A 57,671-nucleotide genomic window follows, 5' to 3' on the forward strand; every position below is an offset into this window, starting at 1 on the left:
CCTGATCAAGTGGGCGGGATCCGAGGATGGTCGGAAGATCCCCGCGCGGGCGGGGACGACACTTGATTACCTGGGAGTTTAGCGGGCGATAAGGGTGAAATACATCGGTCCGTCTCGGACGAGGGTCGAGACCGATGTCCTCCGACCTTGCGGTGCGCGACTGCACGAGACCACGCCAAGCCCTCGTGGCCTTCGCCCTTCCAGCCCGCTTCCTGCCGATGTCATCCGGAACAACCGCGCGATGCGTCCGCTGCCACGCTCCGCTCGTCGTCAACRCACAGGAACATCAGCAACCCGTCGTGCCGCAGCCCAGAATGTCACCTCTGTCGAGGACCGATATCGGTACAGGTCGGCTGCAGGCTCCCAGTCGCCGAGCTGGGGCAGGACGATGGCGACGCTGTACGCCGGGGCCTCGGCGCCGGTGCGGCGACCGGAGCTGAGAGAGGGCATCGCAGCGCTACCTCACACAACCAGCGCCAACTACAGTCCGTCAGGACATGCTGTGACAGACGGTCACGACCCCATGTGACAGAGAGTGAAGAAATCCGGGCCCATCTCATCCGGAATGATCATGCCCCATGGCACGGTCGTGCGGAATGAGCACACAATGAGCACACATCGACGATCATCGATGTGAAAAGACTAGATCAAATTCATAAACCCGCAGGTCAGCGGGATGTTGATCGAGCCGACGAGGGGACTCGAACCCCTAACCGCCCGATTACAAGTCGGGTGCGCTACCAATTGCGCCACGCCGGCGTGGATCTCCACGATACCCGACCTGCCGGTCCGGTCGCCTGGCCAGCGGCGGGACCTGACGGTCTCCCGGCGACGTGGCGCGGGCTGGCCGCCGCGGAGTGCGGCGCCCGGATTCGCCTGACACACCTGGTAGACCAACGTCGTCCAGACTCCTGGCGCCGCTCTTCGCGGCCGGTCGTCGGGCGTGCGCCGAGAGCCGAACCAGCGCCTGCGCCAGGCTGACCCACGCAGGTATTGGCCCGTCATCTGGGTCAGCTAGCCGCATCGGCCAGGAAGCGGTGGACGTCGTCCGCCTGGGCCTGAAGGGCGGCCTCGGTCTGGGGAGTGAGTGGGCCGAGGGGCGACAGGACGACCTTGCCGGCAGGCATGGTCCAGGTTGCGGCGGCTCGGCCGGCTACCAGGGCGATCGGACGGAAGATGCCGTTGACCGTGACGATGCCGCGGTGTGGGCCGGTCACCCAGTCACGGGATGCCCAGCCGTGGAGCACCGGGTCGAAAGGGCCGAGGAGCCGGGATGGCAGCGCAGCGAGTTCCGTCACGGCCTGATCGGGCGCGTCCTCCCGGAGTCTCGCACCGCTGCCGCCTCGGGTGACCGCTTGGCCGTCGTCCAGGGTCTCGACCAAGCTCGATTCCGCCGCGAGGGCGAATCCGCGACGGGCGTCGCGCAGCGGCAGGCCCGACCAGACGGCCAGGTCCCGAGCGTCGGCGGGGCCGTGGCCGGCGAGGTAGCGCACCGCGAGGTCCGACAGCGCGGCGTCGCGATCGATGCTGTCGTCAGGCAACGCGGGCGCGGCCGGGTCGCCCGACGGCGGCCGGGCCTCGAAAGACGCCGACGAGACCGGAGCAGCGAGATCGCCGAGCCAGTCGCGGGCCAGCACATAGGCCTGCTCTGCGCCCGCCATCGGGCCGCGGACCACGATCCCCCGCAGACTCGCATAAAAAAGAATCATGATGAGTGCCTGCCGCGCGACGGGTATGCCGGCTCCGTCGAGTAGATCGCGCAGCTGTCCACGAGTCAGCGGGCCTTCGTCGGCCAGCGCCCGTTCCACGAGCTGCACACCACGTTCGGCGTCGGACGGCGACACCCCCTCCTCGGCGAGCCGTCGGTGCACGAAGCCCTCGTGCCGAGGCGCCGTGAGCGCATGTAGCCAGCGGTAGTCCTCGGCACGGACGAGGTGCAGCGTTCCACGGTTGAGCCAGGTCACCACGATCTTCCGCTCGGCGAGGGCTCGGTCGACGTCCGCGACCGTCAGACCGGCGGTGCGCGAGCGCACCGCGAGCCGTAGGCCGCGCATGTCCTGCGCCTGGACAGCAAGCACCCGGCCGACCGCCTCGACAACCGCGGCGACCCTCGTCGTCGAGCTCTTCCTGGTCGGCAGCGGTTCGGCCAGCAACTGAGAGGTGAGGCGCCGCATCGCCACCGCCGGTGCGACATCCGCGGTTGGGGTCTTGCTCGCGGTTGGGGTCTTGCTCGCGGTTGGGGCCTTGCTCGGGGTCGGGTCGGTGCGTGCCATGCCTGCCAGCATCCCGCCCGGATACGACAGAAGACCCCGGCCGAGGCCGGGGTCTTCTGGCTGCGGCCGGGGTCTTCTGGCTGCGCAGTGGAGCTGGCGAGCAGGTGGGCCACGAGCCGTCCGCCGACCGGATCGCCCGTTCCGCCGTTACGGTCGAGGTCCGGCTTGACCCGCCGCCCCCCGCGAACGGTGGCGGGTCAAGCCGAGTTCAGGTCGATCGGAGTGAGCGTCGGGATGACGGTCTATCGGTAGAGGCCGTAGCGCTGCTTGTCCAGCTGGCGGCTGGTGCCGTTGGCGTAGGACTCGGTGCCATCGGTCGTGATGCCGCTGCCGTTCGTCGACGGCAGGATGCGGACCCGCTCCGTGAGGCCCTGGAAGTAGTAGGTCACGGTCACCGAGACGCCCATGTAGCCCCAGTTGGTGTTCTTTGCGACGCCCCAGTCCGAGTAGTTGGCGTTGCCCAGCCAGTTGTGCGACACGATCCGGATCCGAGAGGTGTTGAGCTTGTYGCAGTCGGTGAACGAAATCGTGACGCTCGCGATGAACGACTTCGAGTCCCGGGCCACCCAGACGCCGGAGTAGGCACTGCCGGAGGTGTTCGACGGGCAGTTCGTCGTCGCGCCGCCGCTGCCGGCGAACRCCGCCCCGCCAGCCGACGTCGGCACCGGCTGCTCCACCGCGCCAGGCGTCACCTCGGCCGTGTTGTCCGGCTGCGTCGCACCCGATGCGGCGACCGCCGGCGCCGGCGTCGCCGCGTCACTGGTGCTCTCCGAAGAGCACGCCGCGGTGGCGACACCCAGCGCCAGCGCGCTGACGACCATCGCCGTACCGACCCGTCGGGACACCGAAGCGAAAATGCGGTTCATTACTACTGCTCCTGTCAGATGCGCGACGCCTTTTGACGTCGCGGCGCGGAAGGAGGTAGGTACCCCCGAATTCCTGGCCGTGGTCTCCCGCCGGCGACGTCTCGATATTCCCGACGAACGCTTTCCCGGCGGAAGGGAACCCGTTCCCGTCCGTACCGGGAACATCTGGGATCACGCTCCTACCCGCGGCCGGAGCGCGCAGGAAAAGTCCAGCTCAGCCGACCGGAAGGCCGGGCGAGAAGGGAATACCCAGGCGCTTGTCGCTCGGCCGACATGGAGAGGAAGAGCGGCGGGAATAGCTTTCAGGCCGCGTGCCACAGCGGCTCAGTGCCACCACGGAATCGCCCCCTAAGGGCATCGCCACCGCCCGGCCCGGCCGCCCGGCTGACACGCCCCGGCGCATCACAGGCATCACGGGCATCACCCGGCGCCCCCGTCGTACCGCGTGCGCACACCCAGCGAGAATGGGAGATGCGGCATCCGGTCTCCCGGACGGCGTGGCTGGACGATGGGGCTGGATGAGCCGTCCGGCGGACGGCCGCGTGGACCTGCCTGCCAAGGCGGCCACACGCGGGCGGCGTCGGCGGACGGCGTCACGGACCAAGGAGGCGGCGCGGGTGGAGATTGTCGAGTTCCGGCCGGAGCCCGAGCAGTTCGCGTGGACGTTCGGTGGCGCGCCGCCGATCCGGCGGGTGCGGCCGGGCACCGTCCTGCGGTTGTGGACGGAGGACGCGTTCTGCGGACGGCTGCGGACGACGTCCGATCTGCCAAGCAGCGCGTTGATGATGCCGTTCGTCAACCCGCAGACCGGTCCGTTCTACGTCGAGGGCGCCGAGCCAGGCGACACGCTCGTTCTGCACCTCGTCGATCTCACTCCGGCACGTGGCTGGGGCGCGTCGACGACGATCCCGTTCTTCGGCGGCCTGACCGGTACGGACCGGACGGCGACTCTTCAGCCGCCACTGCCCGAGCGGACCTGGATCTACGAGGTCGACCAGTCGAGGGGCACCGTCACCTTCAGCGCGCTGACAACCGAGTTCCAGGTCGACCTGCCGATGTCACCCATGCTCGGCACGGTCGGCGTCGCGCCCGCCGCCTACGAGGCCCGTTCGGCGCTGGTGCCCGACCGGTTCGGCGGGAACATGGACACTCCGGAGATGCGGGCCGGCGTGACCTGTTATCTCGGGGTCAATGTTGAAGGCGCGCTGTTCTCCGTCGGTGATGGTCACTACCGGCAGGGCGAGGGCGAGGCCTGTGGGACGGCCGTCGAGGGCGCGATGGACGTGACGCTGATCGTCGAGCTGGTCAAGGGACGGGCCCCACTGTGGCCACGGCTGGAGAGCGACACCCATCTGATCACGATCGGGTCGAGCCGGCCGTTGGAGGACGCCTGGCGAATAGGCCAGGTGGAGATGGTCAACTGGCTGTCCGAGCTGTATGGGCTGGAGACGCTCGACAGCTACCAGCTACTCAGCCAGATCAGCGAGGCGCCGCTGGCCAACGTCGTCGACGTCAACTACAGCGCCCTGGCCAAGGTCGCGAAGGCATACCTGCCGCCGGCCACTGCCTACGACGGCCTGCACCGTCATCTACGCGAACTGGCCGCCCAGATCCCGGCGCCCTGATCAGCAGGTCGGCACGCCCCAGAAGCGGAGCACGGCGGTCGTGAAGAAGCCGGCGCGGTAGCAGGTCGGCGACGCCGACGGTGCCGGCGCGGCGCTCGGCCCGGCGGATGGCTGGGTGCCACCACCCGAGTCATGCGAACCGTCGCCCGAGTCGCCGGGGCTGTCCGCGCCACCGCCGGACCCGGGCCCGGCGGTGGCGACGGGCTGACCGGGCGCTGGCGTGGCGATCGGGGTGGCCTGTCCATCGGTGATCGGCGTGGCCGGCACCGCGGCGCCGGCGAGCCCGGGAATCGCTCCCTCAGGCCCGCCACCGCCAGCCGGACCGGCATTCGCGCCGGGCGCCGATCCGTCGGCCTCCCCGCCATCGCCCGCGCCGCCCGGACCAAGATTCCCTCCGCCGTCGGCCAAGGCGGCACCGCCCGGTGCCCCGGCCGCGGCATCTGGCCGAGCTCCCGGTCCCCGGGCGCCCCCGTCGGCGCCACGTCCGACGGCCAGGATGGATAGCCCACCGATCGCCAGGGCAAGCACCACGGCCCCGGCCACCACCACCAGCGGAAGCGGCCCCAACTGCCGGCGGAACAACCCGCCGCTCCGATGCCGCGCCGCCACCGGCACCTTGGCCGGCACCGGCACCTCGTCCGACATGGGCACCTCGGCCGACACGGGCACCTCGGCCGACACGGGCACCTCGGCCGTCGGCGCGGATGCCGGCGGCCTCATCGGCCAGGCGGCGGACTCAGGTGGCTGCGTCGAGCCCGTGAACGCTGTCGGGCTGTTCGCCCGCGTCCGACCGGTCGCCCCGGTTGGACGCTCCGGGCCGGTTCCCGGATCTGGGACGAGGGCCGCGACGGTGGGCTCCGCGGCGGCTCCGGCCTGGGAGCGACCGACGATCGGCTCGAGGGAATCCGCGTCCACGATCTCGACGTCGTCGGCCGTGTAGGCGTAGGCGGGATCCCATGGTTCGTCGACGAGCTCCGCTTCCCAGACCTCACTGTCCGGATCCGGGCCGTCGGCCCCGCGCCGGGATCCCGCGGCGGAGCCAGCGTGCGCGGCGAACCCGCCAGTGCCGCTGCTCGCGGCGGCCATCCGCGCGCCGTCGTGCCACGATGGCTGGCCGTGCCCGTCACCCATGTGTCCCCCGCCTGGGGCGACGCTGCGCTGCGGTCGGCACACCATGGCACCGGGCCAGGTGTGCGACCAGAGGGACGGCTCCCATGACGCCCGACGCCCTGTGCTCCGGTGGCGATATCACCCGGGGACAATACGGATGAAGGCCCTCTGGGCGCCACAAGACGGAGACAACGTGCCACCGTTGGTGGTACGGCCGTCGCCTCGATGATCGGCGCCCAGGACGCACCGTCGCGGCGTCCGCCCCTGGGCGGCCCGGCGCCACCGCCGCCCGGCAGCACCCCGGAGAGCGTCCGCCTGACGAATTTCGCCACGCCTGACGCACATTTCGTACGCCTGCCGAATTGTTCTGCGCAGGACGTACCGCTCGGATAGGCGCGGCGAGGTCGATGTCCCGACCAGGCGGCCGATCACATAAAGGCGGTGGTTCGCTGGCTGAACAACCGGCCGCTGCGGCGCCCATCTTTGCACGCCGACCMGACTTCTCTCGACTATCGGCACTCACCACAGAACAACTACAGAAAGATGCCGTCCGCCCACCGGCAAAGGAATCTCCTGGACTCGTCCGAGGCGGCCAGGCGAGCCCGGTACCGTTGCTCTTCTGAATCCGGGCGTATCCGCCCAGACGACCAGCCATCCCGGCTGGGCAACACTTTTATGGATCCACAAAAGATCCGCAGGTCGGCAATGACCGCGTCGCGGGTCGACTGGGGGCGTGAGACGTATGACCGGGCCAAGCCTCGGCACAGACMTGGGATTCGATCAGTTGAYTGATCTTGATACCGCCCCTGTTGACGCCGCGGACGCACCGGTCGGGCTGGATGACATTGACCGCGCCCGCGTCCGGGGCGTGCGCGACGCGCTGGCTTCGTCGTCCCAGGCAGGACTGCTGAGTGAGGTCTTCGCCGGCGTCGACGCGGCTGAGTCGCTTATCGCGTCAATCTCTCGCCACTGCGTGCTGGACCACTGCGCGCTACTCATCTTCCCGGACGACTTCGACGGCGCTTTGGGCACGCTGATCGAACTGGGCGCGACACCGGGACCGGTCGTCCCGAGTGTGATCGTCAAGGGCCGGCTCGCTGAACGTTATGGCATCCCAGCCGAAAGTCTCGACGTACGGATCACGCACGCGACGCTGGCCGGCACCGCCGCTCCGACCGTCGGCACCGCGGCTTCGGCTGTCGGCACCGCGGCTTCGGCTTCGGCCATCCACGCGACGTCGGGCGGCGCGTCGGTCCCGCCGACCGGCCGCCAGCCGACKATCGAGATGTTCATGCTGCGCAGGTCGCCGAGCCTGCCGGAAGGCCTCGTCGACCGGGAGCGTGGCCTCGAGCTGGAGCGGCACGTCGCGCTGCGACTGGTGGAACCGGACCCGATCGTCATTCAGGGCCTGCGCTGGGTGCTGCGCGAACACGCCGGCTTCGGCTGGGACGGCGGCGGCTACAACCCGCACGACAACGCCGAGGCCGGCGGCACCTCCGCGCTGTACTTCCTGGGCTGGACGCGGGACCCGGCTGGCGGCGCGCCCCGCCGCCAGCGCATCGAGATCAAGTTCCACGGCGCCTTCCCCGACATCACCGATGCCCACGTCGAGGCGGCCCGCGACGAGTCCGCCGTCGCGTCGGCGGCGGTCGCGGCGGCCCGAGCGGCGGCGGCTCAGCGGATGCCCGCGCCGACGCCGATGTGGCCGCTGGTGCCCGCGCAGGCCCGGTCGTCGTCGCGGGCGGCGGGTAACGGCGAGCAGGCCGGGCGGCGGTTCGACCTGGAACGCCATGAGGCGCTGCGGGCGGAGGCCCGGCGCCGGGCGGCCGACCGGCGCCCGGCGCCGCTCGGCGACCTCGCCCCACGGCTGCGCGAGGAGTGGCGGCAGCGGCTGCGCGCCGCCGCCAAGGTCGCCCGTATCTGATCCCGCCCTCACGCCCGCCCTTCCGTAGCTGCCTCCCCGTCCGCTGCCTCCCCGTCCTCCCCGTCGCAACCCCGTACCGGTATCGCGCCCTACCGGTGTTGCGACACCGCGACATTGCGACATTGCGACGGGACCGTTCTCGGGTATCCGGCGGCCGATGCGTCGGTCCGTGTGAGAGGGATCGCCGGCGGGTCGGGTGGCTGTCCGGCCGGACAGCGGGCGTCAGTGCGGATCTCGGTACGAATCTCAGTGCGACGTCAGTGCGGATGTCAGTGATGATGAAGCGGTGGGACAAGGGCTTCCGGCCGCCGGTGGCGGCCATTGGGTGAACGTCGCCCCCGAGCGGCTGGCCGGCTGGTTCGACCGGTTCGCCGAGCGGCATGGCTCCGTCGTCTGGTCGGTGTCTCCGGAGGCGGTCATGGGGACGGCGGCCGACGGCGCCCTCGCCGACTGCCAGGTGCCCTTTCCGCCGCTGCTGGCCGCGACCGCGATGGACGCGTCAGCGACCGGGGCGGATGCGTCCCCGGGGCATCTGCTCGCCGTGCACGCGCTGGCCGACCGGCGGGTCGGGGTGTTGCTGGTCCGGCTCGGCGGGTATGCGGCGGGCGTGTTCGACGGCTCCCGCCTGGTCGCGTCGAAGGTCGGGGCCCGACAGGTGCACGGGCGCAGCGCGGCCGGCGGCTGGTCTCAGCAGCGGTTCGCCCGGCGCCGCGACGGCCAGGTCCGGGTGGCGCTCACCGCCGCGGCGGACGTGGCGGCGGCCGTCCTGCTGCCGGTGGCGGGCGAGCTGGACGCCGTCGTCCTCGGCGGCGAACGGCGCGCGGCGGAACAGGTTCTCGACGATCCGCGGCTCACGGCACTGCGCGGGCTCGCCGTGCCGCCGTTCCTGACCGTCCCGGATCCACGCCGGCGAGTCCTCGACGAGGCACCCGCCCAGTTCCGCGCCGTGCGCATCCGCGTCGTCGAGCCGGCACTCGCCTGATAATTTCCGATTTACCCGTCATCAATGCTTTCGCATCATCGACGGGTGGCGTTTGTCACGCCGACGACTATGCGCGGCTATTCAGCCACTCACCGGCCAGCGCATCACCGGCCCGGCCACGCGCCGTGCTCGCGATTGCGGAGGAAGGGCGCGCGGCCACCGTCCGCATCATCAACAGGCCTATCCGGGCCGTCTACAGGTCGCTCGCATGCCCAAAGACGACGTGATTCACGTCACCATCAATTTCGGGTTTTACCCGCGGCCCGGCCACGTTGCATGGTGTTCGCCGTGCCCGGCGACGGGTTGGGCACCACCGGGCGGCACGCCGCGTGCCTGCCCCGCCCGGTTGAACGAAACATTCGGCAGGCCCGAGGAATGACGGCGTGACGAAGCGCCGAAGCGGGTCGCGGACCGGGATTCATGCCTGGTGGCGCGATGCCGAGCGGCCCATGGGGCCGAGCGCCGACTGGCGGCCGACGGCCGCCGACGGCGGCCGTCCGGCGGCCACAAGACAGCCAGGAACGGGCCAGCGAGCCCTAACCGCGGCTGAGGCCGGGCGAATTCCTTGGCGACGTGGGGAGGGAAAACTCTGGTGTCCACTGCGCGCAACCACCTCAGTTCGCGTCGGCTGAGGCGCCTCCTGCCGCGCCAGGCTTCATCGTCGACGCAGCGGGGGTCCCTGGGATCTCCGGGGAGGCGTCTTCGGGCCGCCGTCCTCACCCCGATCCTGGCGGCCAGCATCGGTGTCGGGCTCGCGTCAGCTCAGCCGGCGGACGCGGCCGTATCCGCGCCGCGTTTCCTGTCGGCCGTCGTTCCCTGCAAGTCGGCGGCCGACCCGGACATCCTGCGCTCCGTCACACCGGCGCACGGTGACACGTCCCAGGGTGGCTCGTCGGCGGCCGCCCGGCCATGCTGGACCCGCACCGTCGACTGATCGACGGTCATGACGACAGCGGCCGAACGAACGTTCCGGACCGAACAGCCGGCCTGACGGCGCCGCTGTGGCCCGGCCCCGCGCCTTCCTGGCGCGGGGCCGCGCCCGTCGGTACGAAGGGCCGCACGGGCCGTTGGGGCGGTCTGGCGATGCGGCGGCGGCTTCCCGACAGCCGACCGGCGGGGCGGTCAGCCGATTGGCGGGGCGGTCAGCCGACCGGCAGGGCGGCCCGCCGACGCCGGGCGATCTCGGCCAGGGCGACGCCGGCGGCCACGCCGGCGTTCAATGACTCCACGTCGCCAGCCATCGGGATCCTGACCAACAGATCGCAGGTCTCGCCCACCAGCCGGGACAGGCCCCGCCCCTCGGAGCCGATGACGAGCACGAGCGGGTCGGTCGCGGCCTCCAGGTCGTCGAGGCTGACATCCGCGTCGGCGGCCARCCCGACGACCACCAGCCCGCCGTCGGCGAACGAACGCAGCGTCCTGGTGAGGTTGGTGGCGCGCGCGATCGGCAGCCGAGCCGCGGCGCCGGCCGACGTCTTCCAGGCCGCGGCCGTCATCCCGGCGGCGCGCCGCTCCGGCACGGCCACCCCCTGAGCTCCGAAGGCCGCCGCGGAACGGACCACCGCGCCCAGGTTGCGCGGGTCGGTCACTCCGTCGAGCGCGACGAGCAGACCAGAGGTGGCGGCCCGCGCCCGCTTGAGCAGGTCGTCCGGGTGTGCGTACTGGTAGGGCGGGATGACCAGGGCGAGGCCCTGGTGCGGCGCCACGCCGCAAAGCCGGTCGAGCTCGGCCCGACCGACGTCGACGACCGACATCCCGGCGCGGCCGGCGAGCTTGCGGGCCTCCGTCAGCCGCTCGTCGAACTCCAGGCCATTGGCCACATAAAGAGTCGTCGCCGGCACGCCGCCCCGCAGCGCCTCGACGACGGCGTTACGGCCGACGACGAGTTCGTCGGCCTCGCCGGCTCGCCGCCCGGGCGCGCCACGCCCGGCGGCACCGGCCGACGCACCTCCCACCGGCCCGCGCCCAGCCGCGCCGTCCCGACCAGTCCTGGCACCAGCCGAACCCGCCCTGGCCCCCGCCGAACCGGCCCTGACGCTCGTCGAACCCGCCCTGGCGCCGCTTGTCGAACCCGCCCGCGCGCCGGTCGAGCCGGTCCGCGTCGCGGCGTCGTCAGCCCTGGCGACCGCGGCGGCGCGCCGCGCGGCCGGGTGGCCCTTGCGCATCTCGGCCGGTGGGGTCGCTCCCTTGCCGCTCAACGCCCGCCGGCCCTGGCCGCCTGAGCCGGCCGAGGCGCCCTTGCGGTGCGACCCGCCCTTCGCGGCCCGGCCGCCGTGGCCACCACGGGCCACTCCTCCCCCGCCGCGCCGTCCCGTCGCCATTGCTGGGTCACCCCTCGTCGTCAGCCCCGCCGGACCCCTGTCCGCGAGCCAGTTCCTGTGGTCGCGCCGTCCTGAGCGCGCGCCGTCGCCAGCGGTTTACCCAAGCACCTAACGGTAACCGATCTCGTTGGGGCTGGTGGCGACGCGGTGGGACCGGACAGTCGCCGAGCTCGTGGAGCACRCACGCCATACCAGGAAAATTGCCTATGTCCACCACGATCAGTAATCATTGGCACCATGTCAGCGCGGCCTCCGGGCCACCCGTCCGTACACGTGGTCGAAACGACCACTCCGCGAAGCCGGGCGAGGCGATGATCGCATACGCGACGCCTTACCTCGTGATCGTGGGCATCGACGGATCGGGCCCTATGCTGCGAAGATTCTCCTCTAGCCGGCCCCGGGCATCCGAGCCGGTCGGGGAGACGCCGCAAGCACCGCGGCGGGCGGGAGGCACGACAATGGTTGCGCGCACACCGTCCGGACGCGGCGGGGGTCGGGCAGCCATGCCGTCGACACCTGTCCCGGCCCGGCCTGGAGTGACCTACGCGATGGGACTCCCGGACGCGGGATGCCGACACAGCCGATGCATGGGACGCCGGAGAACGGGATGACCGTGGAGCACGACGCCGCCGGAGGCTACGACGTCGGCGAGTCCGGCTATGCCAGGGGGGCCGGCTATGGAGGCGGGTCCGGCTATGACCCGCGCGAACGCGGCATGCCGGAGAGAGGACGGTCCCTGATCGACGAACGCACCGGCCGCTGCCCACGCTGCATCGCCGCCATCTACGACGACGACCGCTACTGCGAGGCCTGCGGGTTCTCGCTGGTGGGTCCGCCGGTGGTCAGCGGCGACTCCGACCACCGGGAGAAGGACCTCGGCGCGATCGCCGGTGTCAGCGACCGGGGCGTGCGGCACACGAGCAACGAGGACGCCATGGGCGTCGCCGAGGTGTTCGGGACGTTGATCGCCGTCGTCTGCGACGGGGTGTCGACGACACCCGGCTCCGCGCAGGCGTCGTCGGCCGCCGCCGCGACCGCGACCGCGATCCTCGCCGACGCGATCCGCGCGCACGGCCCGGGGCGTCCCGTGGCGGTGAGCCGCGGTGGCGGGCGCAGGCCGGGCGACGAGATGCTCGACGTCCTCGAGCCGTCGGACGACGAATACGGCGACGAGCCGGCCACCGTCCCGAGCGCCCTGGTCGGCGGGTTCGGCCCCGAGGAGGCCGAGCTCGCGCTGCACCAGGCCGTACACGCCGCGCAGGAGGTGATCGCGGAGCTCAGTGCCGCCGAGGGCCGGATGGCACCCTCGTGCACGATCGCCGCCGCGATCATCTCGCCGCCGACCGTCGACGGGCCGAGCACGGTCACCGTCGGCTGGGTGGGCGACAGCCGGGTGTACCTGCTGGGCCCACGCTGGTCGGAACGGCTCACCGCGGACGACACCTGGGCCGCGGAGGCCGCCAGGGCCGGCCTCATCCCGGCCTCGGAGGCCGAGACACACCGGCGTGCCCATACGCTGACCCGGTGGCTAGGGGGCGACGCGGAGGATGTGGCCCCTCATACGGCGGTGTTCCCGATCGAGGCGCCCGCGACGGTGCTGGTCTGCAGCGACGGGCTGTGGAACTACGCGTCCCGGCCGGACGTCATGGCCGCGATCATCAACCAGCTGCCGCCGGAGGCCGAGGCGGTCGAGGTGGGCCGCCACCTCGTCGACTTCGCCATCGACCAGGGCGGGCACGACAACATCACCGTGATCGCGGTCCGCGTGGATCGTTGAGCAAGCTGTTACCCGGCGGTCACCTGACCGTCCGCGCGAGTAAGCACGKGCGGGTCAGTGCCAGTCGCCCGGAAGCCGCTGCGACACTGGAGGCGTTGTCGTCGGCCATCAGCTCGGGGCTCGCGGCGACCAGGAAGGCAACAAGGCAACCTGTCGGCTCCTACAGAAGCCGGTGCAGATCCATAATCCAACAACGGGTACGGTTCGGCAGAGGAAGCGAGGTCGGCCAGCGTGACGGGGGGTCTCTCGGCGCCCGGCCGGCCAGGACCGTCCGGGTGAAGGTGATCAGGTGAGCGCACGCTGCCCGGAGGGGCACCTGTCCCAGAATCCCGACTACTGCGATCAATGCGGCCTCCGCATCACGAGTGGTCAGGACAGTTACGGCTATCGGTCGGACGACCGTGGCGCGCAAGTCGGCTCCTACGGGGGCGGCTCGGGCCGTGGGGGCGGCGGCGGGGGCGGTTACGACCCCCTCGGCATCCGCCGTGGCAGCGACCCCGGTGGTCGCGGCCCGGCCCCCGGCGCTGATCCGTACGCCGCCGACCAGTACGGCGGTGGGTATCCCGCCGGCGACGAGTACGGCGGCGGCGGTGAGAGCTACGACGACCGCACGGCCCGCCCGGCATACGGGTCGGACTCGTACGACCAGCGCGGCAGCTACCCGCCACGTGGCCGCGGCGAGGGTCGGGACACCCCGGAAAGCCGCGGTGGCTACGCGCCGCGTGGTCGCGACGTCCGGGACGAGCCGGACGACGGCTACCCGGCCCGCGGCGGCCGGGAGGGCGCGGACGGACGGGAACGCGACACGTTCACCCGCGGCCGCGACGGCGGCTCCGGTGGGTACGCGCCGCGTGGCGGGCGAGAGGACTACGGCCGCGACCAGTACGCCCGTGACGGCGGCGCTGGCGTCCCTGGCGGTGCTGGTGTTCCCGGCGGTGCCGGTGGCTACCCGCGCGGTGGTCGGGACGACGTCGCCCTCGACCGGGACGGGTATGGCCCTCGAGGCGGCCGGGACGGCGCCGCCGCGCCGCCGGCCGAGCGCGGATACGGCTACGAGCCGGACCCGCTGGGCGTCGACGACCGCCCGGCCGACCGGGGGGAGCGCGGCGCGCGGGGCGACCGTGCCGGCGCCGGCCGCTACCCACAGTGCCCGAACTGCCGGGCGTTCCACGAGCCAGGCGCCCGGTTCTGCGAGAACTGCGGCCTGGACTTCACCACCGGCCATGTGCCCGGTGCCAGCACCGGGCAGGGCGGGCGACGCCAGACCGGCCCGCCCAGGGACGACGCCGACTACGGTCAGCCCGTCATCACCGGCGCGGCGGCCAACTGGAACGGTGGCGGCGGCGGAGCGGTGGCGACGAGCTGGGAGGCCGTCGTCGAGGCGGAGCGGGAGTACTACGACAGCGGCGACGACCATCGGGTGCCGTTCCCGTCGTTCTACCCGCGGCGGGTGTTCCCGCTGAGCGGTCCTCGGCTGCTCGTCGGCCGTCGCAGCGAGTCCCGCGGCATCCACCCGGACATCGACCTGTCAGGTGCCCCCGAGGACCCGGGCATCTCCCGGGCGCACGCGATCTTCGAGCGGCAGCCGGACGGCGGTTACGCGCTGCTCGACCCCGGCTCGACGAACGGGACCCGGCTGAACGACGAGCCGGACCCGATAGAGCCGAACGGCCGGGTACCGCTCCAGGACGGCGACCGCGTCTACCTGGGCGCCTGGACCCGCATCACGGTCCGCGCCCGCTGATCCAGAACGCCCCAGAACGGCCAGGCAGTCAGGTCAGGCCCCGCATCGTGTCCCACCACGGTGCGGGGCCTGACCATTTGACGCCGCCCGCAACCGAGCTGGCGCCGAGGCGCGCCTCCGCGGAGCCCTGCCCACGAGCGAAGTGAAGTGGTCCCACGAATGCGTGTGACTGTGAAGTGGTGACGTTCAGCGACGGGTGACCGTGCTGGCGCCGAGGCGCGCCTCCGCGGAGCCCTGCCCACGAGCGAAGTGAAGTGGTCCCACGAATGCGTGTGACTGTGAAGTGGTGACGTTCAGCGACGGGTGACCGTGCTGGCGCGGAGGCGCGCCTCCGCGGAGGCATCCCTACGAGCGAAGCGACGTAGGGGTGCCGCAGCGGAGGTCGCCGGAGCGCACGTGAGCGGAGGAGGACGGCGCGCGGAGGTCCCGTGGGAGCGAAGCGAGTACGGGGCCGGAGCGCGCCGTCCGCACGGAGCGAACCAATGTCACAGATGCCAGCGCTGGCCTTCGGGGGTGTCGTCGACGATGATGCCGGCGGCGGTGAGGCGGGCGCGGATCGAGTCGGCCTCGGAGAAGTCACGGCGGGCCCGCGCGGACGAGCGCAGGTCCAGAACGATCTCCATGACGCTGTCGAGCGCGGGACGAAGCTCAGCGCCGGCGGCCGGCCACTGCTCGACCGGGTCGAGGCCGAGGACGGCGAGCATGCGCCGGGCGACCACCACCCAGCTGGCGAGCTCGCGGCTGTGTGCCTTGGCCAGCACCTGGTTGCCCTGGCTCACCGCGCCGAAGAGCGCCGCGAACGCCCGTCCGATGCTGAGGTCGTCGTCGAGCGCCCTGGCGAAGTCGGCCCACAGCGCCGCCGGTGTCGTCTGGGGCGCCGCGTCCGCGCCGGCCGTGCTCTGGCCGCCCCTCGCCTGCCTGCCCTTGGCGCTCTTCCCCCGGGCTCTCGGCTCCTGGTGCGCGGGCGCGGCGGGCCCCTCGGTCGCCAGCGCGGCCGCGGTCTCCGGTCCGCCGAGGATGTCCAGGGCGTTGCGGACGAACGTCTCCACCCGGTCGTACGCCGCCGCCGACTCGGCGAGCGTCGCGGCGCTGTACTCGAGCGTCGAGCGATAGTGCGCGGAGAGCAGGTGGTAGCGCAGCACCTGCGGGCGCACCTGCTCGAGCACGTCGGTCACGAAGAACGAGTTGCCCAGTGACTTGGACATCTTCGTGCCACCGGTCGTCAGCAGCCCGGTGTGCATCCAGTACCGGGCCATCTCCGGCTCGGCCGGCAGGCCCCCGTGGCCGGCGGTCGCGCACACCGTCTGCGCCCGCTCGTTCTCGTGGTGCGGGAACACCAGGTCCAGGCCGCCGCCGTGGATGTCGAACACCTGGCCGAGGTACTTGCCGGCCATCGCGGAGCATTCGAGATGCCAGCCGGGCCGCCCGAGGCCCCAGGGGGATTCCCAGGCCGGCTCGCCGGGGCGGGACGCCTTCCACAGGGCGAAGTCCCGCGGGTCGGCCTTGCCCGGCTCGGCCTCGGGCGAGGCCTGCATGGCGTCCGGCCGCTGGTTGGACAGGGCGCCGTAGTCGGCATACCGGCCGACGCGAAACCACACCGAGCCGGCGCCCTCATAGGCGAAGCCGGCCTCGATCAGGCGGGCGATCAGGGCGTGCATCTCGGGTATGTGCGCCGTCGCCCGTGGCTCGATCGTCGGCGGCAGGATGCCGACCGACCGGTAGGCGTCGTCGAACGCCCGGGTCTCCCGGGTGGCCAGCTCCCAGACGGAGATGCCCTCCCGGCCCGCGTTGGTGATGATCTTGTCGTCGATGTCCGTGACGTTCTGTACGTACGTCACGGCGTATCCGGACGCGAGCAGCCAGCGCCGCAGCAGGTCGAAGGCGACCGCGGAGCGTAGGTGGCCGACGTGCGGGCCGGACTGGACGGTCGGCCCACACACGTAGATGCCCACGTGGCCGGGGCGCAGCGGCTCGAACGGCCGCGCGCGCCTCGTACGCGTGTCATACAGGTGCAGGCTCACCTGTCAAGAATACCTACGGGCCAGCTCGTCAGGCGCCGAGTGTCCTGTCGGTGATTCCGAGTCCGGGTATTTGGCTGCRCTCAGCCGGTCGTGAGGATTCGGGTGGGAGCCACCCGGATAACGACGCGGACGGCGTCTGGCTCGTCCCACTTGTAGGGCTCACCGGTGTACTTCACGGCAAGACGGTCGATGAGCTCACGACCGCCGTCCTCGGACAGCGCCGCCGTGCCGCGTACCTCGACATACGAGTACGGGTCGCTCTGGTCGAGGAACATCAGCGCTACCCGCCCGTCGCGCGCGAGGTCGCGTTCCTTGGCCCGGCCGCGGACCGTCGAGAGCAGCAGATCGTCACCGTCACGCTCGATCCACAGCACCGTCAACCGCGGCGAGCCGTCCGGCCGCAGTGTCGCCAGGGTGACATAGGTCGGCGCGTCCGCCAGCGCCCTCACCGTCTCCGGCAGCCGTACACCCATCAGCGCGCTCCAAGAGGAACCACCCGGCCAGCAGCCGCGCCCAGCGACGACCCGTCCCGGCCACTTGCATCCAGCAAAGGTTGGGCTTTTCGGTCAACCTTCCCCATCGCGGGCCCGACGCCGGACTAGGAATGCCAAGTTGGCATCTCGCCCGTGCCGCCGCCGTGGCCGGGCCGACGGGGCGGACCGGCCACGCGGCCGGCTCTACAGCCGCGCGACCAGGGCCGTGGCGATGGCGGCGAGGCCCTCGCCCCGGCCGGTGAGCCCCAGGCCGTCCGTCGTCGTCGCGGACACGCTGACCGGTGCGCCGCTGAGTGCCGCCGACATCGCCGCCGCGGCCTCGTCGCGCCGCTTCGACATCCGCGGCCGGTTCCCGACGACCTGAACGGCGACGTTGCCTATCGTCCAGCCGTCGGCGGCCAGCAGCCGGGCGGTCTCGCCGAGGAGCGCCGTACCGGACGCGCCGGACCACTCCGGCCGGTCGGTGCCGAACACCTTGCCGAGGTCACCCAGCCCCGAGGCGATCAGCAGCGCGTCGCAGGCCGCGTGCGCGGCGACGTCGCCGTCGGAGTGCCCGGCGAGGCCGGTCTCGCCCTCCCAGGACAGGCAGGCGACCCAGCAGGGCCGGCCCTGCTCGAACGGGTGCACGTCGACGCCGACGCCGACGCGCGGCAGCGCCACCGGGGCGGACGGCGCCGCCGGGCCGGGCGCGGAGGCGGGCGCGGTCACGACGACCGGCCGGACTCGGCCAGCGGCCGCCGGGCCAGCAGCGCCTCGGCGAAGATCAGGTCCGCGGGCCGGGTCACCTTGAACGCCTCGTCCGCGCCGGGGATGGTCGCCACCGGCACTCCGAGCCGCTCCACGAGGCCGGCGTCGTCGGTCACCGCCGGCTGGCCGTCCTCCTGGCTCGCGTAGGCCGCCTCCAGCACCTCCCGGCGGAAGCCCTGCGGGGTCTGGACCGCGCGCAGGCCGCCGCGCGGCGGGGTGCGCAGCACCCGCCCGTCCGCGTCGACCTCCTTGACGGTGTCCGCGAGCGCCAGCACCGGGATGACAGCCGGATGCCCGCCGAGCACGGCCCTCGCGACCGCGTCCACGAGCGACGGCGGGGTGAGCGGGCGGGCCGCGTCGTGCACCAGCACCACGCGGATGTCGTCGTCGAGCGCGCGCAGCGCGCCGCGCACCGAGTCGACCCGCTCGGCGCCGCCCGGCAGCACCCGCACATCGGGGCCGAGCAGCCGGCTCACCACCTCCACCAGGGTGGGCGGGGCGGCCACGACGATCTGCGACACCAGATCGGCCGCCAACAGCGACTGCACCGCGTGCACCAACATGGGGCGGCCGCCGAGCGGACGCAGCGCCTTGGGTACCCCGCCGCCGAGCCGCTCGCCTCGGCCGGCCGCCGGCACGACGACGGCGACCCGCGCGTCAGCCGCGTTCGCCCCGGTCACCGCTGACCTCGCTTGATCTCAGACCTCACCAGAATCCAGACCGATCAGGAGGCCGCCGACACCCCGGCGATCCCCGCCAGGCCAGCCAGCCACGTCCTGAGACAAGAAGAACCATCCCGCCGGGCCACCCCAGGCCCTTCCGGGCCGACGAAGCTCGCCCCGAACCTACCGGCCGCCCCGGCCCACCACAAACGCGCACCACCCCTGCACTGCGCGCACCACCGTCGTCTCCGCGACCACACCGGGCTGGCGCTCGGTGCGAGGCCGGCGCCGAGCGCCAGCGCTACGCGTAGCGCTCGAGGATGGAGGACTCGGCGAGGCGGGAGAGGCCCTCGCGGACGGCCTTGGCCCGGGTCTCGCCCACGCCCTCGACGGCCTGCAGGTCGTCGACGCCGGCGGCGAGGAGCTTCTGCAGGGTGGCGAAGTGGTCGACGAGGCGGTCGACGATCAGGCGCGGCAGGCGTGGGATCTTCGCGAGCATGCGGTAGCCGCGCGGGCTGATCTGGCGGTCCAGCACGTCGGCGCCGCCGCCGAGCCCGAGGGTCCGCGCGAGCGCGGTCAGGTCGAGCAGATCGGTCGCCGACATCGCCGCCAGGTCGGTGAGCACCTCTGCCGGGCTGCCGACCTTGGCGCTGGCGGGCAGGTAGTCGCGCACGGTCAGCTCGCGCTCGGTCTCGACGCCGGCCATCAGCTCCTCGAGCTGCAGCGAGAGCAGCCGGCCGTCCGTGCCGAGCTCGACGACGTAGCTCTCGATCTCGTCGGCGATCCGGCGGACCATCTCGAGCCGCTGCAGGACGGAGATCGCGTCGCGCACGGTCACGAGATCCTCGATCTCCAGGGCGGACAGCGTGCCGGCGACCTCGTCGAGCCGCATCTTGTAGCGCTCCAGCGTCGCCAGCGCCTGGTTCGCGCGGGAGAGGATCGCGGCCGAGCCATCGAGCACGTAGCGACGGCCGACGACGTACAACGCGATGATGTGCATCGACTGGCTTACCGAGATGACGGGCAGGCCGGTCTGCCTGGCCACCCGCTCGGCGGTGCGGTGCCGCGTCCCGGACTCCTCCGTCGGAATCATCGGGTCCGGCACCAGGTGGACCGCGGCGCGCACGATCCGGGCGAGGTCGGACGACAGCACGATCGCGCCGTCCATCTTGGCGAGCTCCCGCAGCCGGGTCGCCGAGAACTCCACATCCAGCTCGAAACCGCCGGTGCAGATCCCCTCCACGACCTTGTCGCGACCGAGGACGATCAGCGCGCCGGTGTGACCACGGAGGATGCGCTCGAGGCCGTCGCGAAAGGGGGTTCCGGGCGCCACGGCGGCCAGCGTGGCCCGGAAGACGTCATCCCCGGGTGGTCCTGCCATCGGGCTCCTCTACTCCTCCCGCCCAGAACCTCCGGACGAGCGACTATGCCGCCGCCCGTGCGCCGGCGCCGCGGCCAAGCTCTCTTACCACGTTCGCAATGCTATCGAGCCCGCGGGTACCACCATGGAGGGCCTCCACGCGCGACGGCCGAAAAACATTTGACCTAGCGAACAGGTCGCCCTAACCACACCTTGTTGCCCGAGCGGGCATCTCCCTGTCGAAACTTTGATGGATGCACACCTCGATGGATCGTCAGGTCACTCCGGACAGCCGCCGCCGGGCGGCCCTCCAGGTGAACATCTCGGTGAACACGCCGCCCGCGGCCGTTCCAGACCGCTATCCGGCATACATCTCGCCGATCGCGGTGGGCAGATCGGTAACCTCCGTCACCGTCATCCCTTCCGGGGTCATCCCGGACAGGCGGGGCACGAGCGCGCGCCGGAAGCCGAGCCTGGCCGCGGCCGCCAGCCGCCGCTCGACGCCGCTGACGGCGCGGATCTCGCCGGTCAGCCCGACCTCGCCGAGCGCGATCAGGTCGGGTGGGATCGCCCGCTCCTGCACCGAGCTCACCATCGCCAGCGCCACGGCCAGGTCCGAGGCCGGCTCGTACAGCCGCACGCCGCCGACGGAGGCCGCGAAGATGTCACTCCCCCCGAGGCTGGTGAATCCAGACCGCTTCTGCAGCACGGCGGTGATCATCGCGACGCGGGCGCCGTCGAGCCCGGACACCGCCCGCCGCGGCGGCAACGGGGCCGGCCCCGCGCCGCCCGACCCGCCGCCCCCGCCGGTTCTGGCGACGACGTTCTGCGGAGCGACGAGCGCCTGGACCTCGGCGACGAGTGGCCGACGGCCCTCGACCATCACGGTGACGCACACGCCCGGAACGGCGCTCGCGGTCGCACCTCGGGACAGGAACAGGCCGCTCGGGTCGGCGATGCCCCAGATGCCGTTCTCGTTCATCTCGAAGCAGCCGACCTCGTCCGTCGGCCCGTAGCGGTTCTTGACCGCGCGGATCATCCGCAGCGCGGTCTGCTGGTCGCCCTCGAAATGCAGCACCACGTCGACGAGGTGCTCCAGCAGCCGCGGGCCGGCGACCGTGCCCTCCTTGGTGACGTGCCCGACCAGCACCGTGGCGAGGCCGAGCGCCTTGGCCGTACGGATCAGCGCGGCGGCGACCTCGCGGACCTGGGTCACGCCACCCGCCACGCCCTCGGCGCCGGCGGCGGAGATCGTCTGTATCGAGTCGACCACCAGCAGCGTCGGCTTGACCTCCTCGACGTGGCCCAGCAGCGCCCCGAGGTCCGTCTCGGCCGCGAGCCACAGGTCGKGGTGCAGCGTGCCGGTGCGCCCGGCGCGCAGCCTGACCTGCGCGGCCGACTCCTCGCCGGTGACGATGAGCGCCCGGTGACCGGCCTCCGCGCTGCGCGCGGCGACCTCCAGCAACAGCGTCGACTTGCCCACCCCCGGCTCGCCGGCGAGCAGGATCACGGCGCCCGGCACGATCCCGCCGCCGAGCACCCGGTCGAGCTCGTCGACGCCGGAGGCCCGCCGGTTCGCCGGTGTTGGGTCCACCTCCGTGACCGGCTGGGCCGGAACGGTCACCGTGGCGGCCGCGGTGGCACCCGAGCCTGGCACGGCCGCCCGCCGCGGCGCGGCACGCTGCGCCTCGAGCGTCCCCCACGCCTGGCAGCGCGCGCAGCGCCCCGCCCAGCGAATCGACTCGGTGCCGCACTCGCTACACCGAAACCCACCGTCGGCCCGCGACCGGTTGGCCCGCCCGCCGGCCGTCTCGTTCCCGCTGGACCGCGAAACCGCCATGGCCCGACGGTAGCCAGCGGGTGCGACAATGTTGCTGGTTCGCTCCGTGCGGGCACGGCCCTCCGGCAGCCCGCTCGCCTGGCGGCTCGCGGGCTACCTCCGGGCCGTGTCCTCCTCCGCGAACGGGCGCTGCGGCGACCTCGCTGCGGCCCAACCACGTTCGCTTCGCTCTGTGGCCGGGCCTCCGCGAGGCGCGCCTCCGCGCCCGCACGGTCACCCGCCGCTGTAACGGCAAGATCACCGCTAGAGCGTCCGCGGGCTGATCACGCGCCTTGCAGCCGGAGGTTCTTTCGACTGGGCGCGCCGTCGGCTCAGCCGGCGGTGGAGGTGGCGCTGGTTCCCACGGTCGGGGTGGCGGTGGAGCCGGCCGTCGGGGTGGCGGTGGAGCCCGCGGACGGTGTCGCGGACGTCGCCGCCGGCGGGGTCGCGGTGGGTGTCGCGGACGCGGACGGCGTGGCGGTGGGCGTGCCGGAGGCGCCGGGCAGCGGCTCCTCGACCGGCACGTCCAGGGTGACGGCGCCGGCCTTGGCGAACGTGAAGGTCACCTTCGTCGCGGAGCCCACCGGCAGGTCCTTCTTCAGGCCGGTGAGGCTCGGAGCCGAGCCGTTGGCGATGTAGATCTGGCCGCCCGCCGGGGGCAGCGTCGCCGGGCTGCCGGGTGCGCCCCCGGCCGCGTCCGGTGACGAGACACTGACCAGTTCGTCGGCCTGGCTCCCGCCGTTGAACAGGGCCGAGATGACCTGGGCGTCCTCGCCGGCCCTGACCGGGCCGGCGACGTAGACGTTGCGCAGGTCGATGGTGCCGACGGCGCCGTTGGCGGTGTTCGTCGTCGTGCGCGCCAGGCCCGTCATCGCGTCAGTGCCGCTGGCACAGGCAGCGAGCGCCGGAGCGGACAGCAGCGCGGCGGCGGCCAGCGCCGCCGCCGTGCGGCGCAGCGAGCGGGCCGGGGCGACGCCCGCGGCGCGCGAGATGGGCGGGGCGGACGTGACGGCGGGACGGCGCGAAATGGCTGCGCTGCGCGCCCCCGGACGGCGGCTCACGGCTCGGTGACTCCTGTCGTGCGGGCGCGGCACCCGAACAGGGCGCCCGCGCTGGTCCAGTAGCGCAGCCGGACGACGAGACGGGCACGGCGACGGCCGCGCGGGGGCGCCTTGGGCTGCTCGGCGCTAAGACTAGCCACCTGGTATGCGGACGTGCCTCGCGCGGGCGGCGAGCCCGGGTGCGGTGTGACCGCTGCCTCGCCGGCGATCCGCCAGGCCAGGCCGGCGGCGGTTCAGGTAGTGCTCCGTCGCAGGAGGTCGCCGCCCGKGTCGGGTAGGTCCGCGACCCCGCCATGGATCAGGGCGGTACCRGTGCGTCAGCTCCGGTGCCGACACCGGTCGGAATCTCGCGATTGCCAACTACTCCGCTACGCCATGCCACCGTTTTGTCGGCGCGGAGTACACGGGCCGGTCACCGCGTGCGGCGACGGAATGCGACGCGCCGAAGTCTCGGTCCGGTTTGGGCCGGCGGAACTGAGCCGCCGCGCGTCTCGGCCTTCGGTGCGGGGCCACGCGGCGTGTTCATGAACGGTCCGCCGGGCGCCGTTCGACCGGGACATGACGGCGGTGTGGCCGCGCGAGTGTGGCGAGCGTTTCAGCAGGTCGGGACGCGGGTCGGACAGTTCGGTCAGACCAGCCGGACGGCTTGACCGAAGCGGCGCAAGCCGACGCCGGGCGGTGTTCGTGGTTGGCGGAGCGTGGCCAGAACGCTCCGCTGCGGCGGACCAGAGCGGCCCCGTCGACCGCGCGCGACCCCGCATGCGTCTGACCTGCAGCGATGCGTGCGTGTTACGCTGGTAGAGGCGGAAGGGGCACGTGACACATGGCTTTCCAAGTCGGCGAGACCGTCGTTTACCCGCATCACGGGGCTGCTCTCATCGATGCGATTGAAACGCGCGTCATCAAAGGTGAAGAGAAACTCTATCTCGTGCTCAAGGTGGCTCAGGGCGACCTGACCGTGCGCGTACCGGCCGACAACATCGGCATGGTTGGCGTGCGCGATGTCGTCGGCCAGGACGGCCTGGAGCGCGTCTTCGAGGTGCTGCGCGCGCCGCACACCGAGGAGCCGACCAACTGGTCGCGCCGGTACAAGGCCAACCTCGAGAAGCTGGCCTCGGGCGACGTGAACAAGGTGGCCGAGGTCGTTCGCGACCTGTGGCGACGTGACCGGGAGCGCGGCCTGTCGGCCGGCGAAAAGCGGATGCTCAGCAAGGCTCGGCAGATCCTCGTCAGTGAGCTTGCCCTCGCCGAGGGCACCAACGAGGACAAGGCCGAGGCCATGCTCGACGAGGTCCTTGCCGGTTGACCACGTCTCAGCTAGCTCGCTGACCCTCCGGGTCAGACGAAGCGGGTCGTCTCGCCTGCACGCAGGTGTTGGGACGGCCCGCTTTGCCATGCCCGGAGTCGGGCCCAGCGGGTCGGTCCAGCCGCGCGGATCAGGGCCGGCCAGTCGGACGAGGCAGGGCCGGCCCGGTGGGACGGCCCTGGCCGGGCGGCTGGCACGATGGCGGTGATGAACGGGAAGCAGGGTAAGGCGGGCACGGCGGACACGTGGGCGACCGATGGGCGTCCGTTCGCCGACGTCGTGCTCGAGTGGTACGGGCTGGTGGCGCGGGATCTGCCCTGGCGGCGGCCGGAGGCCGGGCCCTGGGGCGTGCTCGTCAGTGAGGTGATGCTGCAGCAGACGCCCGTGAACCGGGTGCTGCCGGTCTGGGCGGCCTGGCTCGCGCGCTGGCCCGACCCAGCCGCGCTCGCGGCGGAGCCGGCCGGCGAGGCCGTTCGAATGTGGGGGCGTCTTGGCTACCCGCGCCGGGCGCTGCGCCTGCACCAGGCGGCGACCGCCATCGTCGAGCGGCACGGCGGCGCGATCCCGGACGGCCTCGACGATCTGCTCGCCCTCCCAGGTATCGGCACTTACACGGCCCGCGCGGTCGCCGCGTTCGCGTTCCGGCAGCGCCATGCGGTGGTCGACGTGAACGTCCGGCGTCTGTTCGCCCGCGCGGTCGAGGGCGCCGCCGAGGGTCCCGCCACGGTCAGCCGTCGCGACCTCGCCGCCGTCGAGAACCTGCTGCCGGCCGATCCGGAGACCGCCGCCCGGGCCAGCGCCGCGTTCATGGAGCTCGGCGCGCTGGTCTGTGTCGCCCGGGCACCCCGCTGCGACGGCTGCCCGGTCCGGGAACGGTGCGCGTGGCTGCTCGCCGGCAGCCCACCCCACGACGGCCCGGCCCGGCGCCCGCAGGGCTACGCCGGCACCGACCGCCAGGTGCGTGGCCGGCTGCTCGCCGTGCTGCGAGACGCGGACGGCCCCGTCGACGCGGCCCTGCTCGACGCCGTCTGGGACGAGCCGGTCCAGCGGGAGCGCGCCCTGCGCGGCCTCCTCGACGACGGCCTCGCCGTCGCCGTCGGGCCTGGCAGGTACGCGCTGCCCGGCGATGTCACGGCGAGTCTGTCGGTCTGACCCGCGGCGCGATCAGGTCGTGGACCGCGTCGGCGGTCGCCGGGTGATCCGCCAGCAACCGGGCGACCTCGGCAACACCCGGATAGGTACGCCCGGCATCGGCCGGGTCCACCGCGGGCACGGTGGAGGCCGGACGGTCCGACCAGGGCGCGACCCACGCGTCCAGGTCCGCCAGGTTCCCGGGGAAGGTACGGCCCGCCTCGCGCACGAGCGTCGGTACCAGCTCGCCCGCGTGGTCACGCAGTGTCGTGACCAGTGTCGGCAGCCAGGGAAGCAGGACTGGGTCGGGCAGCCGCGCGAACGCCTTGGAGATCATCTCGACCGCGAACGGGGTAAGCGTCGGCACTGGCTCCAGGGCCTGGACGAGACCCGCCAGATAGCGCGGGAACGCCGGGACGGTGAGCGGGCCCGCGAGCAGGTCGTCGCAGCGCGCTCGCAGCTCGGCCATGGGCAACTGACCGAGCCGGGTCTGGGCGGCCCACAGCAGCGCGACCCGGGCCGGCTCCTCTGGATGGGACTGGCGCACGGCCAGCTCCAGCTGCGCGCGATCACAGCCGAGGGACAGCGCGAGGTTCTCCAGGGTCAGCAGGAAGCCGAGCATGGAGGCCACCTGGCGGACACCGACGTCCTCGGCGGTGAAGGCGGTCGGCAGCAGCGTGCAGTAGTGCGCGTACCCGCCCTTGACGAACTGCTCGCACCAGGCCGGCAGGCTCGGCTCGTTGACCCGGTAGTAGTCCAGCAGGCGGCGGATGCGGCGCAGCACCTCGGGCGCGTCGTCGACGGTCCGTTCGGTGGTGAGCAGCTCGACGGCGCGGGCGCCCAGCTCCTCGGCGAGGCGGCGGCTGTCGAGATAGACGATCGCGTCCTCGACGGCGGCGAGCGCGACCGCCGCGGTGGCCGTCGGCGCCCAGGCGGCGCGCCGCAGCCGCTGCTCCACCGCCTGCTCGATGGTGACCGCCTCGTAGCCCAGCTCGATCAGCACTCGCTGGTGCCGGCCGATCGCCACGTCCCAGCTCTCCTGGACGGAACGCTCGCCAAGCCGCCGTACCCCGAGGATGGGACGGATCGCCCCATCTGGCAGCAGGTAACGCAACATCCACAGCAGGTGCGAGCACTCGGCCAGCTCGGGGCTCGCCGCGAGGTCGATCAACACCCGTTGCACGGTGCGCTTGTCCAGATCGAGCCCAAGCGGGGCAAGCCGGTCGTAGACGTCCTGGGCGAGCGGCGGGAGCGCGTCGTAGCCGACCTGGCCGATCCGGTCTCCGCCGAGCAGGATCTCGCACAGCCGCCGCACGTCACGGCGGCCGGGAACGACGTCCTTCTCGATGCAGGTGACCGCCGCGTCCTGGAAGTCGTACGGCGTGGGGCGGGCCCGGTTGCGCAGCCCGGCGAGCAGGATCGAGGTCTCGAACACGGCGATCGCGTCGGCGGTGCTGGCGAGGTAACCGCTTCGGCGGGCCAGCCTGACGATGTCCACGGACCAGCCGAGCAGCTCGGCCTCGTCCAGCCCATCGAGCGCCGGCGGCCGTTCGAGGAAGCCCACCAGGGGCTCGGCAGCGCCGCCCGGCCCGTCCCGGCCTTCGGCGCCGCCGGCCTGGCGGCCGTCGGGACCGGTCCTGCCCGGCCCCGTCCCGCCCGTCCTGGCCACCTTCGCGGGCCGGGCGCGGCGGCCCGTGGCGCGACCGTCGGTGAGCTGGAACGGGGTGACGCCCGAGCGGGTCAGCGCCTTCGCCCAGGTGGCCCGCGCGATCGACACGGATCCGCCGGCGAGGCCGAACTGCGCCTCGATGGCCGAGTGGCTGGACGGGATGAGCCCATACATCCAGCGGGTGGCCGTCACCGGGCCGATCTCGTAGGTCTCGTGGATCTCGTGGATCTCCTGGCCGGGCGGCTCGACAGCCGGCTCCCGGCGGGGCGGCTCCCACCCGGGCGGACCGGCGAGCGTGCCGAACTCGGGGACGCGGCTGACGGCGTGAAACGCGCCGCAGACGTAGAGGCACTCCGACCGGTCGACGCCGGACCGGGCCAGGTGCTCCCGGATCCGGGTCCACATGTGGCGCTCGCGTTCCTCGTCCCGGGCCAGCCGGTGGCCACCGCCCGCGGGCGTCATCCGCCGGAACAGGCTGCCGATGAGCGTCATCGCCTGCCGGTAGGTGTCGTAGTCGGCGACCGCCAGTGGCTGCTCGACGTACTGGTCCCACCATTCCGACCAGTGCCGGACCCGCCCGTGCCGCAGCAGGAACTCCTCCAGCTCGGCGAACCGGGGGCGCAGGTCGCCGATCTCGATGCCGACCGCGTCGCCGTGTAGCGCCGCCTCGTCGCCGCGGTCGGGGTCCGCGGGCTCGGCGGCCCCCCCGCCCCCGTCCGGCGCGTCCCGCGGTGCCGGGCGGGCGCTGGCCGCCGCCTCGGCCGCCGCGCGTTCCTCCCACTGGAAGAGGTGGTCGGTCGACCAGTCGACGAGCACGAGCTCGACGTCCGGCGTCTCGAGCGCGTAGGCGATCGCCTGGTACTCGGCGGAGGCCTCGGTGATCGGCGCGACGATGCTCAGTGGGCCCCAGCCGGCGGGAAACCCGGCCAGCTCGTGGGCGAACGCCTGCGGCGCCACCGGCAGCCGGCAGTTGCGTAGCTCACCGAGCAGAGGCCGCAGATCCTCGCACAGCTCCAGGTAGATGACTTTCGGCCGCTTCTCCCACAACCGGCTGGCCATCGCCAGTGCCGACGCCGGCGAGTGGTGGCAGACGGGGAAGATCTCGAGCGGCTCGCGCAGCGCCCAACCGACGTCATCGACCAGGCCGGCCATGATCTCGGCTAGCGCGGTCGAATCCGCCGCGAACGCCGCCGCCGCGTCGACGAGCCTTTCCCGCAGCACGCCGAAGGGCTCAGCGGAGCTGGTAGAGCCGGTCGAGCTGGCAGAGCCGGCGGAACCGTTCGTGACCTTGGTGTGCCCGTGGGCGCGATCCGCGTCGAGGCCGCTGGCCGGTCCGCCGTGCACGCGCGCCGGGCTCACGACAGGGTCGCGATCGCCTGACGGCCGCCTTCGAGGAAGTCCGGCCACAGCCCGCCGTCCTTCTTGCTGCGCGGCTCGACGACACCGTGCCAGTACTTGTTGAGGATGGCGAGATCCTCGGGGCTGCGGCGGGCGAGCGAGCCGACCAGCGAGCTCGCGAGGGCGCCCGCGCCCAGCACCCGCTCCCCGAAGAACTGGCTGTGCAGGATCGCGTCCTCGAGCACGCCGATCTGCTCGGCGGTGGAGAGGGCCGATTCGAGCTTCTCGTCATCGCTGGTCGCCGAGGCCGCGGCGGCCCGCAGGTCGGCGAAGCTCTGCAGCAGGATGTCGAGCAGCGTCGGCGGGACGTCCAGCTCGATCTGGTGGCGGCGCAGCAGCTCCGTGGTGCGGAACCGGACGATGTCTGCCTCGCTGCGCTTGTTCGTCACCACCGGGATCCGGACGAAGTTGAACCGGCGCTTGAGCGCCGAGGAGAGGTCGTTGACACCCCGGTCACGGCTGTTCGCTGTCGCGATGATCGAGAATCCCGGCTGGGCGAACACGGTGTTGTCGCTGTCGAGCTCGGGAATCGAGACGTACTTCTCCGACAGGATCGAGATCAGCGCGTCCTGGACGTCGCTGGTCGACCGCGTGAGCTCCTCGAACCGGCCGATCATGCCGCGTTCCATGGCGGTCATGATCGGCGAGGGGATCATCGACTTCCTGGACTGCCCCTGCGCGATCACCATCGAGACGTTCCACGAGTACTTGATGTGGTCCTCGGTGGTGCCGGCGGTGCCCTGGACGACCAGCGTCGAGTCACGGCTGATCGCCGCCGCGAGCAGCTCGGCGAGCCAGCTCTTGCCGGTCCCCGGGTCCCCGATCAGCAGCAGGCCACGGTCGGACGCGAGCGTCACGATGGCGCGCTCGACCAGGCTCGCCTCGCCGAACCACTTCTGGTCGACGCCGCGGTCCAGGCGGTCGGAACGCTGGGAGCCGAGGACGAACAGGCGGACCATCCGCGGGCTCAGGCGCCACGAGAAGGGCTTGGGCCCGTCGTCGACGGACTCCAGCCAGTCCAGCTCGTCGGCGTACTTGACCTCGGCGGGGGCACGCAGCATCTCGGCGGTCATACGTGGGTCTCCACGGGTGTCGGCGTACGGATACGGGAAGTCGAGAACGAGGTCGAGAACGAGACGAGAACGACCAGGAGAACGAGCACGTCAGGCGAGGAAGCTCTTCAGCTCGAAGACGAGCTTGCGGACGTGGCCCGAGATCACGGGCGTGCCCAGGTCCTTGAACCGGTCACGGAACCAGGGGTTCACGCTCTGGCGGCCGGAACTGTTCACCGATCCGACCGGGATGAACCGCACACCGGACCGGTGGACCGATTCGATGGCGTCGAACAGCGGCTGGGACCGGTCGAACTCGTAGAAGTCCGAGATCCACACCATGGCCGTGTTCCGCGGATCGACGATCTTGGGGCGGGCCATGGCCATCGCGACCGGGCCGTCGTTGCCGCCACCGAGGCTGGTACGCAGCAGGACCTCGAACGGGTCGTGCACCCAGGGTGTGAGGTCGAGCGCCCGGGTGTCGTACGCGATCAGGTGGACGTCCACCTTGGGCAGGCCCGCGAAGATCGACGCCAGGATGGTGCAGTTCACCATCGAGTCGACCATCGACCCGGACTGATCGACCACGACGATCATCCGCGCCGGCGTCGTCCGCCGGGCCGTCTGCCGGTAGTACAGCCGGTCGACGTAGAGGCGCTGGTCGTCGGGATTCCAGTTGGTCAGGTTCCGCCAGATCGTGCGGTCCAGGTCCAGGTTGCGGTACACCCGCTTCGGCGGCACCGAACGGTCGATCGTCCCGACGCTCGCCTTCTCCACCTGGGTGCGCAGCACCTCGGCGACCTCGTCGACGAACCGGCGGATCAGGGACTTCGCGTTGGCCAGCGCGACACCCGACAGGTTGCTCTTGTCCCGCAGCAACTGCTCGATCAGGGACATGCTCGGCGTGAGCTGGCTGGCGAGGGCGTTGTTCGCCAGCACCTCGCGCAGGTGCATCCGGCGCACCAGGTCGGCCTCGATGTCGCCGAGCACACCACCCAGCCCGGCCGTCGCGTCGCCGTCGCCGGTGCCCGGCCCGCCGAGCGCCTGCCTGAGCCAGCCGGCGTCGCTCTGCCAGCCGGCGAGCCGACCGGCCGTGACGCCGCCCGACCCGGTCGCGAACACGTTGAGAAGCAGTTTCGACATCAACGCCGCGCTGCGCACCTCCGCCTCACCGACGGGAGCGCCGGGCACGTCGGCGGCCTCGTGCCCGGGTGACGCGGGCTCGTCGCCGGTCGTGCCCCGCCGTTCGAGCAGGCCCGGGATCTGATCGGCCAGCGCCGGGAAGCGCTGCACGATGGTGTCGATGGACACGGCCGGGTCGAGCAGCGCAGGCGGCAGGCCGAGATCCTCGACGACGGCGACGCTCGCCGACTCCAACGCGGGCTGCTCGTCCGGCGCGAAGATCCGGGCCAGCAGCCGCCAGTACAGGACCTGGCGACGGTTCTCGAGCGCCGCGACGTCGAGGTCCATGGACTCCTCGCCGATCGGGTTCGGGATCGGGTTCATCGGCGCAGCAACCGTCCGGCCCGCTCGCGCAGCACGGCGACGGCGTCACCGTTCTTGGCCCGCGTCTTCGCGATCTTCGGATCGGGGGCGCCGAGAGCCCAGTCGCCGGCGTGGGCCGTCACCGGCTTCTTCCTGACGACGGCCTGGGCCGCCAGCGGCCGAAGCCACCACCGGTCGTCGTCCCAGCGCAGCAGCCCCAGGCAGGCGGACGAGGCGGCCAGCAGCGCCGGTGTCAGTGGACCGAGGCTCGACGCAGGGTCCACGGCCGGGTCGGCCTCGACGACCAGCGCCGTTCCGGCCAGGTCGAACGTCAGCGTCCGGGTGACCTCGTCCAACGCGGTCTTGTACCCCTCGATCAGAACGGGCTCGGTGATCCGGACCGGATGCCGGTCGAGCGGCGCGGGAGCCGAGGACACCGTCTCCGCCAGCCGTACCCGGGCGGTGACGAACGGGTCCGCGGCGTCACCGAGACGGGCGGCGTCCTCCCGCCAGACCAGATCGCCGCTGTCGAGCGACACCATGTCCGCGACCTCCAGCACCCGGTGCTCGGCGAGCGCGCCCAGCAGCACCGGGTAGTCCGCGAACAGGCGCCACAGCGCCGGCCCGACCAGGGTGTCGACCTTCGCGACGGTCACGCCGGTACGCACGAGCCGGGGCCGACCGCCGGCGCCGCCTTCCGCGGCGGGTTCCAGGATGGCGTGGACCTGTACCCGCGCGGCGGTGTCGTGCTCGGCCACCTCCGCGCCCAGCACCAGGAGCCGCCCGGACACCAGGCCCGTGGGCTCGCCGCCGGCCGGCCCGGCCGGTGGCGACCAGTCGCCACGCCAGGCCAACAGCAGCGCCCGCGCCCACAGATCGGCCCAGCGCCGGACCGGCGGGCCGGCGGCCGTCCCGACCTGGCCGGACGCGCGCAGCTCCGCCGCCAGCCCGTCGAGCAGCACCGCCAGCCGGCGCAGCCGCGGCTCGGCCAGCGCGGCCTGGCGGGCCTGGGCCGACGACGAGACGACGTCCTCGTCGACGCCACGCCAGCCGGTGATGGCCACGTCCCGCAGCCAGGAGCGGCATCCGGCGAGCGCCGGTTCCCAGTCCGGCGGCGGTGGCGGCGCGATGGGTCCTCCCACCGGTTCCCCGGTCAGCCTGTCCCGGCCCAGGGCAGCGTCGAAGCTGGCGAGCAGGGCATCGTGCGCGGCGCCCAGCACCGCGGCCCGCGCGCCGGCGAGCGCGACCAGCGCCTCGTCGGTGACCGAGCCCGCCACGATCTTCTCGGCGGCGTCGCGGGCGGCCGGACCCATCGGCGTCGCCGCCACCGCGCCCGCCAGGGCACCTAGCGCGTCACCGCGGGCCGCGTCGAGCCGCCCGAGGCCCTCCACCAGGACGTCGTCGAAACCGTCGACCAGGGCGAACGCCTCCGCGACCCCGGCGGGCGCGGCGCCGGCGAGCGCGTGGAGCTGCGTGGCGAGCATCTACAGGACCGCCCGCCCGGCCGGGAACCAGTCCAGCTCGGGGACGGGCAGGGCGACGTCCGGCAGCTCCAGGTAGCCGAGGTGGCGCAGGAACCCGCTGAACACGGAGGCCGCCTCCAGCCGGGCGCGCTGGCCCCGCAGGCGTGACACGACGTCGTCCGCGGACATGGCGTCCTCGGCGCCGTCGACGCGCAGGTACCGCGCCACCCGCCCGCCGCCGTACTGGAGCACCGCGGCGTCGACCAGGGCGCGCAGGTGGTTGCACAGCCCGGCACTGGTCAGCCCGCCGCACGGGCGGTTGTTGTTCGTGCCGCAGCTGTACTCGTGCGTCCCCGCGACGATCGACGAGACGTACACCCGCCCGATGTCCGAGCCGCTCGACACGACTCCCCGCAGCCGGCCGTCGGCCAGCTCGACGAAGGGCACCTTCGCCAGCGCCCGCGGCTCGACGGGCGGCACCACCCGCCCCACACCGCGCCGGCGCGTGTCACGCCCCTGCGCACCGCCAGCACCCACCGCACCGCCAGCACCCACCGCGCATCGACCTCCGCCGGCCCGACGACTCGTCCCGTCTGCCGCTACTTGTATCGCGGCGGTCCGACAGTTCTCGGCGGACGATCCCGGGCAGATCCGGGCAGATCGCTAGGGCAGGCGGTAGCGGTAGCCGACGCCGCGGACGCTCTCGATCGACCAGGGGGTGTCGGCGGTGTCGCCGAGGCGGCGGCGCAGGCGGCGGACGTGGACGGCGAGTGTGTTCGAGTCCATCTGCGAGGTGCCCCAGACCAGCTCGAGCAGGCTCTCGCGAGGCACGACCCGGCCGGCGCGCTCGAGCAGGACGCGCAGGAGCCGGAACTCCCGCGGCGGCACCGCGACCGGTACGCCGTCGACCCGCACCTGGTGCGCGCCGATGTCGAGCATCACCGGGCCGACCCTGAGCACCTCCGGATCATGCTCACCGATGACGGTGGGTCCCGGTCGCCCGGCGACCCAGCCGACCACCGGACCGGCCGCGACGGCCGGTCCGCCTGGGCCGACGGCCGCGCCCGGACCGCCGACGGCGGCGACCGGGCTCCCCGCCACGGCCACGGGTTCCGCCACCGGCAGGCCCGCGAGCGCGAGGACCTCGCTGGCCAGGTACGGCTTGGCGACGCACGCGCTCGCGCCCGCCTCCAGTCCCGCCGCGGCCTGCGACCGGTCCTCCGGGCCGAGGCCGAGCAGGATGGTCATCTCGCCGCGGCCACGCATGGCCCGCAGCGCGCGCACCACGCCGATGCCGTCGAGGACCGGCAGCGTGGCGCTGACGAGCACCGTGGACGGCCCGAGCCGGCCGGCCTCCAGCAGGGCGAGCGCCCCGTCGCCGACCACCCGCGCCTCGGCGCCGCGGGCACCGAACGCCGCGACCAGCTCGTCGTCCACGTCGACGTCGGCGATCAGCACCACCGCGGAGCGCGCCGCCAGACCGCCGGCCGCCGCCGCACCGACCTGGACCGAGCCGACCTGAGGTAGACCGGCCTGCACGGCACCCTGGGGCATGCTCAGCCGAACCGCCCGGAGATGTAGTCCTCGGTGCGCTTCTCGCCGGGGTTGGTGAAGATCTTGGTGGTCTTGTCGTACTCGATCAGCTTGCCGGGCTGGCCGGTCGCCTCGAGCGAGAAGAACGCGGTCGCGTCGCTCACCCGGGAAGCCTGCTGCATGTTGTGGGTGACGATCACGATCGTGTAGCTGTTCTTCAGCTTCGCGATGAGGTCCTCGATCGCCAGCGTCGAGATCGGGTCGAGCGCGGAGCAGGGCTCGTCCATGAGCAGCACCTGCGGCTCGACGGCGATCGCGCGGGCGATGCAGAGCCGCTGCTGCTGGCCACCGGACAGGCCGGCACCCGGGCGGCCGAGGCGGTCCTTGACCTCGTCCCACAGGTTGGCGCCGCGCAGCGACTCCTCGGCGCGTTCGTCGAGCAGCGACTTCTTGCGGGTGCCGTTGAGCTTCAGCCCGGCGACGACGTTCTCGTAGATGGACATCGTCGGGAACGGGTTCGGCCGCTGGAAGACCATGCCGACCTGGCGACGCACGTTCACCGGGTCTACCCCGGCCCCATACAGGTCCTCGCCGTCGAGCAGGACCTTGCCCTCGACGCTCGCGCCCGGGATGACCTCGTGCATCCGGTTCAGCGTGCGCAGCACGGTGGACTTGCCGCAGCCGGAGGGGCCGATGAACGCGGTGACGTTCTTCGGCTCGATGGCGAGGTTCACGCCCGCTACGGCCTTGAACTTGCCGTAGAAGACGTTCAGCCCCTGGATGTCGATTCGGGTGGCCATTGCTACCTCTGCTACCTGAGCCGTCGGGGCTCGGTCGACGCGAACGGGGTCCCTCCCAGGTCGGCTTCGCCGGCCTGGGAACTCGTGATTCGGTTTGCGGAGACGTTGCTCATCGAGGCGGTCAGACCCTGGTCCGGCGCGCGATGAAGCGCGCAATCAGGTTCAGCAGCATGACAATGATGATCAGGACGAGCGCGGCCGACCAGGCACGGTCAATGGCCCAGCTCTGCGGCTTCGCGGCCTCGGAGAAGATGTACAACGGAAGGGCCGCCTGGTGGCCCGAGAACGGGTCGTTGTTGATGGAGTCGTTCCCGAAGACCGTAAGCAGCAGCGGCGCGGTCTCGCCGGCCACTCGGGCGATGGCCAACATGACGCCCGTCACAATGCCCGGCAGCGCCGTGGGAACCACGACCTTCAGGATCGTGCGCCACCGCGCGACCCCGAGCGCGTAGCTCGCCTCGCGCAGCTCGTTCGGGACCAGCTTGAGCATCTCCTCGGTGGAGCGGACCACCGTCGGGATCATCAGGATGATCAACGCCAGCGAACCGGCGAATCCGGTCTGCGGGGCACCCAGGACGATCAGGTAGAAGGCGTAGATGAACAGACCGGCGATGATCGACGGCAGACCGGTCAGCACGTCGACGAAGAAGCTGATCGTCCGGCTGATCCGGCCGCGGCCGTACTCGACCAGGTAGATCGCGACCAGCACGCTGAACGGCACCGCGATGAGGCTCGCGAGGGCGATCTGCTCCAGGGTGCCGATGATCGCCGCATAGGCGCCGCCGCCGTGGTCGCGAGCCCTGACGCCCCGCATCGAGTGGGTGAGGAACTCGACGTCGAGGCGAGCGGCACCCTTGCTGATCACCGTGACCAGCACGGCGACGAGCGGGACCATCGCGAGCAGGAAGGCCCCGATGAGCAGCGTCGTCGCGAACCGGTCCCTGGCCCGCCGGCCGCCCTCGACCACTACGGAGGCGATCGTCTGGCCGGCCGCGAAGAACAGCAGCGAGAGCAGAAGGATCTGGATCTCGCTGTCCATCGGGGTGGCGAAATACAGCAACAGGGAGATGCCGACGGACGCGACGGCRATCACCGGCAGCGCGAAGGCGGGCAGCTTGTTGCCATGAAGGTGCAGCTTGTCGGCCGCGGGGGCGCCCTCGGGTGCCACTGTCAGGGTGCTCATGCCGCGGCCCCCGAGAACTCGGCCCGGCGGGCGATGATGGCCCGCGCGGCGATGTTGACCAGCATGGTGACGATGAACAGCACGAGACCGGACGCGATCAGCGCGCCGCGGCCGGTGTCGTTGGAGTCGCCGAAGCCGTTCGCGATGTTCGCGGCGATCGTGTTTCCGGCCGGTTCGAGGAGGTGCACCGAGATACCGAACGACGCGGGCAGGACCATCGCGACCGCGATGGTCTCGCCCATCGCCCGGCCGAGGCCCAGCATCGAGGCGCTGATCACGCCGGGCTGGCCGTAGGGCAGCACCGCCGTGCGGATCATCTCCCAGCGGGTCGCCCCGAGCGCGAACGCCGCTTCCTTGTGCGCGATCGGGACCTGCTTGAAGACCTCGCGCGAGATGGCCGCGACGATCGGCAGGACCATGATGGCGAGAACGACGCCCGCCACGAAGATCGACCGACCGACCGAGCCGCTCGCGGTGCTGAAGATGCCGATGTCATCCGGTGCGTCGGCGATGCCGGCGATCAGAGACACGACGACGCCAAGTACCACGCCCGCGGTGATGGGTGTGCCCACGGAGTTGCTTCCCGTGGCCGTGGCGCGGCGGATCAGACCGAAGGCCAGGCCCAGGATCGCCCCGCCGAGCGGAGTCCACGGGAACCAGGGAAGGTACTGGCTCAACCAGCTCTGGGTGCCGTTCATGTGTGGCGCGAGGATGGCCAGGCCCCACAGGCCGTAGACGACGCTGGGCACGGCGGCCAGCAGGTCGACGATGTAGCCCAGCGCGTCACCGACCCGGCGGGGCGCGTAGTTCGTGATGAACAGGGCGATCCCGACGGCCACCGGCACCGCGATGATCATCGCGACCGCGGCCGTGACGACCGTGCCGAACAGCAGCGCGGCGATGCCGAACCGCGGGTTGCCGGCCTCGTTCGGGAACCACGTCTGCGTGGTGAAGAAGTTCGCCTTGTTGGCGCCCAGCGCGTCCGTCGCCTTGAGAACGAGGAACAGCGCGATCGCCGCCATGAGCGCCAGCAGCAGGAAGCCGCAGAGGCGCGTCACGTTCTTGAAGGCCGCGTCGGCGAAGCTGACCTTCGCCTTGGCGCGTGGAGCGGTATCGGTATCGGTATTGGGAGGGGACTCACCACCGCCAGTCCCCCCTGGCTCGGACGGCGCCGGGCCGGCCGTCTGGGCGGCCGGTTCTGTGGTCATCGTCCCCTCCTGATCATCTGGTTCCGAGACTTGTCATCAGGACCGACAAACGTGGCGAGCCGCGGCCGGGCCGAACGCCCCGGCCGCGGCCGCATCAACACACGCACGGGCCGAACCGGCCCGGTCCTCCCGCCGGATGCCCGTTGCCCGACCAGCCATCGGCACGGCCACGGGCATCCGGACGGAAGGTCACCTCAAGGCCGAAGATCAGCCAAGGGTGGCGACGACGCCCTGGACCTTGGTGGCCACCGCGCTAGGCAGCGGCGCGTAACCCAGGTCAGAGATCGAGGCCTGACCGGCCTCGGACGAGGTGTAGGTCAGGAAGGACTTCACCAGGGCAGCCTTGGCGGGGTCGAGGCCCTTGGTGCAGACGATCTCGTACGAGACCAGGTACGCCGGGTAGGCACCCGGGGTCGCGGTCTTGTAGTCGAAGGTCAGGACCAGGTCGTTGCCATCCTTGGCGGTGGCGGTGGAGACGCCCTTGGAGGCGCCGTCCGTGCTGACCTTGACGAACTCACCGGCAGCGTTCTTCAGCTGGGCGGTCGACAGGCCGGAGTTCTCGGCGTACGACAGCTCGACGTAGCCGATCGCGCCCGGGGTGGACTTGACCGTCGAGGCGATGCCGTCGCTGCCCTTCGAGCCCTGGCCGCCCGTCGCCTTCCAGTCGGAACTGTGGTCGAAGGTCCAGTCCGAACCGCCGGCGCCGGCCAGGAACTTGGTGAAGTTGTCGGTGGTGCCCGAGCTGTCCGAGCGGTGCACCGACGCGATGGCGGTGTCCGGCAGGGACGCGCTGCCGTTGTCGGCCTTGATCGCCGGGTCGTTCCACTTGGTGATCGCACCCGAGAAGATCTTGGCGACGGTCCCCGGCGACAGCTTGAGGTCGCTCACGCCCGACAGGTTGTAGACGACGGCGATCGGGCCGACCACCATCGGGATGTCGACGACCTCGCCACCGGTGCAGCGGGCCGCGGCGGCCGTCTTCTGGTCGTCCTTGATCGCGGAGTCGGAGCCGGCGAAGTCGACCTGCTTGTCGATGAACGACTGGCGGCCGGTGCCGGAGCTGGACGACGCGTAGGCGACGGTCGTGCCGCTGCAGGCGTCCTGGTACGCACTGATCCACTCGTCCATCGCGTTCTTCTGCGCGGACGAGCCGCCACCGCTGATGCTGCCGGTGGCGCAGTCGATCGCCGCCGCGCCCCCAGCGGATGCGGACCCGCTGGCCGGAGTGCTCGGCGTGTCGCCGTTGTCGTCCGAACCACATGCCGCGACGCTGAGCAGTGCCGCGACGGCGATGCCGGCGGCGGCGGACTGGCGCTTGCCTACCTTCACGAGTAGCCCTTCTTTGTGGCGCCGCGAGGCGCCTGCCCCCAGCGGTCCCGTCCGGACCACCGGTGAATCATCGAAGCGGCCCATAGTGAACCGGGAATGAACAAACCCGAACGCAAACCGGACACACACTGGAACAGCTACCCGTTTAGGTTGATCCGGAGCCAACAGGCTCGGGGATCCCAGGCATGGCTACGAGCCGTGATGGCATTTGACCCGTTGGTACACAGACGGCCTACGCGACAACTACGCCGGCTCCGGCCGCCGCACCGTCTCCTCCACGCCCCCTTCCGTTCACCCCCCATCCCGGAGCGACAACCCACCACCATCCGGTAGCCCTCCACGCTCGCGCGTCAGGCCAACAGGAAAGTGGTCGGACAACTACGGAACGAAACCGACCGTCAGTCGAGCGCTGCTCGATGTCCCATCTGCCCGGGGATCACCCTTCACCCCTTGCTCGTCCCGTCCGATTGCTGTTCAGCAAAGCCACGGTTGCTGACAGCATTCGTCCTATAGCCATGGGTCATGGGTGATGGCTGACCCCGTCCAGGCTCGCGCCCGGCATCGGAGCCGGAACTGAACGCGAGCGTTCGCATGGCCTCGGCTACCCGCCGGTCGCGGCCAGCGGCTGGCGTCAGCCAGGCAGAAGGAGGATGTGCATGAAAGACACCGCCATCGACGTCGGTGACCTGGGCCCCGAGGACCTCGGCGGCGAGGACCTCGGCGGCGCCGGAGGGTCCGAAGCCATGGACCCCGCGCCGGAGCCGGGCCCGCTCGCCGAGCTGCCGCGTTCGCTCGCCGAGGTGACCAGCGTCCACGACGGGGATGTGGCCGAGTACCGGCTGCTGCTCTCCCCGGGAGCGACCGCCGCCGAGGTCACCGCGGCGATGGTCCTCATGCCGCCCGCGTCCGCCCTGGTGAGCCACCGCGCCGACGCCGACATCCTGCTCGTCTTCCGCGAGCCCACCCACCCGTCCGCCGGCGCGGCCGTCTGGCCGCACGACGCCGGTCCCACGGCCGGCGGCCCTCGATCGGGCGGCCACCCTCGATCGGGTGGCGACGACCGGAGCCGGTACACCCCGGCGGCCAGACAGCCCAGCTAGCGGCGGTCCGGCAGGCGGCGGCGGGCCCGCGCCGGCTCCCCCGGAGGGACCGCGCCGGCCCCGTCGCGGAACCGCCGACGAGGGCAGCCGTCGAAACAACTACCCAGGGCAATATCGTGGAGGCGTGGCAGTGCTGACGTCTCGTTCCGAGGACTTCCCCCGCTGGTATCAGGACGTGATCGCCAAGGCCGAGTTGGCCGACAACGGTCCGGTCCGCGGGACGATGGTGATCCGACCGTACGGCTATGCGCTCTGGGAACGGATGCAGGCCGACGTCGACGCCCGGATCAAGGCCGCCGGCGCGGTGAACGCCTACTTCCCGTTGTTCATCCCGGAGAGCTACCTGCGCCGGGAGGCCCAGCACGTCGAGGGGTTCAGTCCCGAGCTCGCCGTCGTCACGCACGGCGGCGGCAAGGAGCTGGACGAGCCGATCGTCGTCCGCCCGACCAGCGAGACGGTCATCGGCGAGTACATGGCCAAGTGGACGCAGAGCTACCGCGACCTGCCGCTGCTGCTCAACCAGTGGGCGAACGTCGTCCGCTGGGAGCTGCGCCCGCGCCTCTTCCTGCGCACGAGCGAGTTCCTCTGGCAGGAGGGGCACACCGCGCACGCCGACCAGGCTGACGCCGCCGCCTACGCCCGCCGGATCGCGCTGGACGTCTACCAGGACTTCATGGTGTCGACCCTGGCGCTGCCGGTCTTCGTCGGACGCAAGACCCGCAAGGAGCGGTTCGCCGGGGCGATCAACACCCTCACCTGCGAGGGCATGATGGGCGACGGCAAGGCGCTGCAGATGGCCACCAGCCACGAGCTCGGCCAGAACTTCGCGCGCGCCTTCGACATCGACTTCCTCGGTGCCGACGGCGCTCGTCACCTGGCCTGGACGACCTCCTGGGGCTCGTCCACCCGGATGGTCGGCGGCCTGATCATGGCGCACGGCGATGACGGCGGACTGCGCATCCCGCCGCGGCTCGCGGCGACCCAGGTGGTCGTTCTCCCGGTCCGCGACGACGAGAAGGTCGTCGCCGCCGCCACCCAGATCGCCGACGAGCTGAGGGCGGCCGGGGTGCGGGTGTCGCTGGACGCCCGGCCGGGGCTGTCCTTCGGCCGGCGGGTCACCGACTGGGAGCTCAAGGGCGTGCCGGTCCGGGTCGAGGTCGGCCCCCGCGACCTGGCCGCCGGCAACACCACGCTGGCTCGCCGCGACACCGGCGAGAAGGTGACCGTGCCGCTGTCGGAGGCGGCCGGCCGGGTCCCGGCGCTGCTCGACGACGTCCAGGACACCCTGTACCAGCAGGCGCTGGCGCTGCGCGACTCGCGCACCGCCGACGTCACCTCCCTGGACGAGGCCGTCGAGGCGGCCGCCACCGGCTTCGCTCGCCTGCCGTGGCGGCTGGTCGGCGACGACGGCGAGGCGCGCCTGGCCGCCGAGGCCCTCACCGTCCGCTGCATCCAGAACCCGGACGGCACCTTCCCGGACGGCACGGACGACACCGACGACCTCGTCTGCCTGGTGGCCCGCTCGTACTGAGTTTCTGGTTCGCTCCGTCCGGGCACGGCGCTCCGGTCCCTTCCCTCGCTTCGCTTCGGGAAGGGACCTCCGCGCCGCGTCCTCCTCCGCTCACGGGCGCTCCGGCGACCTCGCTGCGGCCCGGCCCCGTTCGCTTCGCTCCGGGGCCGCGCCTCCGCGAGGCGCGCCTCCGCGCCCAGCGCGGTCACCCGCCGCTGAACGCCACCAACCCACAACGACCCGATCCACAGGTTCACTTCGCTTCGCTCGTGAGTGTCTGGACTGGTGACAGCCTGAGCGCTCCCGTACCGGTTGGTCGGGAGCGAATTTCGCCCCACGAGCGCAGCGACGTGGCCCCGCGACAGGGTCCTGTGGTCCCACACTGTCCGAGCGCCAAGCAACCGAGCTGGCCCGGAGGCGCGCCTCCGCGGAGGCCCGGCCCACGAGCGAAGCGAAGTGGGTTGGGCCGCAGCGGAGGTCGCCGGAGGGCACGTGAGCGGAGGAGGACGGCGCGCGGAGGTCCCGTGGGAGCGAAGCGAGCACGGGACCGGAGCGCGCCGCCCGGACGGAGCGAACCAGCGACGACCTTCCCGCCCGACGTGAAGCTGGTGACGTCCAAGCGTCGCGAGCTCGGCGGCAGGTAGAACATCATTTCTACCAGAAGCGACGGCGCTAGCACCAGGGGACGCGGCGCTTCGGCCCGAACACCTTGACTCTCGTGAAACCGAATTTCAGACTGGGCGACGAGATCTGATCGAGAGCAGGTGGAGGACGCGCGATGGCCTTTCCGACCGGAGTCCCGATCATCGACACGATGATCGGTTTCCCGCAGCCGGGTACCTCGCAGTACGACTTCATCCGCCGCCAGCTCAAGGACGACGAGTCGAAGGCGTTCGAGTTCCCGGCGCAGTACATGTTCAAGAACGTCCCGCACGACCTGCCCACGGACGACCCGGTCAGCGTGACGCTGCGCGAGATGGACCGCTTCGGGATCGAGAAGGGCATGATCGGCTGTGCCGGCGAGTCCGCGCGGCTGGCGCTGAAGCAGTTCCCGGACCGGTTCGTCCCGAGCGGCAACCTGGGCGACCCGAACGACGTGATGGGCACGGTGCGATCGATCACGCGGGACTACGAGGAGTTCGGCATCCGCGCGGTGGGCGCCTTCCCCTCCGGAGTCTTCCCGCAGGTCGCGATCAACGACGAGAAGATGTACCCGGCCTACGCCAAGTGCGTGGAGCTGGGAATCGCGGTGTTCTGCTGCACTGGCGTCCCCGGCCCGCGGCTGAAGTTCGAGCCGCAGCGGGTCGAGCTGATCGACCAGGTGATGTTCGACTTCCCCGACCTGGTCTTCGTCACCCGGCACGGCTGCGAGCCCTGGACGGACCTMGCCGTGAAGCTGCTGCTCAAGTGGCCGAACCTGTACTACTCGACGTCCGCGTTCGCGCCCAAGCACTACCCGAAGGCGATCATCGACTTCGCCAACACCCGCGGCGCCGGCAAGATCCTCTATGCGGGCTACTTCCCGATGGGCCTCTCGCTCGAGCGGATCATGACGGACATGCCGAACGTGCCGTTCCGCGACGACGTCTGGCCGAAGTTCCTGCACGAGAACGCCCGTAAGGTCCTCAAGCTCGACGCCTGACCGCGAGGAGAGTCGTCGTGTCGATCGGCCTGACCGAGGACCATGAGGCGCTCGCCTCGTCCATACGGGGCTTCGTCGCCCGCCACGCCCCGTCCGCCGCGATCCGCGCCGATCTCGATGCCTACGCCGCCGGCGGCCCGTTCCCCGGCTGGGACGGGCTGGTCGAGCTCGGCCTGACGTCGCTGCACCTGCCCGAGGAGCACGGCGGCGCCGGCGCCGGGTACCTGGAGCTCGCCGTCGCGCTGGAGGAGACCGCCCGCGCCCTGCTGCCCGGGCACCTGCTGCCGTCCGTCCTGACCAGCGGGCTGCTGGCCAGGAACGCGAGCGACGAGTTGCGCAAGCGGACGTTGCCCGGGCTCGCCGCCGGTGCTCGCGCCGCCAGCGCGCTCACCGCCGCCGGCCCGCGCGCCACGCCGGGATCCGACGGCGGCCACACCGTGTCCGGCGTGACGGTCCCGGTGCTGGGCGCGGCCGGCGCCGAGCTGCTCCTGCTCGGGGCGCGCGTCGCCGCCAGCACGGCCGCCGCCAACACCGTGGGCACCGTGGCCACCACTGACGCGGCAGCCGGCGGGGAGGTGTGGTTCGTCGTCGACGCCGCCGCGCCCGGCGTCCGCGTCGAGCCCGCCGACGCGGTGGACCTGACCCGCGGGGTCGCCCGGGTGCACCTGGACGCCGTCGCCGTCGGCGCGGAGCAGGTCGTCGCGATCGACGCGGAGCAGGTGCGCGTCCTGGCCGCCGTGCTGTTCGCCGCCGAGGCCGTCGGCATCGCGCGCTGGCTGCTGACCACCGGCGTCGAGTACGTCAAGGTGCGCGAGCAGTTCGGCCGGCCGGTCGGCTCGTTCCAGGCCGTCAAGCACCGCTGCGCCCGGATGCTGGTGAGAACCGAGACGATGACCGCCGCCGCCTGGGACGCGGCCCGCGCCGTCGAGCAGGGCGACGAGCAGCTCGCGCTCGCCGCCGCCGAGGCCGCGATCCTGTGCCTCGCGGGCGCGACCGAGCTCGGGCTGGAGACCGTCACCCTGCTCGGCGGCATCGGCTACACGTGGGAGCACGACACCCACCTGTACTGGCGGCGCGCCATGACACTGGAGAGCCTGCTCGGCCCGGTCGCCACGTTCGAGCACCGCCTCGGCAACCTGGTCGCCACCTCCGGCCAGGCTCGTGACTTCGATCTCGAGCTTCCCGAGGCGGACCCGGCGTTCCGCGCTCGGATCGCCGGCATCCTCGACGAGGTGGCGGCGCTGCCCGAGGGCGAGCGCCAGCGCCGGCTCGCCGACGAGGGGCTCGTGCTGCCGCACTACCCGCGTCCCTACGGCCTCGCGGCCACCCCCGTCGAGCAGATCGTCATCCAGCAGGAGTACGAACGGTCGGGCGTGGCCCAACCGAGGACCGTCATCGGCGAATGGGCGATGCCGACGGTCCTCGCGCACGGCACGGAGGAACAGAAGCGCACGCTCGTCCCCGCGACACTGCGCGGCGAGATCACCTGGTGCCAGCTGTTCAGCGAGCCGGGCGCCGGCTCCGACCTGGCGGCGCTGTCGACCCGGGCGGAAAAGGCCGAGGGCGGCTGGCGGATCAACGGCCAGAAGGTCTGGAACTCCATGGCGGACCGGGCCGACTACGGAATCCTGCTCGCGCGGACCAACCAGGACGCCCCCAAGCACCGGGGCATCTCGTACTTCCTGCTCGACATGCGCACGCCCGGCATCGAGGTGCGCCCGCTGCGCGAGGCCAACGGCAACTACCTGTTCAACGAGGTCTTCTTCACCGACGTCCTCGTGCCCGACGACCGGTTGGTGGGCGAGGTCGACAAGGGCTGGGCGCTGGCGCGCACCACGCTCGGCAACGAGCGAGTGGCCATGGGCGGGATGCGCGAGCTGAGGCTGGACATGCCGGCGATGGCCGCCTCCGGGGAGCTCGCCGCGCGCGCCGACGACGTCCACCGGGACATCGGCGCGCTGTACGCCCATGCGTACGCGCTGTCCGCGATGAGCCTGCGCGGGACGCTGCGCACGCTGTCCGGCCTTCGTCCCGGCGCCGAGGCGAGCGTCGCGAAGGTCGCGGCGAGCTTCCTGAACACCGACGTCGCGACGCGCACCCTGCGCTGGTTCGGCCCGGCGGCGGCCAGCGCCGAGGGCCCGGGCGCCGCGGCGGTGCACCAGTACCTGAGCGTTCCGCCGCACCTGATCGGCGGCGGCACCATCGAGATCCAGCTCAACGTCATCGCCGAGCGCGTCCTCGGTCTCCCTCGCGGCTGACCGGGGCCGGCCGGCCGACCACGACAGCCATCCTCGCAGTAGAACGGAATTTCAACTGTGAGGCTGGCCTCACAACTTTGCAGCAAGGCCAGGTGCGTAGACGAAGATCACCAATGGTATACGAAATGAAACCCGCTTCCAGGTAGCCTGGAAAGGTGGCGAAAGAGGAAACCCTGCCGCAGCCGGTCAGCACGATGACGCCGGCGCAGCTGGCCCGCCGGCGTCGGCTCACGGACGCGGTCATCGAGATGATCGACCAGGTGCCCCCGGACCAGTTGCAGATGCGGGACGTCGCCGAGCGCTCCGGGGTCGCGCTCGGTACGGCCTATCGCTACTTCTCCTCGAAGGATCATCTGCTCGCCGCCGCCTGGGCCGACTGGCAGCGCCGGCTCACCGACCGGGTACGCGCCGAGGTCTCCCGCGACCAGTCCCGCGGCGGCAACAGCGGCACCCCGCCGGCCGGCCCCTGCACGCGCGTCACCGCGTTCCTGCACCGCGAGCTGCGGGCCTTCCAGCGGCATCCGAACTTCGCCCGCCTCGTCACCCATGTGGAAGGCTCCAGCGACCCGTTCGCGAGCGAGGAGCTGGCCGGCCTCGGCGACGACAACCGCACCGTCCTCACCGCTCTCATGGACGACGTGCCACCCGACGTCGCCAGGCCCGCCATAATCGCCCTGAACGCCACCCTGGCCTCCGGGCTCGGTGCCTGGACGGCCGGCCGCCTCACCTTCCCCGACCTCGTCCGCCAGCTGGAGGACGTCGCCCGGCTGGTCCTGGGCCCCTACGAAAACCCCCAACCGGCCTGATCCCCGCACCTCGGCAGCCCTCCGGCCACCACGCGGTTGACAAGAACCAGACAAAAGGGGTCACAGACTCCCGGCCGCGCTCCACGATGACCCGACCGACGGGCAGTCAGTGGAGGGGAACAGCATGAAGATTCGCCTGGCTGTCGCGCTCCCGCTCGCCGCGGCGACGATCGCCGTCACGGCGACGGGTTGTTCGCAGAAGACCCGGGAACCGGGGCGGGACGCGCCCGTGGCCAGCCACGACGACAAGCCGGCCCGGGTCATCAACATGCCGGACGGTTTTAGCAACGTGTCCGCGAAGTGCGACGGGCCGAACATGGTGTACGTCGTCTACCACTCGGACGCCGCCTACGGCTCGGTCGCGATCGCGCCGAACGACCCTCGGTGCACCGGGAACGGAAGATAGCCTCGAGCCAGCGGGCCGCCGGCCACCACGCGCCCCCGGGCCCCGGTCAGCTGGCGGGGAGATAGGCGTTGGTGACGACGTCGGCGGCCTTCACGGGCCTGTCGATGAGATGCCCGGCGGACATCCAGTCGGCGAACGACTGCCAGGCAGCGGTGTCCTGGCGGCCGAAGCCGGCGGGGTTGCGCAGCAGCGGCACGGTCGCGTCGACCATCTTCGGCAGCACCGCGGGGTCGTATCCCTCGGCCACCGTGGCGATCGTCTTCGCGGCGCTCGCCGGGTCGGCCAGGACGGCGGCGTTGCCTCGGGCCAGCGCGCCGAGGAAGTCGCGTACCAGCTTCTGGTAGGCGGGATCGCTCTTCAGCCGGCTGGCCTGGGCGATGACGACGAGCTCGGCGTAGTCCGGCACGCCGGCCTCGGTCACCGGGATGACCGTCGGGTTCAGGCCCTCGGCCGCCAGCTGGACGGCCTCGACGTTGCGGAACCCGCCGAGGGTCGCGTCGACGTTGCCGGTCACCATCGCGGCGAGCAGGTCCTGGCCGACGTCGACCTTCGTCACGGAGCCTTCGTCGACGTGGTTGCTGGCGAGAATCGTCTTCAGGAACGCGTCCTGGGTGACGAGGCCCGCGGTGGCGACCTTCGCGCCGGCGAGGTCCGCGATGGCGTGCACCCGGGATTTGCCCGTGGCCATGACCGAGGTCAGGGCGGTGGGCACCAGAGCCCCGACGGCGACCACGTCCAGGCCCTGTGAACCGGCGATCACGGTCTCCGGCTCGTAGGAGATGCCCAGGTCGATCCTGCCGGTGCTGACCAGCTTCGTGGGGTCCGACGGGTCGGACGGCGGCTGCAGGGTGACGTCGAGCCCGGCGGCCTTGAAGTAGCCGGCGTCGCGGGCCGTGTAGAGCGCGACGTGGTCCGGGTTGGGATCCCAGTCCAGCAGGACCGTGGTCTTCCGGGTCTTCTCGCCGCCGGCGGATGCCCCGTTCGCGTCGTGATTCCCGCCGCCGCACGCGGACAGGACCAGTACTCCCGCCATCAGCGCGCAGCCAGCACCGCCGCCGAGACCGAACGTCGATCGGTGAGCCCTCATCTGTTGGTGCTCTTCCCTTCGTGAGCCCAGCCGACCAGTGCCCTCTCCAAGGCAGTGACCAGAACGAACAAGGCGATGGACATGGCGGACAGCAGGGCGATCGCAGCGAAGACCAGCGCGCTCTGCAGTTGTGGAACGGCCTGGCGCATCACGTGCCCGAGACCGTCGGACGAGCCTGAGTACTCGCCGAACACCGCCGCCGTCGAGGCATACGCGGCGGACAGCCGCAGCCCCGTGAACATCGACGGAAGTGCCGCGGGAAACTCGACCCGCCGAAAGATCGACCAGCGCGTGCCGTAGAGGGTGAGCATCGTCCGCCTGAGGTCGGCGTCGACGGCCGACAGACCGTCGAGCGTGCCCACGACGATCGGGAAGAAACAGAGCAGTGCCACCAGGATGAGCTTCGGCGTCAGCGAGTAACCGAAGATGATCGCCAGAACCGGCGCGATCACCACCACGGGCACGGTCTGCGAGCCGATCAGCCAAGGGTAGAGCGCCGACCGGGCGATCCGCGAGAAATGCAACCCGCAGGCGATGAACAGCCCGGCGCCGACCGCGATCGCGAAACCCGCCACCACCTCGGTCAGCGTCACCCAGGTGGCGCTCGCCAGCGTCGAGTCCCAACGATGCACCAGCGCACGGGCCACGGCACTCGGCGCGGGCAGGATGTAGTCCTCGACGCCGAGGACGGCCGTCGCCAGCTCCCACGCGGCGACGACCGCGACGAGCACCACCGCGGGCGGCCCCCATCGCCGAAGGCCCCATCCACCAAGGCCCTGGGCACCGCGCCGGGAAGCCGGGCGCGGCGTCACGAGCGCACCTGCTCGGTCGATGTCGACGGCGGCCGCTCCAGCGCGGCGAGGACCGCGTCGCGCAGCCCGACGAACTCGGCGCTCGCGAGCAGCTCGCGGCGGGAGCCGGCCGGGGGAAGATCGACGGCCAGGCGAGCCGCCACCCGGCCGGGGCGGCCCGTCAGGACGACCACCTCGTGACCAAGCAGCAGCGCCTCCTCCACATCGTGGGTGACCAGCACGGCCGTACGCGGCTCGGCGTCCAGGGTGGAGCGCAGCCAGTCCTGCGCCTCCGCGCGGGTGATCGCGTCGAGCGCGCCGAACGGCTCGTCCAGCAGCAGGATCTCCTTGTCCGCGACGAAGGTGCGCAGGAACGCCACCCGCTGGCGCATGCCACCGGAAAGCTGGCGAGGGCGATGATCCTCGAACCCAGCCAGCCCGAACCGGGCGAACAGCGGCCGCACCGCCGCTCGCGCCGCCCGGCGGGACATTCCCCGGTTCTCCAACGACACCGCGGCGTTGGCCAGCGCCGACCGCCAGGGCAGCAGCAGGTCGCGTTGCGGCATCAGGGCACATCGGGCGAGCCGACCGGCGGGTCCGGTGGCGCCGAGCACGTCGACGACGCCCTCGTCCGGCTCGTCCAGCCCGCTGATCAGCCCGAGGAGCGTGGACTTCCCGCAGCCGCTCGGCCCGACGACCGCGAGCCGCCGTCCGCGCGCGACGGCCAGATCCACCCGCTCGACCGCGACGACGTCGCCGTAGCGGCGGGTAACACCGGCCAGCCGGATGCCATCCGCATCGTGCTGATCTTGGCCTCTTTCGGCGGGGTGACCACCGGTGGCGAGCTCAGAAGGCGGCACCGGTACGAGCGGAACCGATGTACCGCGCGTACGCCATGCCACGGTGGCCGATACAACCCACCAGCGGCGTTCCCGGTCAAGCCGTCGGGTTCGACATCACGTCCCGGTCACGTCCCTCGAAAGGCCGTCGCCACGGCTCGCTGGGGCGACGGTCGCCCGGATCGCGCCGGGCGACCGTCTGATGTCACGGCCCGAGGTCGTCGCGGTAGCCACAGTCGACGTACGCCGTCCACTGCCACGAGCCGCCGGCCACGTCGTCGGTCCGGAGGCTCAGCACCTTGCCGTCGTCGGCGAGGATCAGGCGGGCGGTGGTCGCGCCCATGTCGGGCGGCAGCGTCGCGTCGAACGCGGTTCCGACCCGTCCGAGTGGGTCGGTCGCGGCGCCGACCACCGTGATGCCAGGCGTCTGAGCGAGCACCTTGAAGGCGGCCGCCTGCACCTCGGGCGTCGCCGGGGTCTGCATCAGGCTGACGACCACGCCCAACCGGTTGGCGCCCCGAGCGGCCTCCGGCACGTCGGAAGCCAGCCCGTCGTCCATGATCGCGGCGAGCTTCCCGGGATCGGCCGGAAGCGCGCGGATCTCAGCCTTCGTGTAGAGCCGGACGAAGTCCGCCATACCCTCGGGACCGTTGCGCTCGTACCCGGCCTTGTAGAGGCCTGTGAGGGCGTACTTGGCGTCCAGGCCGGTGAGGTCGTGAGTTTTGGTCTTCCCGTCGGTGGTCAGTACGACCCGCAGCTTCCCGTCATCCGACCGCGCCCAGTACTGCTCCGCGCGATTCTCCTGGGCCTGACCGCCAGGTGCCGGGACGACGTGAGCCTGGTAGATCTCGCGACACCAGAACACCGGCCCGTCGCCCGCCGGCGAGCTCAGCCGCCGCACGCTGGCCGCGAGGAACAGATCCGTGGCCGACCCGCCGCCCCCCAGACCGGCCGGGGGCGTCTCGGCGGCGGTCGACGACGGAGCCGGGCCAACCACCGGGCCGCCGGCACCGCCGCCCGGTGCCAACACCGTCGCGCCCACCGCGGCGGCCACGCCGATCGGCAGCGCCGCGACCCCCGCGCGCCGCCGGAACCGCATCGTGCGTCCGTGCCGCACCGCCCGGGCGGTGAGCCTGGTGAGCGCCGCCGGGTCGGCGGCGCCGAGGTCGTCGTCCGCGAGCGCGGCGCGCAGGGCGCGCACGGTCGCCTCTTCGGTTGGAGCTAGCACGCGGTCCGTCCTCGGTCAGATGGGTTCGTACGGAATACGAAGGGGATGAGGTGCCGGCGCCCGGTCGCGGGCCGCCGACAATCGGGTTTCTGACAACCGGGTCTCTCCAGCGGATCCGGCGGCGGTCGAGGTGGCGGCAGCCGACCTGGCGGTGTCGGACGTGGCGGTGGTGGATCCGCCCGCGAGTTCGGCCCGCGGCGGGTCGCCCAGGTGGGTGCGCAGCTTGGCGAGGCCGCGATGGGCCTGGCTGCGCACCGTCGCCTCGCTCGTGCCCAGGGCCGCGGCGATCTCGCCGTCCGGCGCGTCCAGGAGATAGCGCAGGACCAGCACCGCCCGTTGCCGGGTGGGCAGGGCGGCCAGCGCCGAACGCATCCGGAGGCGCTCGACCACGTCGTCCTCGGGCCGATCCGGCGCCGGCCGGTCGGGTACGGCACCGACGACGTCGGACGACGACCGGCGCCGCCACCCACTGATTCGGCCGTTCACCATCGCGCGCCGGACATAGGCCAGTGGATCGCGGCGGCGCGCGCTGGGCCAGCGGGCATACGTCCTGGTCAACGCCGACTGGACCAGGTCCTCGGCGCGGTGCCGGTCCCCGGTCATCGACCGGGCGAACCGGAGCAGCCCGTCGCCGTGCTCGGCGACGAACGCCGCGAACTCGTCCGCGTCACTCGTCATCGGATCTACTCGTCATGGTGGCCTCCTGGAGGTCTCACCCCCAGACACGCGCCAGCCGCCCGCCCTGTTGCACGGTCTCGGCCAGGGCTCATGCCACGAACCCGTCCCAGCCCGGCCGCCTCGCAGCTGATTTCACGTCCCGACGCCTCGTCGCGGGAGGTGGCGGCTATCGGCCGGCCGCGCCGGGTCTGGTCACGATGAGGACGGTCGCTTCGTAGTCGTCGGAGCCTTCGACGCGTGCCGTCAGGCCATGACGGCCGGCGACGCCAGCCAGCACGGGTGCCTGGCTGATGCTGGTCTCGACGAGCAGGTGGCCGCCCGAGGCGAGCCAGGCGCTCGCGCCGGCGATGACCCGCCGCAGGACGTCGAGCCCGTCCGGACCGCCGTCCAGCGCGACGAGTGGCTCGTACTCCCGCGCCTCCGGTGGCATCAGCGCGATTTCCTCGGTGGGCACGTACGGCGCGTTGGCGATCAGGACGTCGACGCGTCCCCGCAGGTCGGCCGGCAGCGGGTCATAGAGATCGCCCTCAAAGACCTGGCCGCCGGCGAGCGCGACGTTGCGGCGKGCGCAGCGCGCCGCCGCCGGATCGATGTCGGCGGCGTACAGCTCGACCTGGGCGGCGAGGCGGGCGACGACGAGGCCAAGGGCGCCCGAGCCGCAGCAAAGGTCGACGACGACCGCGCGCGCGAGGTCGGCCGCCGGGCCTACCGCCCGCGCGAGGTGGGCCGCCGCGGCCTGCCTGGCGAGGCCGGTCGCCAGTTCGACGAGAAACTCGGTGCGATGGCGCGGAACGAAGACGCCGTCCTCGACGGCGATCCGGTGCCCACAGAACTCGGCCCACCCGAGAATGTGCTCGAGCGGGATGCCGGCGGTCCGCCGGGCGACCATGTCGGCCAGATCGGCCGGCCCGTCGGCGGACGTGAGGAGCAGCGCGGCCTCGTCCTCCGCGAAGACGCAGCCGGCGGCTCGCAGTGTCTCGACAATGCCAGACGTTGTGACTGTCTCATCGGCGGATGCGCGGTTGTCGACGGATGAGTCGTCATTCGACGAGCTCACGCCACGGGCGGGAGAAAGCGACATCAGAAGCCTTTCGGAGCACCGAAGGGCGCTCGCGCGGCCACCGCTACTGACGAACAGCGTGGCCGCGAGGCGAACGCACCAAGCCTTTTCTGGCGTTGATGGGTCTCACCTCCTCCGGCTGTCGCTGCTGGTCCCGCAACACTATCCCGGACTCGCGGGACCGCGGCCTGCCCGAGGTCGACGGGCTCATGCCCGGAGCCGCCGCGTTCGGAACAGCCGCGTTCGGAGCAGCCGCGTTCGGAGCAGCCGCGTTCGAACGCCGCGTTCGGAGGCCGCGCGTTTCCGCTCGCCCACGCGGGGGCCGCGAGTCCGGCCACGTACCTCGTACCTCTCAAGGCGTACGCCTACGCCGTCAGCGGTACGTCGCGGCCGGAAAAGATCGGCCGCGCGGGCGTCGGCGGCGGGCCCGAAGATCCCTAACGTTCTGGTTGTCCAGCCGGCAGTCGACCACCCGGGACTCGACCACCGCCGGTACCTGACGACAGACGCGAGGTTGACGATGATCGAGGCGCGCGGGCTCACCAAGCGCTACGGCAGGAAGGTCGCCGTAGACGACCTTTCCTTCACGGTCAGGCCCGGAGTGGTCACCGGGTTCCTTGGGCCGAACGGCGCCGGCAAGTCGACGACGATGCGAATGATTCTCGGCCTGGACCGGCCGACCCAGGGCACGGTGCTCGTCGACGGCCGCCGCTACCGCGACCTGGCCTCGCCAGCACGCCACGTCGGCGCGCTGCTGGAATCCAGGGCGATCCACACGGGACGCTCGGCCCAGGACCATCTGCTCGCCCTGGCGCACACACACGGCATCCCGCGCGGCCGCGTCGACGAGGTCATTGACCTGGTCGGGCTACGGGACGTGGCTCGCAAGCGGGCCGGCGGCTTCTCGCTCGGCATGGGCCAGCGGCTGGGGATCGCCTCCGCGATGCTGGGCGACCCCGGGACGCTCGTCCTCGACGAGCCGGTCAACGGGCTCGACCCGGAGGGCGTCCGCTGGATCCGCGACCTACTGCGCGGCCTTGCCGCCGAGGGGCGCACCATCCTGCTCTCCTCGCACCTGATGAGCGAGATGGCGATGACCGCGACCAACCTGATCGTGGTCGGCCGCGGCCGACTCATCCAGGAGACGTCGGTCGAGGAGTTCGTCCGCGGCGCCTCGGGCAACCGGGTGCACGTCCGCTCCCCGCAGGCGGGCGAGCTCGCCGAGCTGGCCGCCCGCGAGGGCGCGACGGTCACCTACTCGGCCGCCCTCGCCGGCGCGCGCTCCGCCGCGGCCGCCAGTGGTTTCGAGGCCGCACCCGGCTCGGAGGCCGACGCCATCGAGGTGGCGGGCCTGCCGTCGGAACGGATCGGCGAGCTGGCCCGCGCCTACGGGATCGCGCTGTACGAGCTCACCCCACGCCTTGCCTCCCTCGAGGAGGCGTTCATGGACATCACCCGCGACGCGGTCGAGTTCAACACCGCGGCGCCCGCGACCAGCGAGGGAACCCGATGAACGAGATGCACGACCGCCAGTCCCGTGACCGCGCGTCCGCCGTGTCCGCCCTGCCGGCCACGGTCGCGGCGGCACCCGGCCGGCAGCCGGGAACGGCCACGCTGGAGCGCGGGGCATCGGCGCGGTCCAGGCGAGGGTCCGGCGCGGCGAGGGCGGGCGACGCCCCGAGCGGCGCCATCGCGGGCGACGTGACGCAGGCGCGGGTGATGCGGTCCGAATGGACGAAGCTCCGGTCGCTCCGTTCCACCCAGTGGACGATGGGGTTGGCTGTCCTGCTGCTCATCGGGCTCGCCATCCCACTGTGCGTCTCCGCGTCGGAGAACTGGACCGTCGCGGATGTCCAGGCTGGCAGCCAGGACCCGGTGTACCAGTCCCTCGCCGGTCTCCTGCTGGCCCAGGTGGCGGTCGGTGTCCTCGGGGTGCTGACCATGACCGGCGAGTACGCGACCGGCATGATCCGCGCGACGCTCGGCCTGGTGCCGCGAAGGCTGCCGGTGCTGTGGGCGAAGGCCGCCGTCCTCGCCGGTGTCACGTTCGTGGCGATGCTMGTCGCGTCGCTGGTGTCCTTCCTCATCGGCCAGGCCATCCTCGGATCGCACGACGTCGGCGTCTCCCTCGGCAGCGACGGCGCGGCGCGCGCGATCCTGGGCGCCGCGTTCTACCTGACCGCCATCGCGCTGCTCGGGCTCACCCTCGGCGCGTTGATCCGCCACACGGCCGGCGCGGTGACGGCGCTGCTCGGCGCGGTGCTCGGCCTCCCGCTCATCTTCTCGATGTTCGGCGAGCGGTTGGAGTCCGCGCAGCGGTACCTGCCCGCGCTCCTCGGTAACGCCATCTCGTCGACGAGCCCCGCCCGCCTCACCGACCTGGTCTCCCCAGGCAGGGCGTTCGTGATGCTGTGCCTCTACATCGCCCTCCTGGGCGTGGCCTCGGCCTACGTCCTCACCCGGCGCGACGTCTGATCCGACCGCTTCCCCGCGGATCACCTTCCCCGCGGATCGCTTTTCCCCGCGGAGCCCTCGGGGCGCGCGAGGCGACACCCGTCAGGTCGTCATCGCACGCCCCGGGGGCTTCGCGGGGGTCCTGTCCCGGCATCCCCAATCGGCCCGGAGGGGGCACTATGAGGCTCATGGCGACGAGGCTCATGGCGACGTCGAGCCGTGGGACGAGCCGGCCCAGCCAGCCGAACGTGCCCGACGTGCCCGGCGTGGTGTTCGGCCGGATGCGGTACGGCCGGATCGGCCGCACCCTGCGCGCCCGTCCCGTTCTCGTCGACACCGCTCTCGCGCTGATGGTCTGTCTCTTTGCGCTGGTACCGCTCACGTTGTCAAGCGGCCCGTCGGCCAGAATGGTGCTGCTCACCTGCGTGGCGGTGGCACCACTCTGCCTACGGCGTCGATACCCGGTCGGTGCGCTCATCGTCTGCGCGGCCGCGTCCTATGCGCAGATCCTGCTGTGGGTGCCGTCCTTCGGCACGTTCTCGTCGATGCTGATCGCGTTCTACACCGTGGCGAAATGGTCCCGGCGGCGGGCGACGGCAGGGGCCGCACTGATCATCACGATCTGGATCGTCTGGTTCAGTGGCCGACTTCCCCACGTCCGTGACGTCGACCGGCTCGGCGTCATGCTGGTCTTCCTGCCGGCCGCCATCGCCGCGGGTGTTCTCGGCGTCAACGCCAACACCCGGCGCGCATACGTCGCCTCCATCGCCGACCGCGCCATACGGGCCGAACGCGAGCGTGACCAGCAGGCCCTGCTCGCCGCGGCGGGCGAACGAGCCCGCATCGCGCGGGAGATGCATGACATCGTCGCGCACAACCTGTCCGTCATGATCGCGCTTGCGGACGGCGCGAGCTACACGCTGCGCGACCTGATCGCGGCCCCGGCCGAGGCGCCGGCGACCCACGGTGCGACGACCGAGGTGCCAGCGGGCGGCGACGAGCGGGCGCTACGCGCGGTCCGCGCGGTCGAATCCGTGTCGGCGACGGGCCGGGAGGCGCTCGCGCAGATGCGCAGCCTGCTCGGCGTCCTGCGGGACGACCACGCTCCCGCCGGGCCGCCGACCATCGACCTCGGCGCGGCGGCCAACCACCCGCCGGCTCCGCATGACGCCGCGCGGGCCGCCGTCCGGCGCGAGACGTTCGAGGCGCGCGAGACGCCCGAGACGTTCGACGACGGCCATGACGACGGCGGCGCGCAGGACATCGACTACACCGGCGGTCCGAGTGACCTCGGCGGCGAGGTCGCGACGGCCCCACAGCCGCGGGTCGCCGACCTCGAACGCCTGGTCAACCAGGTTCGCCACGCTGGGCGCACCGTCGGCCTCCTCGTCTCTGGCGACCGGCGCGAGCTGCCMGCGGACGCCGAACTCACGATCTTCCGGATCGTCCAGGAATCGCTGACCAACGTGCTGAAGCACGCGGGACCGCACGCTCGGGCCCTCGTTCGGCTGAACTTCGACCCCAATGGGGTCGACATCGAGGTCACCGACACCAGCCCAGCCACGGCAGCGGGTGCGGCCGAGCCCGGGGCTGAGGCTGGGACTGGGGCACAGGAGCGGCGGGACCGCCCCACCACCGATCCTCCGGAGATTCGTCGACCGTACGGGCGTGGTATCGAGGGAATGCGGGAACGTGCCGCCCTCCACGGCGGCCACCTGGTCGCCGGCCCGGTCGCTGGGCCGAACGGCGGATGGCGCGTCGCCGCGCGGATCAACGCTCCGGCGGCGCGGCAGCCGACGATCGCCGCCACCCGACCACCGGCTACGGACCGCCCGGATCACGACGACGCGGCTCCATCCGGGCCCTCGGCTTCCCTGAATGTCCCTCCGCCCCTCCGAAGGTAAGGACGGTGACGGTGCCCGTTACCAGCCAGATCCCTGGCATCCAGCCACGATGACGATCAGAGTCCTGCTCGCCGACGACCAGCCGCTGCTGCGGATGGGATTCCGGATGGTGCTCGATTCGCAGCCGGACATCACCGTGGTCGGCGAGGCCGGCGACGGCGCCGAGGCCGCGCGGCTCGCCGCGCAGTTGGCGCCCGACGTCGTGTTGATGGACGTGCGGATGCCCCGCGTCGACGGCATCGAGGCGACCAAGCGCATCGTGGCCACCGACGGCGCGTCGCGCGTGCTCATCCTGACCACGTTCGACCTGGACCAGTACGTGCTGGCGGGCCTGCGGGCGGGGGCGAGCGGCTTCCTCCTCAAGGACGTGCCGCCGGCGGACCTGCTCGCCGCGATCCGCACGGTAGCCGCCGGCGACGCCGTCGTCGCGCCGAACGTCACCCGACGGCTGCTCGACGCGTTCGCGCACCGCCTGCCGGACCCGGAATCCGACGGCGGCGCGGGCGCGGCCGGCGGCCGGTCGGCACCGGGCGCCCGTGCCGCCGGCGCCGACCGGGTCGCCCGCCTGACCGACCGGGAACGCGACGTTCTCGGCGAGGTCGCCGCCGGCCTGTCGAACGCGGAGATCGCCGCTCGTCTCGTGCTCTCCGAGGCGACGGTCAAGACCCACGTCGGCCGCATTCTGGCCAAGCTGGAACTACGCGACCGCGTCCAGGCCGTCGTCTTCGCCTACGAGACCGGCCTCGTGCGCCCGTCGGCGAACCCGCCCCGCCACCCGGACTGACCGCCGCCGACCCGGCCTACGCGGCGAGGCGGGACTTGACCAGGGCGGCGACCTTGCCGCCGTCGGCGCGGCCGGCCACCACGGCCTGGACGGCCTTCATCGCGGGGCCAATCGCCTTCGGCCCCGCGAAACCACCCTCGGCCAGCGCCTTCTCGACGATCGCGGCGAGCTCGTCGTCACCGAGCTGCTTGGGCAGGTAGTCGGCGAGCACGTCACCCTCGGAGCCCTCCCGGGCGGCCTGCTCGGCGCGCCCGGCCGCGGCGTAGGCCTCGGACGCCTCGCGGCGCTTGCGCACCTCCCGGGTCAGGACCTTCTCGACCTCGGCCTCGGAGAGCTCATGCGCCGCCTTGCCCGAGACCTCCGCCTCCTTGACCGCCGCGAGCGCGAGCCGCAGCGTGGACGTCCGCAGCTCGTCCCGGGCCTTCATCGCCGTGGTCAGGTCGGCGCGCAGTCGCTCTTTCAGAGTGCTCATGGTCATCGCAGCCTAGGTCCTGTCAAGTGGTTCGGTCATCCGCATTCTCGTCGCGGCTCGTTGGAAGGTAGGCGGGGCGGGCCTCGTCCGCACGCCAGCTGTCGCCTTGGTTCCCCTCGCCGCCCTGGTTCCCCTCGCCGGCTTGGTTCTCCTGTCGGTGGYGAGGGGGAGACTGGACCAATGCGAGGGGACATGCCGGGAGGGCGAGCCTTGGCCCTGCGGGCCGTGGCCGCGCTGGGAACGGCTGGCGCTGCCACGGTCGGGTACGGGCTGTATGAACGCGACTCCTACACGTTGACCAGGCGGGAG

The 57,671-nt window shown here is 72.1% G+C and carries 47 protein-coding genes, 1 tRNA gene and 1 pseudogene (1 of these 49 running past the window's edge); 19 read left to right on the forward strand and 30 right to left on the reverse strand.

Going from position 1 to position 57,671, the window contains the following annotated elements; genetic code table 11:
• Positions 1-686: 686 nt before the first annotated feature.
• The 3 genes from BCD49_RS27120 to BCD49_RS27130 form a co-directional block, all read right to left on the reverse strand.
• A tRNA-Thr gene (locus BCD49_RS27120) sits at positions 687-759 on the reverse strand.
• A 251-nt stretch (positions 760-1,010) separates the two neighbouring features.
• A complete protein-coding gene (locus BCD49_RS27125) occupies positions 1,011-2,273 on the reverse strand; it encodes a winged helix DNA-binding domain-containing protein (protein WP_007512300.1) in 1,263 nt (420 codons plus the stop codon).
• 242 nt (positions 2,274-2,515) lie between these two features.
• Positions 2,516-3,139 (reverse strand): hypothetical protein, encoded by a 624-nt coding sequence (locus BCD49_RS27130; RefSeq protein WP_071042051.1) that lies wholly within the window; start codon positions 3,137-3,139, stop codon positions 2,516-2,518.
• Positions 3,140-3,756: 617 nt separating this feature from the next.
• Between BCD49_RS27130 and BCD49_RS27135 the strand changes: the two genes are divergently transcribed.
• Positions 3,757-4,764: an acetamidase/formamidase family protein gene (locus BCD49_RS27135; protein ID WP_007512303.1), complete on the forward strand. Its 1,008-nt coding sequence runs from the start codon at positions 3,757-3,759 to the stop codon at positions 4,762-4,764.
• Here BCD49_RS27135 and BCD49_RS27140 read toward each other — a convergent pair whose 3' ends face one another.
• Positions 4,765-5,895, reverse strand: a complete 1,131-nt coding sequence (locus BCD49_RS27140; RefSeq protein WP_007512305.1) for a hypothetical protein — start codon at positions 5,893-5,895, stop codon at positions 4,765-4,767.
• 763 nt (positions 5,896-6,658) lie between these two features.
• On the opposite strand from BCD49_RS27140, the gene BCD49_RS27145 reads away from it, so the two are divergent.
• Both BCD49_RS27145 and BCD49_RS27150 read left to right on the forward strand, forming a co-directional pair.
• The gene (locus tag BCD49_RS27145) at positions 6,659-7,798 is read left to right on the forward strand and encodes a hypothetical protein (protein WP_131803576.1); all 1,140 of its coding nucleotides are present in this window, start codon (positions 6,659-6,661) and stop codon (positions 7,796-7,798) included.
• 286 nt (positions 7,799-8,084) lie between these two features.
• The gene (locus BCD49_RS27150) at positions 8,085-8,780 is read left to right on the forward strand and encodes an acVLRF1 family peptidyl-tRNA hydrolase (protein ID WP_035924501.1); all 696 of its coding nucleotides are present in this window, start codon (positions 8,085-8,087) and stop codon (positions 8,778-8,780) included.
• 1,142 nt (positions 8,781-9,922) lie between these two features.
• Here the strand turns inward: BCD49_RS27150 and rlmB are convergent.
• Positions 9,923-11,101 carry a 23S rRNA (guanosine(2251)-2'-O)-methyltransferase RlmB gene (rlmB, locus tag BCD49_RS27160; RefSeq protein WP_007512312.1) on the reverse strand — a complete coding sequence of 393 codons (1,179 nt, stop codon included), beginning with the start codon at positions 11,099-11,101 and terminating at the stop codon, positions 9,923-9,925.
• Positions 11,102-11,708: 607 nt separating this feature from the next.
• Between rlmB and BCD49_RS27165 the strand changes: the two genes are divergently transcribed.
• The 3 genes and pseudogenes from BCD49_RS27165 to BCD49_RS27170 all read left to right on the forward strand — a co-directional run bounded on the left by BCD49_RS27165 (position 11,709) and on the right by BCD49_RS27170 (position 14,622).
• Positions 11,709-12,878 carry a PP2C family serine/threonine-protein phosphatase gene (locus BCD49_RS27165; protein WP_007512313.1) on the forward strand — a complete coding sequence of 390 codons (1,170 nt, stop codon included), beginning with the start codon at positions 11,709-11,711 and terminating at the stop codon, positions 12,876-12,878.
• A gap of 148 nt (positions 12,879-13,026) precedes the next feature.
• Positions 13,027-13,113, forward strand: a pseudogene (locus BCD49_RS46510) (hypothetical protein); the annotation flags it as partial.
• A 54-nt stretch (positions 13,114-13,167) separates the two neighbouring features.
• Positions 13,168-14,622: an FHA domain-containing protein gene (locus tag BCD49_RS27170; RefSeq protein ID WP_007512315.1), complete on the forward strand. Its 1,455-nt coding sequence runs from the start codon at positions 13,168-13,170 to the stop codon at positions 14,620-14,622.
• A 485-nt stretch (positions 14,623-15,107) separates the two neighbouring features.
• On the opposite strand, the gene cysS is transcribed toward BCD49_RS27170, so the two are convergent.
• From cysS to BCD49_RS43725, 8 genes are all read right to left on the reverse strand, one after another.
• Positions 15,108-16,643, reverse strand: coding sequence for a cysteine--tRNA ligase (cysS, locus tag BCD49_RS27175; protein ID WP_007512317.1), 1,536 nt, complete (start codon positions 16,641-16,643; stop codon positions 15,108-15,110).
• Between the two features lie 80 nt (positions 16,644-16,723).
• Complete coding sequence (locus BCD49_RS27180) at positions 16,724-17,116, reverse strand: PPOX class F420-dependent oxidoreductase (protein ID WP_007512319.1); 393 nt, start codon at positions 17,114-17,116, stop codon at positions 16,724-16,726.
• Between the two features lie 204 nt (positions 17,117-17,320).
• A complete protein-coding gene (gene ispF / locus BCD49_RS27185) occupies positions 17,321-17,845 on the reverse strand; it encodes a 2-C-methyl-D-erythritol 2,4-cyclodiphosphate synthase (RefSeq protein WP_007512321.1) in 525 nt (174 codons plus the stop codon).
• Positions 17,842-18,564, reverse strand: coding sequence for a 2-C-methyl-D-erythritol 4-phosphate cytidylyltransferase (ispD, locus tag BCD49_RS27190; RefSeq protein WP_007512322.1), 723 nt, complete (start codon positions 18,562-18,564; stop codon positions 17,842-17,844). Before ispD ends, ispF begins: the two co-directional genes overlap by 4 nt.
• Positions 18,565-18,847: 283 nt before the next feature.
• The gene (gene disA / locus BCD49_RS27195) at positions 18,848-19,927 is read right to left on the reverse strand and encodes a DNA integrity scanning diadenylate cyclase DisA (RefSeq protein WP_007512324.1); all 1,080 of its coding nucleotides are present in this window, start codon (positions 19,925-19,927) and stop codon (positions 18,848-18,850) included.
• A 337-nt stretch (positions 19,928-20,264) separates the two neighbouring features.
• Positions 20,265-21,746 carry a DNA repair protein RadA gene (gene radA, locus BCD49_RS27200; protein WP_071042052.1) on the reverse strand — a complete coding sequence of 494 codons (1,482 nt, stop codon included), beginning with the start codon at positions 21,744-21,746 and terminating at the stop codon, positions 20,265-20,267.
• A gap of 311 nt (positions 21,747-22,057) precedes the next feature.
• Positions 22,058-22,786 (reverse strand): hypothetical protein, encoded by a 729-nt coding sequence (locus BCD49_RS27205; RefSeq protein WP_007512328.1) that lies wholly within the window; start codon positions 22,784-22,786, stop codon positions 22,058-22,060.
• Positions 22,783-22,926 (reverse strand): hypothetical protein, encoded by a 144-nt coding sequence (locus BCD49_RS43725; RefSeq protein ID WP_157845189.1) that lies wholly within the window; start codon positions 22,924-22,926, stop codon positions 22,783-22,785. The genes BCD49_RS27205 and BCD49_RS43725 overlap by 4 nt, the downstream gene beginning before the upstream one ends.
• Positions 22,927-23,609: 683 nt before the next feature.
• On the opposite strand from BCD49_RS43725, the gene BCD49_RS27210 reads away from it, so the two are divergent.
• On the forward strand, positions 23,610-24,092 hold the full coding sequence (locus tag BCD49_RS27210) for a CarD family transcriptional regulator (RefSeq protein ID WP_007512332.1): 483 nt from the start codon (positions 23,610-23,612) through the stop codon (positions 24,090-24,092).
• Positions 24,093-24,290: 198 nt separating this feature from the next.
• Positions 24,291-25,244 (forward strand): A/G-specific adenine glycosylase, encoded by a 954-nt coding sequence (locus tag BCD49_RS27215; RefSeq protein ID WP_007512333.1) that lies wholly within the window; start codon positions 24,291-24,293, stop codon positions 25,242-25,244.
• On the opposite strand, the gene BCD49_RS27220 is transcribed toward BCD49_RS27215, so the two are convergent.
• The 10 genes from BCD49_RS27220 to pstS all read right to left on the reverse strand — a co-directional run bounded on the left by BCD49_RS27220 (position 25,222) and on the right by pstS (position 38,343).
• Positions 25,222-28,113 carry a hypothetical protein gene (locus BCD49_RS27220; RefSeq protein ID WP_051466724.1) on the reverse strand — a complete coding sequence of 964 codons (2,892 nt, stop codon included), beginning with the start codon at positions 28,111-28,113 and terminating at the stop codon, positions 25,222-25,224. The two genes, BCD49_RS27215 and BCD49_RS27220, sit on opposite strands and share 23 nt — an antisense overlap.
• Positions 28,114-28,247: 134 nt before the next feature.
• On the reverse strand, positions 28,248-29,363 hold the full coding sequence (locus BCD49_RS27225; RefSeq protein ID WP_007512337.1) for an ATP-binding protein: 1,116 nt from the start codon (positions 29,361-29,363) through the stop codon (positions 28,248-28,250).
• 90 nt (positions 29,364-29,453) lie between these two features.
• The gene (locus BCD49_RS27230) at positions 29,454-30,812 is read right to left on the reverse strand and encodes a VWA domain-containing protein (protein ID WP_027140365.1); all 1,359 of its coding nucleotides are present in this window, start codon (positions 30,810-30,812) and stop codon (positions 29,454-29,456) included.
• A gap of 32 nt (positions 30,813-30,844) precedes the next feature.
• Complete coding sequence (locus BCD49_RS27235; RefSeq protein ID WP_007512341.1) at positions 30,845-32,311, reverse strand: hypothetical protein; 1,467 nt, start codon at positions 32,309-32,311, stop codon at positions 30,845-30,847.
• Entirely contained in the window at positions 32,312-32,845 is a 534-nt protein-coding gene (locus BCD49_RS27240; protein WP_007512343.1) for a hypothetical protein, read from the reverse strand.
• Positions 32,846-32,953: 108 nt separating this feature from the next.
• Positions 32,954-33,844, reverse strand: coding sequence for a response regulator transcription factor (locus tag BCD49_RS27245; protein ID WP_007512345.1), 891 nt, complete (start codon positions 33,842-33,844; stop codon positions 32,954-32,956).
• Between the two features lie 2 nt (positions 33,845-33,846).
• The gene (pstB, locus tag BCD49_RS27250; RefSeq protein ID WP_007512347.1) at positions 33,847-34,623 is read right to left on the reverse strand and encodes a phosphate ABC transporter ATP-binding protein PstB; all 777 of its coding nucleotides are present in this window, start codon (positions 34,621-34,623) and stop codon (positions 33,847-33,849) included.
• Between the two features lie 121 nt (positions 34,624-34,744).
• Entirely contained in the window at positions 34,745-35,806 is a 1,062-nt protein-coding gene (pstA, locus tag BCD49_RS27255; RefSeq protein ID WP_007512348.1) for a phosphate ABC transporter permease PstA, read from the reverse strand.
• Positions 35,803-37,014 carry a PstC family ABC transporter permease gene (locus tag BCD49_RS27260; RefSeq protein WP_007512350.1) on the reverse strand — a complete coding sequence of 404 codons (1,212 nt, stop codon included), beginning with the start codon at positions 37,012-37,014 and terminating at the stop codon, positions 35,803-35,805. The genes pstA and BCD49_RS27260 overlap by 4 nt, the downstream gene beginning before the upstream one ends.
• Before the next feature lie 207 nt (positions 37,015-37,221).
• Entirely contained in the window at positions 37,222-38,343 is a 1,122-nt protein-coding gene (gene pstS, locus BCD49_RS27265) for a phosphate ABC transporter substrate-binding protein PstS (RefSeq protein ID WP_007512352.1), read from the reverse strand.
• 656 nt (positions 38,344-38,999) lie between these two features.
• On the opposite strand from pstS, the gene BCD49_RS44315 reads away from it, so the two are divergent.
• The 6 genes from BCD49_RS44315 to BCD49_RS27295 all read left to right on the forward strand — a co-directional run bounded on the left by BCD49_RS44315 (position 39,000) and on the right by BCD49_RS27295 (position 46,065).
• The gene (locus tag BCD49_RS44315; RefSeq protein ID WP_007512354.1) at positions 39,000-39,443 is read left to right on the forward strand and encodes a hypothetical protein; all 444 of its coding nucleotides are present in this window, start codon (positions 39,000-39,002) and stop codon (positions 39,441-39,443) included.
• Positions 39,444-39,567: 124 nt separating this feature from the next.
• The gene (gene proS, locus BCD49_RS27275) at positions 39,568-40,974 is read left to right on the forward strand and encodes a proline--tRNA ligase (RefSeq protein ID WP_027140363.1); all 1,407 of its coding nucleotides are present in this window, start codon (positions 39,568-39,570) and stop codon (positions 40,972-40,974) included.
• Between the two features lie 757 nt (positions 40,975-41,731).
• A complete protein-coding gene (locus BCD49_RS27280) occupies positions 41,732-42,595 on the forward strand; it encodes an amidohydrolase family protein (protein ID WP_007512357.1) in 864 nt (287 codons plus the stop codon).
• 17 nt (positions 42,596-42,612) lie between these two features.
• Positions 42,613-44,853: an acyl-CoA dehydrogenase gene (locus BCD49_RS27285; protein ID WP_007512359.1), complete on the forward strand. Its 2,241-nt coding sequence runs from the start codon at positions 42,613-42,615 to the stop codon at positions 44,851-44,853.
• A 155-nt stretch (positions 44,854-45,008) separates the two neighbouring features.
• Positions 45,009-45,659, forward strand: coding sequence for a TetR family transcriptional regulator (locus BCD49_RS27290; RefSeq protein ID WP_007512361.1), 651 nt, complete (start codon positions 45,009-45,011; stop codon positions 45,657-45,659).
• Between the two features lie 124 nt (positions 45,660-45,783).
• A complete protein-coding gene (locus tag BCD49_RS27295; RefSeq protein WP_007512362.1) occupies positions 45,784-46,065 on the forward strand; it encodes a hypothetical protein in 282 nt (93 codons plus the stop codon).
• A gap of 46 nt (positions 46,066-46,111) precedes the next feature.
• Here BCD49_RS27295 and BCD49_RS27300 read toward each other — a convergent pair whose 3' ends face one another.
• The 6 genes from BCD49_RS27300 to BCD49_RS27325 form a co-directional block, all read right to left on the reverse strand.
• Entirely contained in the window at positions 46,112-47,152 is a 1,041-nt protein-coding gene (locus BCD49_RS27300) for an ABC transporter substrate-binding protein (RefSeq protein ID WP_007512364.1), read from the reverse strand.
• Positions 47,149-47,799, reverse strand: coding sequence for an ABC transporter permease (locus BCD49_RS27305; protein WP_232793965.1), 651 nt, complete (start codon positions 47,797-47,799; stop codon positions 47,149-47,151). The genes BCD49_RS27300 and BCD49_RS27305 overlap by 4 nt, the downstream gene beginning before the upstream one ends.
• A 161-nt stretch (positions 47,800-47,960) precedes the next feature.
• Positions 47,961-48,803, reverse strand: a complete 843-nt coding sequence (locus BCD49_RS27310; RefSeq protein WP_007512367.1) for an ABC transporter ATP-binding protein — start codon at positions 48,801-48,803, stop codon at positions 47,961-47,963.
• A gap of 184 nt (positions 48,804-48,987) precedes the next feature.
• Entirely contained in the window at positions 48,988-50,010 is a 1,023-nt protein-coding gene (locus tag BCD49_RS27315; protein ID WP_007512369.1) for a hypothetical protein, read from the reverse strand.
• A 15-nt stretch (positions 50,011-50,025) separates the two neighbouring features.
• On the reverse strand, positions 50,026-50,688 hold the full coding sequence (locus tag BCD49_RS27320; protein ID WP_007512370.1) for a SigE family RNA polymerase sigma factor: 663 nt from the start codon (positions 50,686-50,688) through the stop codon (positions 50,026-50,028).
• A gap of 166 nt (positions 50,689-50,854) precedes the next feature.
• On the reverse strand, positions 50,855-51,769 hold the full coding sequence (locus tag BCD49_RS27325; protein WP_007512372.1) for a putative protein N(5)-glutamine methyltransferase: 915 nt from the start codon (positions 51,767-51,769) through the stop codon (positions 50,855-50,857).
• 499 nt (positions 51,770-52,268) lie between these two features.
• Between BCD49_RS27325 and BCD49_RS27330 the strand changes: the two genes are divergently transcribed.
• From BCD49_RS27330 to BCD49_RS27345, 4 genes are all read left to right on the forward strand, one after another.
• Positions 52,269-53,261 (forward strand): ABC transporter ATP-binding protein, encoded by a 993-nt coding sequence (locus BCD49_RS27330; protein WP_007512374.1) that lies wholly within the window; start codon positions 52,269-52,271, stop codon positions 53,259-53,261.
• A complete protein-coding gene (locus tag BCD49_RS27335; protein ID WP_007512376.1) occupies positions 53,258-54,223 on the forward strand; it encodes an ABC transporter permease in 966 nt (321 codons plus the stop codon). The genes BCD49_RS27330 and BCD49_RS27335 overlap by 4 nt, the downstream gene beginning before the upstream one ends.
• 167 nt (positions 54,224-54,390) lie before the next feature.
• A complete protein-coding gene (locus BCD49_RS27340) occupies positions 54,391-56,106 on the forward strand; it encodes a sensor histidine kinase (RefSeq protein WP_232793964.1) in 1,716 nt (571 codons plus the stop codon).
• Between the two features lie 49 nt (positions 56,107-56,155).
• Positions 56,156-56,890: a response regulator gene (locus BCD49_RS27345; protein ID WP_007512380.1), complete on the forward strand. Its 735-nt coding sequence runs from the start codon at positions 56,156-56,158 to the stop codon at positions 56,888-56,890.
• Positions 56,891-56,906: 16 nt separating this feature from the next.
• On the opposite strand, the gene BCD49_RS27350 is transcribed toward BCD49_RS27345, so the two are convergent.
• Positions 56,907-57,362 (reverse strand): GatB/YqeY domain-containing protein, encoded by a 456-nt coding sequence (locus BCD49_RS27350; RefSeq protein ID WP_027140361.1) that lies wholly within the window; start codon positions 57,360-57,362, stop codon positions 56,907-56,909.
• 192 nt (positions 57,363-57,554) lie between these two features.
• On the opposite strand from BCD49_RS27350, the gene BCD49_RS27355 reads away from it, so the two are divergent.
• On the forward strand, positions 57,555-57,671 hold the start of the coding sequence (locus tag BCD49_RS27355) for a metallophosphoesterase (RefSeq protein WP_035924493.1). The gene runs 810 nt beyond the window's last position; the window shows 117 of its 927 coding nt (coding positions 1-117); it begins with the start codon at positions 57,555-57,557; its stop codon lies off the right edge, out of view.

This window comes from Pseudofrankia sp. EUN1h, from assembly GCF_001854645.1.
GTDB classification, from domain to species: Bacteria; Actinomycetota; Actinomycetes; order Frankiales; family Frankiaceae; genus Pseudofrankia; species Pseudofrankia saprophytica.

Coding starts and splice junctions, on each gene's coding strand:
- BCD49_RS27260 (WP_007512350.1), bottom strand. CDS start 37,014: ATGACCACAGAACCGGCCGCCCAGACGGCCGGCCCGGCGCCGTCCGAG.
- BCD49_RS27345 (WP_007512380.1), top strand. CDS start 56,156: ATGACGATCAGAGTCCTGCTCGCCGACGACCAGCCGCTGCTGCGGATG.
- BCD49_RS27165 (WP_007512313.1), top strand. CDS start 11,709: ATGACCGTGGAGCACGACGCCGCCGGAGGCTACGACGTCGGCGAGTCC.
- BCD49_RS27245 (WP_007512345.1), bottom strand. CDS start 33,844: ATGCCCCAGGGTGCCGTGCAGGCCGGTCTACCTCAGGTCGGCTCGGTC.
- BCD49_RS27350 (WP_027140361.1), bottom strand. CDS start 57,362: ATGAGCACTCTGAAAGAGCGACTGCGCGCCGACCTGACCACGGCGATG.
- disA (WP_007512324.1), bottom strand. CDS start 19,927: ATGGCAGGACCACCCGGGGATGACGTCTTCCGGGCCACGCTGGCCGCC.
- BCD49_RS27300 (WP_007512364.1), bottom strand. CDS start 47,152: ATGAGGGCTCACCGATCGACGTTCGGTCTCGGCGGCGGTGCTGGCTGC.
- BCD49_RS44315 (WP_007512354.1), top strand. CDS start 39,000: ATGAAAGACACCGCCATCGACGTCGGTGACCTGGGCCCCGAGGACCTC.
- BCD49_RS27295 (WP_007512362.1), top strand. CDS start 45,784: ATGAAGATTCGCCTGGCTGTCGCGCTCCCGCTCGCCGCGGCGACGATC.
- BCD49_RS27320 (WP_007512370.1), bottom strand. CDS start 50,688: ATGACGAGTGACGCGGACGAGTTCGCGGCGTTCGTCGCCGAGCACGGC.
- BCD49_RS27125 (WP_007512300.1), bottom strand. CDS start 2,273: ATGGCACGCACCGACCCGACCCCGAGCAAGGCCCCAACCGCGAGCAAG.
- BCD49_RS27180 (WP_007512319.1), bottom strand. CDS start 17,116: ATGGGTGTACGGCTGCCGGAGACGGTGAGGGCGCTGGCGGACGCGCCG.
- BCD49_RS27230 (WP_027140365.1), bottom strand. CDS start 30,812: ATGGACCTCGACGTCGCGGCGCTCGAGAACCGTCGCCAGGTCCTGTAC.
- BCD49_RS27235 (WP_007512341.1), bottom strand. CDS start 32,311: ATGCTCGCCACGCAGCTCCACGCGCTCGCCGGCGCCGCGCCCGCCGGG.
- BCD49_RS27330 (WP_007512374.1), top strand. CDS start 52,269: ATGATCGAGGCGCGCGGGCTCACCAAGCGCTACGGCAGGAAGGTCGCC.
- BCD49_RS27140 (WP_007512305.1), bottom strand. CDS start 5,895: ATGGGTGACGGGCACGGCCAGCCATCGTGGCACGACGGCGCGCGGATG.
- BCD49_RS27210 (WP_007512332.1), top strand. CDS start 23,610: ATGGCTTTCCAAGTCGGCGAGACCGTCGTTTACCCGCATCACGGGGCT.
- pstB (WP_007512347.1), bottom strand. CDS start 34,623: ATGGCCACCCGAATCGACATCCAGGGGCTGAACGTCTTCTACGGCAAG.
- BCD49_RS27225 (WP_007512337.1), bottom strand. CDS start 29,363: ATGACCGCCGAGATGCTGCGTGCCCCCGCCGAGGTCAAGTACGCCGAC.
- BCD49_RS27215 (WP_007512333.1), top strand. CDS start 24,291: ATGGCGGTGATGAACGGGAAGCAGGGTAAGGCGGGCACGGCGGACACG.